This window comes from Mesorhizobium sp. M1365, assembly GCF_040317865.1.
Taxonomy (GTDB): domain Bacteria; phylum Pseudomonadota; class Alphaproteobacteria; order Rhizobiales; family Rhizobiaceae; genus Mesorhizobium.
The window spans coordinates 1-45,760 of the sequence record NZ_JAMYLG010000043.1 but is presented as its reverse complement, the minus strand read 5'-3'; the positions used below and the strand labels follow the sequence as shown (position 1 = coordinate 45,760).

46 protein-coding genes, 2 pseudogenes and 1 riboswitch are annotated in these 45,760 nt (G+C 62.5%); of the genes and pseudogenes, 18 read left to right on the top strand and 30 right to left on the bottom strand.

All coding sequences use genetic code 11. The annotated features are described in order from the left end of the window. Together NKH04_RS28290 and NKH04_RS28285 are read left to right on the top strand one after the other, a co-directional pair. Positions 1 to 375 (top strand): hypothetical protein (locus NKH04_RS28290; protein WP_353045317.1); only part of this gene is annotated, 375 nt, incomplete at its 5' end. 501 nt (positions 376 to 876) lie between these two features. After that, the gene (locus NKH04_RS28285; protein WP_352922510.1) at positions 877 to 1,188 is read left to right on the top strand and encodes a DUF736 domain-containing protein; all 312 of its coding nucleotides are present in this window, start codon (positions 877 to 879) and stop codon (positions 1,186 to 1,188) included. 83 nt (positions 1,189 to 1,271) lie between these two features. Here NKH04_RS28285 and NKH04_RS28280 read toward each other — a convergent pair whose 3' ends face one another. The 3 genes from NKH04_RS28280 to NKH04_RS28265 are packed head-to-tail and all read right to left on the bottom strand — an operon-like array spanning position 1,272 to position 3,363. Further along, entirely contained in the window at positions 1,272 to 1,871 is a 600-nt protein-coding gene (locus NKH04_RS28280) for a Ros/MucR family transcriptional regulator (protein ID WP_502913453.1), read from the bottom strand. Next, positions 1,872 to 2,831: a hypothetical protein gene (locus NKH04_RS33300; RefSeq protein ID WP_502913454.1), complete on the bottom strand. Its 960-nt coding sequence runs from the start codon at positions 2,829 to 2,831 to the stop codon at positions 1,872 to 1,874. 49 nt (positions 2,832 to 2,880) lie between these two features. Beyond that, positions 2,881 to 3,363, bottom strand: coding sequence for a hypothetical protein (locus NKH04_RS28265; RefSeq protein ID WP_353045316.1), 483 nt, complete (start codon positions 3,361 to 3,363; stop codon positions 2,881 to 2,883). 417 nt (positions 3,364 to 3,780) lie between these two features. On the opposite strand from NKH04_RS28265, the gene NKH04_RS28260 reads away from it, so the two are divergent. Then, positions 3,781 to 5,946: a DUF3363 domain-containing protein gene (locus NKH04_RS28260; protein WP_502913452.1), complete on the top strand. Its 2,166-nt coding sequence runs from the start codon at positions 3,781 to 3,783 to the stop codon at positions 5,944 to 5,946. A gap of 189 nt (positions 5,947 to 6,135) precedes the next feature. Here the strand turns inward: NKH04_RS28260 and NKH04_RS28250 are convergent, their stop codons facing one another. Further along, positions 6,136 to 6,399: a helix-turn-helix domain-containing protein gene (locus tag NKH04_RS28250; protein WP_352922508.1), complete on the bottom strand. Its 264-nt coding sequence runs from the start codon at positions 6,397 to 6,399 to the stop codon at positions 6,136 to 6,138. Between the two features lie 124 nt (positions 6,400 to 6,523). Here NKH04_RS28250 and NKH04_RS28245 point away from each other — a divergent pair, with 124 nt between their 5' ends. Then, on the top strand, positions 6,524 to 7,261 hold the full coding sequence (locus NKH04_RS28245) for a hypothetical protein (RefSeq protein ID WP_353045315.1): 738 nt from the start codon (positions 6,524 to 6,526) through the stop codon (positions 7,259 to 7,261). 55 nt (positions 7,262 to 7,316) lie between these two features. On the opposite strand, the gene NKH04_RS28240 is transcribed toward NKH04_RS28245, so the two are convergent. The 15 genes and pseudogenes from NKH04_RS28240 to NKH04_RS28170 all read right to left on the bottom strand — a co-directional run bounded on the left by NKH04_RS28240 (position 7,317) and on the right by NKH04_RS28170 (position 20,650). Further along, the gene (locus tag NKH04_RS28240; protein WP_353045314.1) at positions 7,317 to 8,045 is read right to left on the bottom strand and encodes a hypothetical protein; all 729 of its coding nucleotides are present in this window, start codon (positions 8,043 to 8,045) and stop codon (positions 7,317 to 7,319) included. 214 nt (positions 8,046 to 8,259) lie between these two features. After that, positions 8,260 to 8,456: pseudogene (locus tag NKH04_RS28235) on the bottom strand (hypothetical protein); the annotation flags it as partial. Between the two features lie 128 nt (positions 8,457 to 8,584). Next, positions 8,585 to 8,930 (bottom strand): annotated as a pseudogene (locus tag NKH04_RS28230) (ATP-binding cassette domain-containing protein); the annotation flags it as partial. Positions 8,931 to 8,937: 7 nt separating this feature from the next. Further along, entirely contained in the window at positions 8,938 to 9,957 is a 1,020-nt protein-coding gene (locus tag NKH04_RS28225) for an ROK family protein (protein WP_353045313.1), read from the bottom strand. Continuing rightward, the gene (locus tag NKH04_RS28220) at positions 9,957 to 10,679 is read right to left on the bottom strand and encodes a ribulose-phosphate 3-epimerase (RefSeq protein ID WP_353045312.1); all 723 of its coding nucleotides are present in this window, start codon (positions 10,677 to 10,679) and stop codon (positions 9,957 to 9,959) included. The genes NKH04_RS28225 and NKH04_RS28220 overlap by 1 nt, the downstream gene beginning before the upstream one ends. Then, complete coding sequence (locus NKH04_RS28215; protein ID WP_353045311.1) at positions 10,676 to 11,503, bottom strand: alpha/beta fold hydrolase; 828 nt, start codon at positions 11,501 to 11,503, stop codon at positions 10,676 to 10,678. Before NKH04_RS28215 ends, NKH04_RS28220 begins: the two co-directional genes overlap by 4 nt. Continuing rightward, the gene (locus NKH04_RS28210) at positions 11,503 to 12,321 is read right to left on the bottom strand and encodes a sugar phosphate isomerase/epimerase family protein (protein ID WP_353045310.1); all 819 of its coding nucleotides are present in this window, start codon (positions 12,319 to 12,321) and stop codon (positions 11,503 to 11,505) included. Before NKH04_RS28210 ends, NKH04_RS28215 begins: the two co-directional genes overlap by 1 nt. After that, positions 12,321 to 13,397: a Gfo/Idh/MocA family protein gene (locus NKH04_RS28205; RefSeq protein WP_353045309.1), complete on the bottom strand. Its 1,077-nt coding sequence runs from the start codon at positions 13,395 to 13,397 to the stop codon at positions 12,321 to 12,323. Before NKH04_RS28205 ends, NKH04_RS28210 begins: the two co-directional genes overlap by 1 nt. 4 nt (positions 13,398 to 13,401) lie before the next feature. After that, the gene (locus NKH04_RS28200) at positions 13,402 to 14,223 is read right to left on the bottom strand and encodes a sugar phosphate isomerase/epimerase family protein (RefSeq protein ID WP_353045308.1); all 822 of its coding nucleotides are present in this window, start codon (positions 14,221 to 14,223) and stop codon (positions 13,402 to 13,404) included. Between the two features lie 185 nt (positions 14,224 to 14,408). Next, positions 14,409 to 15,251: a carbohydrate ABC transporter permease gene (locus NKH04_RS28195; RefSeq protein WP_192254565.1), complete on the bottom strand. Its 843-nt coding sequence runs from the start codon at positions 15,249 to 15,251 to the stop codon at positions 14,409 to 14,411. Between the two features lie 5 nt (positions 15,252 to 15,256). Then, on the bottom strand, positions 15,257 to 16,153 hold the full coding sequence (locus NKH04_RS28190; RefSeq protein ID WP_352501412.1) for a carbohydrate ABC transporter permease: 897 nt from the start codon (positions 16,151 to 16,153) through the stop codon (positions 15,257 to 15,259). 138 nt (positions 16,154 to 16,291) lie between these two features. Continuing rightward, a complete protein-coding gene (locus NKH04_RS28185; RefSeq protein ID WP_352980489.1) occupies positions 16,292 to 17,539 on the bottom strand; it encodes an ABC transporter substrate-binding protein in 1,248 nt (415 codons plus the stop codon). A 120-nt stretch (positions 17,540 to 17,659) separates the two neighbouring features. Beyond that, on the bottom strand, positions 17,660 to 18,805 hold the full coding sequence (locus NKH04_RS28180; RefSeq protein ID WP_353045307.1) for an ABC transporter ATP-binding protein: 1,146 nt from the start codon (positions 18,803 to 18,805) through the stop codon (positions 17,660 to 17,662). Between the two features lie 90 nt (positions 18,806 to 18,895). Further along, positions 18,896 to 19,846 carry a PfkB family carbohydrate kinase gene (locus NKH04_RS28175; protein WP_352922487.1) on the bottom strand — a complete coding sequence of 317 codons (951 nt, stop codon included), beginning with the start codon at positions 19,844 to 19,846 and terminating at the stop codon, positions 18,896 to 18,898. Positions 19,847 to 19,849: 3 nt separating this feature from the next. After that, complete coding sequence (locus NKH04_RS28170; RefSeq protein WP_352819295.1) at positions 19,850 to 20,650, bottom strand: beta/alpha barrel domain-containing protein; 801 nt, start codon at positions 20,648 to 20,650, stop codon at positions 19,850 to 19,852. 162 nt (positions 20,651 to 20,812) lie between these two features. On the opposite strand from NKH04_RS28170, the gene NKH04_RS28165 reads away from it, so the two are divergent. The 3 genes from NKH04_RS28165 (at position 20,813) to NKH04_RS28155 (ending at position 23,981) form a co-directional block, all read left to right on the top strand. Further along, a complete protein-coding gene (locus NKH04_RS28165) occupies positions 20,813 to 21,574 on the top strand; it encodes a DeoR/GlpR family DNA-binding transcription regulator (protein ID WP_352501408.1) in 762 nt (253 codons plus the stop codon). Positions 21,575 to 21,827: 253 nt separating this feature from the next. Further along, complete coding sequence (locus tag NKH04_RS28160) at positions 21,828 to 22,976, top strand: Gfo/Idh/MocA family protein (RefSeq protein ID WP_352819272.1); 1,149 nt, start codon at positions 21,828 to 21,830, stop codon at positions 22,974 to 22,976. Between the two features lie 18 nt (positions 22,977 to 22,994). Further along, entirely contained in the window at positions 22,995 to 23,981 is a 987-nt protein-coding gene (locus tag NKH04_RS28155; protein WP_352819274.1) for an alpha/beta hydrolase, read from the top strand. On the opposite strand, the gene NKH04_RS28150 is transcribed toward NKH04_RS28155, so the two are convergent. After that, positions 23,969 to 24,991, bottom strand: a complete 1,023-nt coding sequence (locus tag NKH04_RS28150; RefSeq protein WP_353045318.1) for a LacI family DNA-binding transcriptional regulator — start codon at positions 24,989 to 24,991, stop codon at positions 23,969 to 23,971. The two genes, NKH04_RS28155 and NKH04_RS28150, sit on opposite strands and share 13 nt — an antisense overlap. A 264-nt stretch (positions 24,992 to 25,255) precedes the next feature. On the opposite strand from NKH04_RS28150, the gene NKH04_RS28145 reads away from it, so the two are divergent. Beyond that, positions 25,256 to 26,206: a sugar kinase gene (locus NKH04_RS28145; protein ID WP_352773587.1), complete on the top strand. Its 951-nt coding sequence runs from the start codon at positions 25,256 to 25,258 to the stop codon at positions 26,204 to 26,206. An 8-nt stretch (positions 26,207 to 26,214) separates the two neighbouring features. Further along, positions 26,215 to 27,504, top strand: a complete 1,290-nt coding sequence (locus tag NKH04_RS28140; RefSeq protein ID WP_352819276.1) for a D-tagatose-bisphosphate aldolase, class II, non-catalytic subunit — start codon at positions 26,215 to 26,217, stop codon at positions 27,502 to 27,504. Positions 27,505 to 27,992: 488 nt separating this feature from the next. Here NKH04_RS28140 and NKH04_RS28135 read toward each other — a convergent pair whose 3' ends face one another. From NKH04_RS28135 to NKH04_RS28105, 7 genes are all read right to left on the bottom strand, one after another. Continuing rightward, the gene (locus NKH04_RS28135) at positions 27,993 to 28,229 is read right to left on the bottom strand and encodes a thiamine pyrophosphate-dependent enzyme (protein ID WP_352980495.1); all 237 of its coding nucleotides are present in this window, start codon (positions 28,227 to 28,229) and stop codon (positions 27,993 to 27,995) included. 224 nt (positions 28,230 to 28,453) lie between these two features. Further along, entirely contained in the window at positions 28,454 to 29,047 is a 594-nt protein-coding gene (locus NKH04_RS28130; protein ID WP_352923323.1) for a HupE/UreJ family protein, read from the bottom strand. A 47-nt stretch (positions 29,048 to 29,094) separates the two neighbouring features. Beyond that, a complete protein-coding gene (locus NKH04_RS28125) occupies positions 29,095 to 29,634 on the bottom strand; it encodes a hypothetical protein (protein ID WP_352923326.1) in 540 nt (179 codons plus the stop codon). 2 nt (positions 29,635 to 29,636) lie between these two features. After that, positions 29,637 to 30,845: an agmatinase family protein gene (locus NKH04_RS28120; RefSeq protein WP_023679464.1), complete on the bottom strand. Its 1,209-nt coding sequence runs from the start codon at positions 30,843 to 30,845 to the stop codon at positions 29,637 to 29,639. A gap of 10 nt (positions 30,846 to 30,855) precedes the next feature. Beyond that, the gene (locus NKH04_RS28115; RefSeq protein ID WP_352923332.1) at positions 30,856 to 31,665 is read right to left on the bottom strand and encodes an ATP-binding cassette domain-containing protein; all 810 of its coding nucleotides are present in this window, start codon (positions 31,663 to 31,665) and stop codon (positions 30,856 to 30,858) included. After that, positions 31,662 to 32,540, bottom strand: coding sequence for an ABC transporter permease (locus NKH04_RS28110; protein WP_352923351.1), 879 nt, complete (start codon positions 32,538 to 32,540; stop codon positions 31,662 to 31,664). The genes NKH04_RS28115 and NKH04_RS28110 overlap by 4 nt, the downstream gene beginning before the upstream one ends. Positions 32,541 to 32,578: 38 nt before the next feature. Next, positions 32,579 to 33,643: a putative urea ABC transporter substrate-binding protein gene (locus NKH04_RS28105; protein WP_352746239.1), complete on the bottom strand. Its 1,065-nt coding sequence runs from the start codon at positions 33,641 to 33,643 to the stop codon at positions 32,579 to 32,581. Between the two features lie 101 nt (positions 33,644 to 33,744). Beyond that, positions 33,745 to 33,860, bottom strand: a riboswitch (guanidine-I (ykkC/yxkD leader). 381 nt (positions 33,861 to 34,241) lie between these two features. On the opposite strand from NKH04_RS28105, the gene NKH04_RS28100 reads away from it, so the two are divergent. The 7 genes from NKH04_RS28100 (at position 34,242) to NKH04_RS28070 (ending at position 39,746) form a co-directional block, all read left to right on the top strand. Then, entirely contained in the window at positions 34,242 to 34,883 is a 642-nt protein-coding gene (locus NKH04_RS28100; RefSeq protein ID WP_352923335.1) for an NADPH-dependent F420 reductase, read from the top strand. After that, positions 34,880 to 36,379: an aldehyde dehydrogenase family protein gene (locus tag NKH04_RS28095; RefSeq protein ID WP_353045306.1), complete on the top strand. Its 1,500-nt coding sequence runs from the start codon at positions 34,880 to 34,882 to the stop codon at positions 36,377 to 36,379. Before NKH04_RS28100 ends, NKH04_RS28095 begins: the two co-directional genes overlap by 4 nt. Beyond that, positions 36,376 to 37,146 (top strand): type 1 glutamine amidotransferase domain-containing protein, encoded by a 771-nt coding sequence (locus NKH04_RS28090; protein ID WP_352769320.1) that lies wholly within the window; start codon positions 36,376 to 36,378, stop codon positions 37,144 to 37,146. Before NKH04_RS28095 ends, NKH04_RS28090 begins: the two co-directional genes overlap by 4 nt. Positions 37,147 to 37,292: 146 nt before the next feature. Next, entirely contained in the window at positions 37,293 to 37,637 is a 345-nt protein-coding gene (locus NKH04_RS28085) for a hypothetical protein (protein ID WP_352542645.1), read from the top strand. Positions 37,638 to 37,712: 75 nt separating this feature from the next. Beyond that, positions 37,713 to 38,507 (top strand): helix-turn-helix domain-containing protein, encoded by a 795-nt coding sequence (locus tag NKH04_RS28080; RefSeq protein WP_352474471.1) that lies wholly within the window; start codon positions 37,713 to 37,715, stop codon positions 38,505 to 38,507. Between the two features lie 46 nt (positions 38,508 to 38,553). Next, on the top strand, positions 38,554 to 38,940 hold the full coding sequence (locus NKH04_RS28075; protein ID WP_352474472.1) for a YdeI/OmpD-associated family protein: 387 nt from the start codon (positions 38,554 to 38,556) through the stop codon (positions 38,938 to 38,940). Continuing rightward, positions 38,937 to 39,746 carry an MBL fold metallo-hydrolase gene (locus NKH04_RS28070; RefSeq protein WP_352769323.1) on the top strand — a complete coding sequence of 270 codons (810 nt, stop codon included), beginning with the start codon at positions 38,937 to 38,939 and terminating at the stop codon, positions 39,744 to 39,746. Before NKH04_RS28075 ends, NKH04_RS28070 begins: the two co-directional genes overlap by 4 nt. A gap of 160 nt (positions 39,747 to 39,906) precedes the next feature. Here the strand turns inward: NKH04_RS28070 and NKH04_RS28065 are convergent, their stop codons facing one another. Next, the gene (locus NKH04_RS28065) at positions 39,907 to 40,776 is read right to left on the bottom strand and encodes a LysR family transcriptional regulator (protein ID WP_352501394.1); all 870 of its coding nucleotides are present in this window, start codon (positions 40,774 to 40,776) and stop codon (positions 39,907 to 39,909) included. A 64-nt stretch (positions 40,777 to 40,840) separates the two neighbouring features. Here NKH04_RS28065 and NKH04_RS28060 point away from each other — a divergent pair, with 64 nt between their 5' ends. After that, positions 40,841 to 41,167 carry a YjiS-like domain-containing protein gene (locus tag NKH04_RS28060; protein WP_353045305.1) on the top strand — a complete coding sequence of 109 codons (327 nt, stop codon included), beginning with the start codon at positions 40,841 to 40,843 and terminating at the stop codon, positions 41,165 to 41,167. Between the two features lie 10 nt (positions 41,168 to 41,177). Continuing rightward, positions 41,178 to 42,161, top strand: a complete 984-nt coding sequence (locus tag NKH04_RS28055; protein ID WP_352474476.1) for an aldo/keto reductase — start codon at positions 41,178 to 41,180, stop codon at positions 42,159 to 42,161. 160 nt (positions 42,162 to 42,321) lie between these two features. Here NKH04_RS28055 and NKH04_RS28050 read toward each other — a convergent pair whose 3' ends face one another. Further along, positions 42,322 to 44,082, bottom strand: a complete 1,761-nt coding sequence (locus NKH04_RS28050) for a calcium-binding protein (protein WP_353045304.1) — start codon at positions 44,080 to 44,082, stop codon at positions 42,322 to 42,324. A gap of 753 nt (positions 44,083 to 44,835) precedes the next feature. Continuing rightward, positions 44,836 to 45,760 (bottom strand): calcium-binding protein (locus NKH04_RS28045; RefSeq protein ID WP_352475112.1); only part of this gene is annotated, 925 nt, incomplete at its 5' end.

The following is a 45,760-nucleotide window of genomic DNA, read 5'->3' as shown; positions in this document are numbered from 1 at the left end:
CTCGAGCCGAACGACGCTCAACGCGAGCGCGACGACCGGTTCTTGATCTCTACCTCACCCCATGCGCCCATCCCGCGCAGCGGGTTCGTTCGTCGGCCCCAAAATATCGAGACGTTCGTACATCGGCGCACTGCGTCAGCAAGTGGCGCGTTGTGCCGTTTGGAATGGATGCCTTGGGGCAAGATCGCTGATCAATATAGGGTCAAGCAGCATAGGATTGCAGTCTGGAACGCGGATTTCGGATCATTGACGAAGCATAAGGCAAATGAGCCGCCGATGGAGAAATGGCTTTGGCCATCGCTCGCACAAATACAATCTGTACCAGAGCGTGGCCGCCCACTCGCAATGGAGCGCGTCACCCACCTCCTGAACTGAACTGAACTGATCCGGTCCGCCCAGCTTCACGGCGCGGCCCAGCTCCGCTCGCCGGCCATCTTGGCGCGGGTACCTGGAGCGGCATCATCATTCTCATGGTTGAGGTGTGGGTTAGCTGTATTGACCGCCAAAGCGCTCATGACAGGGCTGGGAAGCGGGTGACTGATCGCGGTCGCCGTTGTGACTGTCTGTCCATCCTAGCTACGCCCATGGCGCCCTCGAATGGATTGGGTCTGACCGAAGACCGTTTTCGCTTGGCTCAACCTCGATCGTCTTCCCGCAACGACGGCGCTTCGTTTTCTTCCCCTGGCCGTACCACCCCACCCGGCACACCTGGCGGGGACCCCGGTTTGCGTCCATTCCTCGCGGCCCAAGAAAGTCTCGCGGCGCCGTCTTCCACTTCGTTTCAGCTGCTTTGGGTGCGGCCCGATCGCCCCCGGTCTCAAGACCACCATCGAGGCCGCAATAGGCGCGGCCCGAGAAACAGAAGGAACCATCACCATGGCGACGATCGGCACATTCTCCCGCACCGCGAACGGCTTCTCCGGCTCAGTCAAAACCCTGAACCTCAACGTCAAGTCGGTGACGTTCACGCCAGCCGAAGGCGACAATGAAAAAGGTCCGGACTTCCGCATCTTCGCCGGCGCCATCGAGTTCGGGGCGGCATGGAAGAAGACCTCGCGCGAGGGCCGCGACTACCACTCGGTCAAGCTCGACGATCCGAGCTTCCCCGCTCCGATCTATGCGAGCCTGGTCGAGACCGCCACCGAGGGCGAGTTGTCGCTCATCTGGTCCCGCCGCACCGCACAGTGATCCGACTAAACACGCAGCCCCGCGCAAGGCGGGGCTTCGCCATGGTTCAGGTTCACCACTGCACCTCTATCTGGTGCAGCACGCTATGCTTTGACGGGTGTCTTGCGCGCCTTCTTCACCGGCGACTTGACTGCCGTGGCAATTGCTGCCGCCGCTGCCGCGCGAGCAGCTCGTTTTGGCTTTTCCGCCGCAGCTGTCGCTGGCGCTGGCGCCTTGCGTCCCAGGCCTATTGATTTCGCCAGGGCCGAGCGGGTGGCCGCGTAATTTGGCGCCACCATCGGATAGTCGGAGGGCAGGTTCCATTTCAGACGGTATTCGTCCGGACTCAGATTGTAGTGCGTTCCGATATGCCGCTTCAAGGATTTGAACTTTTTCCCGTCTTCCAGGCATATGATGAAATCAGGTGACACTGACTTCTTGATCGACACCGCCGGCTCCAGTTTGGCTGCGGTCGGAGCGACAGGTGTACCGATCCCCTGCAAAGCGACATAGACATCCCCGATCAGCTTCGACAACTCGCCGACCGGCAGCGGATTGTTCGAAACGTAGGCGGAAACGATGTCGGCGGTGATTGATACGAGATTAGCCTGGTCGCGTGGGTCTGGAGAAACGGTCATCGAGTTTTCCTCTTGTCTGATGGCTCTAATGGCGCGCGTTGAAACGGATGGGCTGTTTATTGCCAATCAGGCAAATAATTCGTTGTCCCGCAACAAACCGTATTCGTCGCAAATATCAAGCCGGCAAGCTTTCGCTTCCATCGTTCTGCCCGGCTGCGGACAGAGTTGCTGATAAACCGGTGAAAGCTGCTGCACCGCAGATCGAGCGATGAACATGCGCGTACAATCTTTATCCTCTCGGCACTTGGCGGCGCGGTCCTCCTCGCGGCGGGGCGGTGAATTGGAGCTTCGGGCGCAATTCATCTGGAACGCGTCGGCGACGTTCAAGTTGCCTGAACCTCTTTCGGGCCAACGGGTCCGGCAGGCACATTTCGGGCGGCGTGGCGCTACATCTAAACCGCGCCTGGGTATAGTCGAGGATCTCGCTAATGCTCTCGCAGATGCTGGGCAGGGTGCCGCCGCAACAACGCGCGGCGGATGATCGGGCAGCGGCCCGCGCTTTGGTTGCGCTTTTCCGGGTTCGCTACGGCGCGGAGTGATGTTCGCGCCTTCGCTGATATCGCGTTCGATGTGGTCGGGGTCCATTGCGCTCGGAATCCGAGAAGGGATCCATCTTTCAGCTGCTCCTGGATCAGTATGGCGAGCCCGTCGAGCCTCTTGACGGTCGGTATGACCGAGCGCCAGATGCATCTTCACACCCGCCGCAACGACGATCATGATGCGTTCTCCCTTACCGCGAGATGCCGCTTGACTGCATCCGCATTGCTGCCGACGGACGCAAAGACGCGCCGCCCGTTGTCCAGTCGGACTGCCACCATGCCGTCCGGCGGCCGCACGAGATTGCACAGGGGAGCCGTCGCCGGCGTTCGTTTTTTCGCCCCATGGATGAGCGCAACAGTTGCCAATTGCGGCGTCTTGCGAGCGGTCAGGCCGAAACTCGACACGCCAGCGGAAGGCCGTGCTGGTGGCGACTCCATGGCGGCGGCAACCTCCGCCACTGACACCAGGCTTCTCCGTCTCCTGCACAATCGCCTGCTTCTGCGCGTCGCTGAAGCGGCGCCGGTCCGACCGCCCGTCAACCCGCAGTCTCAAGCGATTGGCGCCGCACGCAATCAGCGCTGCTTAATTGAGCCCGGGCACTCGGATGCAACAGAGATCGCCAGTCCACTTCGAATTCGAATTCCTCAAGACGAGCGCGCCATTTGCGCAGCGCATGGGGCGAAAGCCCGAGCGCCACGGCATATTCGGCAGGCCCCAATCCGCTCCAGTTCATCGCCTCCACATGCATGCCCCAGAACGCCTGCAGGGCAAATCGGATCGTGTCCGTACGCACGCTGTAGCAGTAGCGGCGCGGGCTCTTGCGTCGCTTCGGCGGCCCTTTCTTGCCCCGCTTTTGCGGCTTTCCCTGGCGCAATTTCCGCAGATATTCCGCACGTTTGCGCCGATCTTCCGCGCTCACCAGATGACGCACCCACAGCTCGAAAGTCGTCATCGAAAGCTTGCGCCGGCGGCAATATTCCTCCACCTCAAAACGGCCCCCGATACCAGGTCGCGACATGCGTCGACCAGTACGAGTTGTCGGCCTTGTCCCAGGAACGTCGAGGCACCGCCGAAGATCCTCCTCGATAAGAAAGAACCCCACACGTTGCGAGATTGCACTAGGTGTGCAGGATCCGGACGGTTACAGAGTGCGGAGAGAGACGGCAAGATAAAGCGAGCTGGCGCTCGCCCTCGCTTTGCTCGTAAGTCTCTGTCTGCACATTGTTTTTTACGGCAGATTCGGAGACCAGCCGGAATGACGTAAGGTGCGTGGCTCACGGCTGGTCCGCTATCGCATTGATCTGCAAAGCAACACTGTGGTGCCGCAACGATGTGCGATCCGCCATCGTTTGCCACAGCAAGTCTTTGCGGGCCATAACACGCGTCGCGCTCCGGCCATCTTGAAGCACCAAATGCAGCTCCCGATGCTGTCGTCATGGCAGATCGTGACGGCGATAGGTTCCAGGTTCGCATCGGCCGGATGCGCCGCGGCGGCGCGGCGATCAATTCTCGCGCACTGCCCTTTGTGCGCCAGGTCGAGATTGCCATCCGCAAGCAAGGCGGCAATCCCAATCGCTTGGGCGCAAGCAGCGGTCGCGGGAAGGAGAGTGGCCGCTTCAATGCCCGCGGCCGCGGCAGCAAGGTCGCGGCAGGGTTGCCAAAGGACGCCGGCGGCTGGCGCCAGGACGGCAATGGCGTGCGCTTTCGTTCCCGTCGCGTCGTGGTGAAGGCGCGCGTCGTCAAGCTGCCGGGGCGAGGCAAGGGGACGAGCGGGCGCGGCCGAAAGTTCATGACGACGAGCAAGGCCGTCGATGCGCATCTGCGTTATCTCCAGCGCGACGGCGTGACCAGGGGCGGCGAGAAGGGCAGGGTATACTCGGCCGTCGACGACGAGGCCGACGGCAAGGCCTTCGTCGAGCGCGGCCGCGGCGACCGGCACCAGTTCCGCTTCATCGTCGCGCCGGAGGATGCCGCCGAGATGGAAGACCTGCGCTCCTTCACCCGCGATCTCATGCGACAGATGGAGACCGACCTCAGCACGCGCCTCGACTGGATCGCCGTCGACCATCACAACACCGGTCATCCGCATACCCACGTCCTGGTGCGCGGCATCACCGATGACGGCAAGATCCTGAACATCGCCGGCGACTACATCGCCCATGGCATCCGTCACCGGGCAGGCGAGCTGGTCGAACGGGAACTCGGGCTGCAAAGCGAGATCGAGGTCGCCCGCAAGCTGGCCAGCGAAGTGGATGCCGAACGGCTGACCCGCCTCGACCGCATGCTGATCGCCGAACAGCAGGAGCACGATGTTGTTAACCTGCGTCCCAATGCCAGCGACAGCTACACCATTTCCAGCAATCGATATCTGCTGATCGACCGGGCGAAGAAGCTGGAGCATTTCGGCCTGGCGAGCGAGATCGAGCCCGGCCGATGGGTGGTTTCCGACAGGGCCGAAAGTACTTTGCGAGCGCTTGGCGAGCGCAACGACATCATCAAGACCATGCACCGGGCGCTCGAGGAGCACGGTCTCGCCCAGGAGCGAGGCCCGGCCCAATACGTGATGCACCGGCGGACCATCACCGAACCGGTCGTCGGCCGTGTGCTCGCCAAGGGTCTTTCGGGTGATGAGATGAGCGACAAGCTGTCGCTCGTCATCGATGGCGTCGACGGGCGCACCCACTATGTCGAGACCGCGGATGCGGCAAAGCTCGATGACATTCAGCGCGGCCATATCGTGGCGCTCGATCCGATCCCGCCGAAGGAGGAGCCGCGTGCGGCCGACCGCAACATCAGCGTCGTAGCCGGCGAGGATGGCATCTATCGTCCGAGCAGACACCTGGAGGCGATCCGCGAGACGTTTTTGGAAGAGGGCAAGGACCCGGACGCCTTTGTCCGCTTTCATGTCCGCCGTCTCGAAGCGCTGCGCCGGGCCGGCCATATCGAACGTATCGACGACGACCACTGGCGCGTTCCGGAAAACTTGCCCGAGCGCGGCATCGCCTACGATGGCCGCAGCCGCGGAAAGGACTTCTCCGTCCGCCTGCTCTCGACGTTCGATCTTGACGCGCAGGTCGGCAGCGACGGCGCCACCTGGCTCGACCGGGAGCTGACGGCCAAAAACCCGGTGCCGCTGGTCCGGTCAGGTTTCGGTCTCGACGTCGACAACGCTCTCGACAGGCGGGCTGCCCAGCTCGTCGGGATGGGCCATGCCGAACGCGATGCGGGGAGCGGGACCTTCACCTTCTCGCGCGACCTTGTTGCCACGCTGGAACTCCAGGAGGTCACGCGCGTCGGCAAGGAAATCGCCGCTGCGCGCGGCCTCACCTACGCGCCCGTTCAGCCCGGCAACTATGTCGGCGGCACCCTCCTTGACTCGGTCCGCCTTGCCAGCGGGCGTTTTGCCATGCTGGACAACGGGGCTCGGGCTTCAGCTCGTTCCCTGGCAGCCGATGCTCGACAAGCGCGTCGGCCAGCACATCAGCGGGCTCGTGCAAGACAGCGGGGGCATCGACTGGAGTTTCGGCAGAAAGCGCGGAGTCGGAATCGGGATGTGAGGAATGCTCGCGCCGCAAAATGCGCAGGTGGGCGAGAGCCGTAATTCAGATCTGCCGGAGAATGAACTGTGTCTCGACCGCGCGTGCGTCGATTGTTCCCAACTTGGGCACTCACTCGTATCAGGTCTCCCGCGACGACCCACAAACGCGCCGCTCTATAGGGCGGACACATCTGCGCCACTTTCCCTGTCCCTGTACGCCTTTGCAAAAGGGAGCCGGTCCATACAAAAGGATCACAGTTTGCCTTTTGCATCGTCAGATCGACGCGCCAGGCGAACGCCAGCACCACCGCCGTTTTCCGGGATGAATTCGACACCGGCAGCTTCTAATGCTGCAGTTAGCGCCTCTAGAGTGGTCTGCCTCGAAGCCGTTTGGGCATTCTCAATTCTGACGAGCGTGCGAACGTTTATCCCGGATGCGTTGGCCAGATCCTCTCTCGTCCAGTCAATTAAGGCTCTCGCTGCACGAAGCTGGTGGGCCGATATGTCCTTTTTCATGACATTCTTCTTGTTAAAAGTCACAAAAAGTGACATATCAGGAGGGCAACAGAGGCGGCCGCACGAGGTGCTGGTAACACCCTGAGCGGCCTGACCACCACCCAAGCTGATTGGAGCTCGGATCATGGCTGATTCCGACAATACCACGACTCTGCCGTTCGTCACCCGCAGGAGAGTGCTTGCGGGAACAGTGGCGGCAACCACCGCGTGGACCCTTGAAGGGAACGCGTTTGCTGGCGAGGCCGGGATGACGAATGTGCGCCCTGACCCAGCGCTGGCGCTTTGGCGGGAATGGGAGACAACCCACAAGCTGACCGAGCGGCTTTGCCGCAAGCAGCAGCGCCTGGAGACGAGGCTTGTCTCGAACGTCGGCTTTCCTTGCGCAACCGTGTGCCTGCCCGAGGGTGAGGATGCGACGGTCCACTCGATCGAGGCGCTCAATGAAGTGCTCGGCAAGCGCCCGGACACAGCGGATCTCCGGGAAAAGGCCGAAGCTGACCTCGCGGCGCATAAGGCACGCTGGGACACGGCTGCGGAGGAGGGCGGCTATGCTGCGGCCCTTCGAGCTGAGCGCGAGGCTGCCAATCGGGCGCAGGATCTGATGCAAGCGCTCTCAACGACGCCTGCCACGACTGTCGCCGGCGTGGCGGGCAAGCTCGATGCCGTGTTGCGCGAGGGTGACGCCTGGGTGGAATGCTCCGAGTTTCCCTGGCCGCAAATCCGTTCGGCGCTCAGCGATCTGGTACGGATCGCCCAGCAGACGACGGACGACAAACCGCCCGCACCTGGCGGGCTGGCACCCGTCTCCGCGAGAAACGGCTTAAGAGCCGGTTGGCCTCGTAACGGCGGCTTGCTTGACTGAGATACGCGGCTGATCTCTTCCGGTCGAGTGGCTGCGCGGAAATAAGCCACCCATTTCATGACTTACGTCGTGGCAGGCCATTTTGTTTTGGGACGCAATTTTGGGGGAGCGGCTGTCTTTTGCAGAAGTGGGGATCGGTGAAATCCAACTCTTCGACTGAGCCGGTGATCAAGCCCCAACTGCGCTGCCGATCGATCGGGACTTCATAAAAATCGTCGCCGCCATGCTTGAAAGCCTCATCCTCCAGCGCGACGGCTACGCCCATTTCCCGGAGATATTGCTTCTTCTCCAGGTGAGCATTGGCTAGAACCTTGGCAACCCTCTTCGCGGATTTTATTTGAGTGAAGGTCCTGTCGCCATTTGAGTACAGGACGGCTTGTCCCTTGTGGACCGCGATAAAGTTGCGGTCGCTGTTGAGCCTTTTGACGCCACCAGCAAGGAACAAGGGGCAGGCAGACAGGCAGTTGGCTTCTTCGAATCGACCTTGGCCGTCAATCTCTGGCATCGTGCGACAGACCAAGGCTTTGTCTTTGCAAACTACGGGTGAAGTCCCAATAGCGATTGTCAGCTTGTTCTTTCTGGCGATCCTGCCGAGTTCCTGGGCGGACTGACGGTCACCACCATTAGATGCCAAGACGATGGGCAGGTGAACTGCGCCGAGGCTCTTCAGCAGCTTGCGCAAAGCCGATGGGGACGAGGTTTCAATCGAACCTGCAGCGTAGATCCACGCAGGGCAGGTTGGTTCACATGCGGGGTCCGAGTTCCGGATCACCTGGAAGGTCATGACAGTATCCGGGGCCCATGCCAGTGCCGGCATCGTCGGCAGTGCTGCAAAAAAGGCCACAGTCAAGAGCACAGCACGGCAGAGAGATCGAAAGAAAAGCAAAGCCGCCCCCCGGAAGCATTGTTAGAGAGCAATGAGGTGAACGCTGCACGATGGTTTTGTCAACTCGGTCGATTCATCCGTCGCTCGCGCGCCGTCTTTCCGAGCCAAAGGAAGCTGTGATTGCGGCGGCATATATGCCGGCGCTGACATTCGTGTCGCCCGCCTCGACCCGTTGCAGGGTCGAGCGCGAGGTAAAGGCGCGCTCGCCACCAGCGCCATTGGGAGCCGCCGCCGGGCATCGTGGATATTCGCTCCCAGCCTGCGCAGGGCGCGTCTGACCGCGGCCGGAGGATTGTAGGGAGTGGGCATTTGACACCTTTGCACTACTGATTACGCCTCAGGACCCTTGCGATGGAAATTCTCGCAAACGGCTACCGATCCGCGCGTTGTCGATCCTCCGCAGAGCGCAGGCTGCGGCCAGGAGCCACCATTCCGGATACTTCGGCCGCCTCCCTCACCTTGCGCTCCCGCTCCTGCGGCGGCACCCCAGCGATCTTCAGTGCGAAGCCCCCTATTCTCGGCCACGCTCATATGCGGATAGTCCGCATAGGACTGGAACACCATGGCCAGCCCACGCGCGGACGAGTCGATATCGTTGGCGCGCACGCCGTCGATCATGAGGTCGCCTGCGCTGATTCTTTCCAGCCCGGCGATCATGCGCGGCAGCGTGGACTTCCCTCAACCGGACGGGTCGACGAAGACGATGAATTCGCGGTCCTCGACGTCGAGGTCGATACACTTGATGATCTCGGCGGCTCCGTAGGATTTGCGCGCGCCGCGCAGCTTGAGCTCAGCCTTGGCTTGCCCCCCTGGCGCCGGTTGTCGTCTCCTCGTTCTGCACCATTGCCAGCGCCGTGCCGGGCTCGCCCTCCCATAGGATCAGGCTCGCCGCGCCGACCAGGCCCGCCTGGTCGCCAAGTTCGGCCGGAACGATCGGCACGTCGCGATAGGCTTGCATGGCGCGGTGCTCGACGGTCGCCCTGATGGTCGGTGCCAGGAGGTCGAAGCCGTTGGAAAGGCCGCCGCCCATGACGATCAGGTCGGGCGAGTAGAGATGCAGGAGGTTGGTGAAGCCGATGCCCAGCCACCGCGCCTCGGCCTCGACCAGTGGGCGAGCCGCTACATCACCCGCCCGCGCGGCCTCGACGACGTGTCGCGCCGAGACGTCGCCATTGTTGGACAGCCGCCGGAGCAGCGAGCCGTCGCCCGGCGCGGTCAGCCGTGTCGCCCGGCGTCCGAGCGCCGTACCGGAGGCGACCGCCTCGAAGCAGCCGACGGCGCCGCAGAAGCAGCGGTCGCCTTCGCCGGTGATGGTCATGTGGCCGATCTCGGCCGCCAGCCCGCGCCTGCCGTGATAGATGTGGCCGTCGGCGATGACGCCGCCGCCAATGCCGGTCGACACGGTCACGAATACCAGCGATCCGGTGCCGCGGCCGGCGCCGAAGCGCCATTCGCCGAGGGCCGCCGCATTGGCGTCGTTCTCCAGCCGCACCGGCAGGCCGAACTGCCGGCTGAGGATGTCGATCAGCGGCACATTGTGCCAGCCGGCCAGTGTCGGCGGCCCGATGACGATGCCCGCCTTGGGGTCGAGCGGGCCGGGCGCACACATGCCGATACCGATGACTTTCGCTTGTGGGTGCTCCTTGAGCAACATGTCCGCCAGTGTGATGATTTGGCCGATCACCGCCTCCGATCCTGCGCCGGCAAGCGTCGGCGCCGAGACGCGGGCGACGACGTCGCCACCGCGCTCGACCAGCGCGCCGCGCAGCTCCGTGCCGCCGAGATCGAAGGCAAGCGCAAGCGTGCTCATCAGGCGGCTGCTTTCAGCCCGTGCAGCCAGGCGATGCGTTGCGCAAGGTCAGGGTCACCGAAGGCGAGCGAGCCCAGCACCACGGTGTCGGCGCCGGCGGCGCGCAGCAGCGGCACCGTCTCATGGCGGATGCCGCCATCGGCGGCGAGCGCGATGTCGGCCTCGCGGCCGGCTTTCCTGATCAGCGCGCGCGCCTCGATGAGACGCGGGCAGGCCTGCTCGGACAGGCTCTGGCCCTTGACGCCGATCAAGGTGCCGAGAAGCGTGACGAAGGCGACCTCGGGCAGGAAAGGCACGATTGCCGCGACCGGTGTCTCCAGCCTGAGCACGACGCCGGCCTCGGCGCCGAGCTCATGCGCCAGCTTGACGGCGCGCAAGCCCGCCTCGCCATTCTCGGCATGGATGGTGATGAGGTCGGCGCCGGCCTCGATGAACTGCCGCGTCTGCGCCTCGACGATTTCGGCCTCGACCATCAGATGCACATGGATCGGCTTCGCCGTCAGCTTGGCGATGCGCGCCACCATATCCGGGAAGAACAGCAAGCCGGGGGTGAAGCGGGCGTCGGCGACGTCGATGTGATGCAGATCGGCATGGGCCTCGATGCGCTTCAGGTCGCGCTCCATATTGGCGAGATCGGCCGACCACAGCGAGAATTCGCCGAGCAGCCGGTTGCGCGGCAGAGCGGCTATCGCGGCGGGGCCTGAGAGAGATTTGCTGGTCATGACGGAATGAGGCTCCGGACGTTCGAGTGGGCGTGAAGGAAGGCCGAGATCTCGGCGTGTAATTCGGTGAAATGCCTGGCGCTGTCGAGCGCCTTGGGGGTGATCTCGGCGAAGATCGCATTGGGGATGACTGCGGCGAGCGTATAGGCGGCCGACAGCGGGTGGACCGCGTCGCTGGCGTTGCCAATGGCCAGCGTCGGGATGCGCAGGGCGGCGGCGTCGCGCTCGGAAATCCCGGGCCTGTCGGCGGCGATGTTGGCGAGCACCTGCGCAAAGGCGTGGGCGTCCGGCCGGTCGAAATAGCCGAACAGCGAGGACAGGTTGTCGGGCGCCTCGCGGTAAAGCCGCGTCGCCGTCTCGGATTGCGCGAAGATACTCCGCGCGCTCTCGGCGCCACGGTCGAGGATGAGTTCGGCGACCTCGGTTATAGGCTGCATGTTCACCGGTGCTGCCGTGAACGTCCACGCCGGCCGCACCAGCACCAGCGCGGCGACGCGGTCGGGATGGCGGCAGGCGAGGCCGAGCGCGATCGCGGCACCCATCGAGACGCCGCCGGCAACGAAGCGGTCGAGGCCGGCCTGGTCGGCGGCCGCGAGCACATCGTCGGCGAACATCTCGAACGAAAATGGCCGGCGCTCGCCAAGGCCGGAGCCGCCATGGCCGCGGCATTCGAGCGTGATGCGACGAAAGCCTGTGGGGAAGGTCTGCGCAACCTGCGCCTCCCCGCCACCCAGCCCGTGCTGAAAGACGACCGCCAGCCCGTCGCCCGTATCGGAAACCCGAAGCGCGGCGCCATCGCGGAGCAGGATCGTCGGGCGCGCCATCACAGCAGCCCCTTGAGGAAACGGGCGACGCCGGGCGCTTCACCGGCCGAAAGCCCATGTGTCACCAACGGCCCGTCGAAACCTGTCGCCTTCAGCCGGGCGATGAAGTCGGGGAAGTCGACGACGCCTTGCCCGGCGGTGGCAACGCGGCCGTCGGCGAAACGGTCCTTGGCATGGGCCATGGCGACATGGCTTGCCGTGCGCTCGACTGCAGCCGCAACCATGGCGCGCGCCTGCGCGGTATCCGCCTGTTCGAACAGGTTTGCCGGATCGAGCACGATGCGCAGCCGCTTCGAACCCATCTCGGCGATGAGCCGCATCGCGTCAGGGGCGGAGGTGACGATGTTGGCCTGTTCGGGCTCGATCCCAAGATCGACACCGTGACGCTCGGCGAGTTCGAGCGCCTTTTCCATCTCGACCGCCATGTCGGTCCATGCCGAGGGATCGGCATTGTCAGGATGGTGCGCCCATTGGTCGTCACGATTGCGCGTTCCGGTGCAGAGCGTGACGAGCGGCCTGGAAAGCCTTGCGGCGGCTTCGATCACCACCGCCAGCCGACGCAAGCCATCGTCGCGTACCTGCTTGTCCGGATGCGCCATGTTGTAGGTGCCGGACAGCGCCACGAGACCGACGCCGGAGCTGTCGACTGCGGCATCGATTGCCCGGATCGCCGCTGCGGGAACATCATCCGGCATCGACGGCAGGCCGGCGCATGCGAGATTGAATTGGGTGACCGCAAAACCCGCGTCACGGACCGACGCCAGCACGCCGGCGGGCTCGCTGCCCGGGAAGGTCTTGGCGAACACCCCGATCTGCATCAGACCGCTCCCGTCACGCTGGCGATCTCGACGCGTTCGCCGCTCTCGACCGAGCGCGCGATCGCCACCATGGCGCGGATCGAGGCGAGCCCGTCGTCGACATTGGCGCCGCGCATCGGCTTGCCGTCGAGCACCGTCTCAGCGAGGCTTTCGAGCTGGCGGCGGAAGAAATGGCCGTCAGCGCCGAGCGGCTTTCGCGAGGTGGCGTCCTTCTCGTGAAAAATGTCGACTTCACTCGCCCGGAAGTACCAGGGATTGAAGGTCTTCGCGATCACCGAGCCGTTCTCGCCATAGAGCTGAAAACCCTCGTGCCAGTCCATGCGCACGGCGACGGTGAGGTCGAGATGGCCGAGCGCGCCATTGGCGAACTCGGTCTCGACGAACCAGCAATAGGCGCCGAATTTCTCGTTGAGGCGGGCGCGCACGGCGGTGATCTCGCCGCACAGGAAGCGCGCCGTATCGACGAGGTGCGAGCCATGCGCCAGCATGAAATATTGCCTGAGATCGGCCTTCGGATTGCCGGCCGGCTTCCTCGCCAGCTTGCTGGTGATGGGCAGAGGTTGGATCGCGTCGGTGTTGGTGTAGCGATGGGTGGAATCGCAATACCAGGCCTTCAGCCCCAGGATGTCGCCCATCTCGTCGCGGACGAAGTCACGCGCTGCTTCGAGAGCCGGGTCGAAGCGCTTCATGTGGCCGACCTGCAGCACCTTGCCGGAGCGCTTGACCGCGTCGGCAAGCTTCTGGCCTTCCTCGACCGAGACGCCGATCGGCTTTTCGCATAGCACGTGCTTGCCGGCTTCCAGCGCCTTGATCGACATCGGCACGTGATAGGCGTCCGAGGTGGCGACGATCACCGCTTCCAGCGCAGGGTCGGCGAGCATCGCGTCATAGTCGCCATACATCTTCTGCGGCTCGTAGGTCGCGCCCATACGCGCGAGCAGATCGGGTGCTGCGTCGCAGATCGCGTAGAGATCGGCATTGCTCGCCTTCACGCAGGACGCCAGATGCGCGAATTGCGCGATCGGCCCGCAGCCGAGCACACCGACACGAAGGCGACGGTCTTTCTTGCGGATCATTGTCTCAGGCTCCGTAGCCGCGCATGGTCTGGCGGTTGGTCTTGACCGCTCCGGCCGGATCGGCGGCGGCGGTTTCAGATTCCTCCTCCAGCACCAGCCAGCCGTTGAAGTTGGGCGCCGCGCTAGTAATCTCTATCACTTTCGCCGTGTCGCAGACGCCCTTGCCGAGCATCGCCCAGGTGCCGCTCGCATCGACATCCTTCAGGTGCACGTAGCAGATGCGATCGCGATAGGTGGTGAGCGTGTCGGCCACGTCCTTGTGGCCGCGCAAAATGTGGCCCGTGTCCGGCACCCAGCCGACCAGCGAGGCATCGAGCAGCCCGAAGATGCGGTCGTAATCGGCGCGGTCGTAGAGCAGCGTGTTGTGGTGCGAGCTCGGATGCACCGCGACCTGGACGCCGGCCTTGCGGCCGAGTTCACCAGCCTTGTTGTAGACCTCGGCCGCAATGGCGAACTTGTCGTCGCGCGGACCGTCCGACACGACGGTGGCCGAGCCCATGGAGACCAGCGCGCCCGGAAAGGCGGCGGCGAAATCGATCCAGCGCTTGGCGGTCTCGAGGTCGGCGCCGATCTTCTCCTTGAGTGTGAAGCCGCTGTCCGAACCGAAGGCGAAGGAGACCAGCGTCAGGCCGGATGTCTTCAGCGCCGCAGCGAACTCCGCCGGCTTGCCGGCATAGCGGCCGATCATCGTGTCGGTGATCTCGATGCCGGCATAGCCGCCATCGGCGATCGCTTTGAGCAGGTCGTCGGGGCCGCCGGCAAAACGGTCTCCGAGCATTTCCCAGGTGAAGGTCTGGCAGCCGACTTTGAGGTCTTTCACGTTCATCCTTTCATTCCTTGATTCCACCTGCGAAGGCCCTTCGATGATGTGGCGCTGGAAGAACAGCATCAGCACGATCAGCGGCGCTGTGACGACGCTTGAGGCCGCGGCGATATCGCCTGCCAGCAGAGAATGTCCAATCCATCGATTTCGATGCGCGGCCTACTCCATCAGTTCTCCGGGGGGACATCCTACTTGACCGAGCCCGCGGTCATGCCGGCGAGGAAGAACCTCTGGGCAACGAGGTAGATGAGCAAGAGCGGTAGCGAGCCGAGCACGCTCATTGCCATCATCTGGTTCCATTCGAAGGCGTGCTGCCCCATCAACAGCTGGATGCCGATCGGGACGGTGCGCATGGACGTTGACTTCGTCAGCGTCAGCGCAAACAGAAATTCGTTCCAGCACAACAGGAAGGTGTAGACCGACGTCGCCACGATACCAGGCAGTGAAATCGGGACGATCACCCGCCAGAGTGCGGTCCAGCTGCTGCCGCCGTCGACAGCCACCGCTTCATCGAGATCGCGGGGCAAGGTGTTCAGATATCCCGTCATCAGCAGGATCGCGTAGGGCAGCGTAAACACCAGGTAAGTCAGGATCAGTGCGACGTAGGTGTCGAAGATGCCATACGAGACGACAAGCCCGAAGAAGGGGATCAAAAGCGTGATCGGCGGGATCGTCTGCGTGCTGATGATGAGTGTGTTGAGGCTGCCCTTGCCGCGGAAATTGAAACGGCTGAACCCATAGGCCGCCAGCAAGGCGATCAGCACCGTCAGCACGGTCACCGCCCCGGCCACGAAGTAGCTGTTGAAGAAGAAGCGCAGCTTTACCGGGTCGCCAAGGATGGCCGCATACGCTTCCAGCGTGAAGGCCTTCGGCAGGACGGTTGGTGGCAGGGCAAAGATTTCGGTATTCGACTTGAACGAGCTGCTCAGCATCCAGTAGATCGGGAAGGCCGCGAAAAAGAGCCCTGCAGCAAGCGCGACATGCAGCGCGACGGTGATCAGCCTGTCTTTCGGCGTGTGCCTTTTCCTCATGGTGACTACCGAGCCTTTTGATAGCGGATGTAGAACAGCGTCAGGCCGAGGGAGATCAGCAGGATGACCACGGCGCTCGCCGACGCCTGCGACAGGTTGTAGCTCGAAAACGCCAGCTTGTACGTGTAGGTGCTGAGGACCTCGGTCGAGTAAATCGGACCGCCGCCCGTCGTTATCCAGATCAATGGAAAGACCTGCATGGTCCAGATGAAATCCAGCAGCGAGATGCTGATGATGATCGGCATCAGCTGCGGGATAGTGATGAAGATCAGTTTCTGGTAGGCCTTCGCCCCGTCGATATCGGCGGCCTCGTAGAAATCCTTGGGAATGCCCTGCAGGCCTGCGAGGAGGCTGACCATGAAAAGCGGATAGCCCGCCCAGATGTTGGCGAAGGTGACGGCGTGCAGCGCGGTCTCGGGCGAGGAAAACCATTCGACCTTGGAACCGATGATGCCGATTTGCATGAGAATGCTATTCACGACGCCGTTCGGCTCAAGCAGGAGGCGCCAGATCACGGCGATAATCACTGCGGTGAACAGCCAGGGCAGTATGTAGAGCACGCGTAGAATATTGCGCAGCGTCGGATTGATGCGCTCGCTGTTCAGCATGAGCGCGAAGGCCATGCCGATGGTCATGTGGAAAATGACACTCATGCATGTGAAGTAGAGCGTGTGCCACAGCGAAGCCCAGAACACGGGGTCGTCGAAGATCGCCTGGTAGTGTTTCAGTCCGGCAAAGGACGGGTCACGACGCAGCACCGCGCTGTTCTGGAACGAGTAGGCAATCACCGTCACCATCGGCAGCAGCATCAGAAGCCCGATTATGAGCAGCGAGGGCGACAGATATAGGTAGGGTGCGACCGCTCGTTTCAGCTTGTGATGGGAGCGCTTTTGCCGGGTCATGTGCCAACCTTGGGATACGCCTTCAGCGAGAAGGTAAGCTTCGGAAACAGGTCCATCTCAAATTGCCGATCCGTTGTTGCCGGGTGGCCTGCCCGAGTCAGGCCACCCGGTCGAACATAGCAAACGGGAACAGGCCTATCAGAATTTCGCCATCCAGCCCTTCTGAGCGGTGGCTGCAGCTTGTTCCGGAGACTGCTCGCCGGCGAGCATCTTCTGGGCTTGAACGTCGAACTGGGTCATCAGGTCTTCAGCCACCGGCAGGCCCGTGAACTCATTGGCGAGATAACCGGTCTTGAAGATTTCGAAAGCCTTGCCGAAAGCTTTGTCCGAGGTCACGAAATCGGGTTTGGCTTTGACGTTGCCCGGGAAGGCGTTTGCAAGCGACACGAGCTTGGCGTTCACCTTTTCACTCATCAGATATTGGACGAGTTTCCAGGCTTCCTCCTGATGTTTCGAGGCAGCAGAGATGCCGATGCCCCAAGAGGCATAGGGAAGGCCGCGCTTGCCGGTGTAGTTTTCTACGACCGGGACCGGGATGAGGTCGAAGTTCAGCTTGGGGTTGCGTTTGCGGATGAGGTTCACATGCGCGAGCGAGTCGATCATCATCCCGACGCGGTCGTTGACGAATTCCTCGACCTTTTCCTGCTCGGTCTTGGTGGCGATGCCGGGCGAGATGGTGCCGGCGTCGTTGAGTGATTTGACGAAGGTGAGCATATCCACCACCGGCTTGCCCTCGAGAGCGGGCTTGCCGTTCGCCATCATCGACTGACCCGAAGCCCAAACCCAAGACATCATGTCGTTCTGGACGCCGGATGGCGTTTGCAGCGACAGGGGCAACACCCAGCCATACTGGTTCTTTTCGGCGTGCGTCATCTTCTTGGCGGCTTCGAGAAACTCCGCGCGGGTCGACGGCAGCTTGGTCACGCCTGCCTGGGCGGCGAGGTCCAAATTCACGAAGACCGGATAAACGAAGGAGGCCACGGGAAACATCACCGCCTTGCCGTCCACCTTGATGATGTCCGCGACCTGGCTCTTGTCGAAACCACTCGCATCCATCATCGGATTCATGTCGGCGAGTGCGTTCTGCGCATTCAGATTGTTCACCCAGGCGCCGTCGAGACCGACGACGTCGCTGAGCGTTCCGGTTGCGGCACCCACCGAGATCTGGTCTCGCGTGGTCGCGTAGGGGCCGCTGACCAATGTCACCTTGATTCCGGGGTTTGCGGCCTCGAAGTCATCCATGATTGCCCTGAGCGAGCCAGCCGGCAATTCAGGCTCCCACCATTGGGTGAATTCCAGCGTCGTGTCCGCCATGGCGCTGGTTGCGCCAAGCAACCATGCGGCCGCGGCTATTTTCAGCATCGCGGATTGCATCCGAAACATCATGTTCTCCTCCTTCTACAAGATCGACCGCACAATGCGGACGATCGTCTGGTTTATTCAGAAGCCTTCTTGCGAGTATCTTTCGCAGGCGCCTCCCTCTCGCCTGCGGTCTGCTGCAGATCTTCAGATCGCTAGATGCGTCTCAGGATCGAAGAAGTGGAACTTGGCCTCATCCAGGGCCAACCGGATTTCCGAGTCGGAGTGGATGGCGCTGGCCGGTTCGAATCTCGCCACCGCGTTCGATGCCAGGCCAAAATCCTCCGCTGCGTCCGGATCGCCGGAGTCCACCCGGACCGCGTCGATGTTCAGGTGGACGATATGTTCAGAGCCGAGCTCTTCGATCGAAGTCACCTTTGCGGGTATCGTCTGATAATTGCGGCCGGATTCGAGGCCGCTGTCAAAAAGATCCTCGGGCCGTATGCCGAACACGATCTTGCGCCCCTCATAGGACCTCAGAGCGGGCCTGCCGACGAAAGCTGCATCCTGCAATCGGATGGCGAAGTCGCGAAAACCGAGCTCGCCGCCCTTTAGGGTCGCTTCGAAAAGGTTCATCGAGGGAGAACCGATGAAGCCGGCGACGAAGGCATTCACCGGCGACTCGTACAGTCTCTTGGGTGTGTCGACCTGCTGCAGCACGCCGCCCTTCAACACCGCGACCCTGTCGGCCATCGTCATCGCTTCGATTTGGTCGTGGGTCACGTATATGGTCGTTACGCCGAGCTGCTTTTGCAGGCTGGTGATTTCGGCGCGCATTTGAACACGCAGTTTAGCATCCAGGTTGGAAAGGGGTTCGTCCATGAGAAAGGCGGCCGGCTCGCGCACCATGGCGCGGCCCATGGCAACCCGTTGGCGCTGTCCGCCTGACAGGTTCGCGGGTTTGCTGTCCAGCAAAGACGTCAGTTGAAGGGTTTTGGCGATCTCGTCCACGCGCTTCTTGCGCTCGGCCTTCGGCTTGCCTGCCAGCCGCATCGAAAAGGCGATGTTTTCGAACACCGTCATATGCGGGTAGAGCGCGTAGCTCTGGAAGACCATCGCGATGTCGCGGTCCTTGGGCGGCATGTCGACGACGTCGACTCCGCCGATCCGAAGGCTGCCGCTGGTGATGTCCTCCAATCCCGCGATCATTCGCAACGCGGTGGATTTGCCGCAGCCGGACGGCCCGACGAGAATCAAGAACTCGCCGTCCTCGACCGATAGGTTCAATTGGTCGATTGCGCGAAAATTGTTCCCGTAAGTTTTGCAGATATTCTCTAGAATGACTTCTGCCATCTTCCTCCCTCCACAAGTATAAGCCAATGATTCTTATAATTTTCCTCGGCTTATGTTCACCTGCGAAATGTCTCCTCGGATAGTTTCAGCCTATGTTCCAGTATCGACGTACGCATTTTTCAGTTCGACTGCTGACGGCGCGTTCGTCGATGCCAGGAGTTCCGTGACCTGGTCGTCGGTCGGAAGCGCCTCGCGCCCGCCACGCCCCGTTATCGAGAGGGCCGCCGCCGCGGCCGCGAATGCCACCCGGCCTGCGGTGTCGGCTCCGCGCATCAAGGCATGCGCGTAGGCGCCATGAAAGCAGTCACCCGCGCCGGTCGAGTCGACGACCACCACCCGGTGCGGGGGCAGATGCCAGAGACCTGTCTCTTCACGCCCGCGATAGTACACGCCCCTGCCGCCATCGGTCAGAACCACGGCGGACCGCGACGGCGACCACAATGCATCGAGCATCTCGGCGGGCGATCGGCGCCCTGTGGCAGTCCGTGCAAAGCCGAGGGGAAGAATGAGATGGTCGCAGAGCGCGATCAGCCGCTCCGTGGCTGGGCCGCAGCTCCATTCGATATCGCCGAGGATCGCAAGGCCGAGATCGCGAGCGCGAGCCACGACATCCAGCGACCGGATCGCGTAGCTATCGACGATCAGGACAGTCGCGCGGCTGAGGACCTCGTCCGGGAAGTCCGACGCGGTGCCCAGCATCGCGTCGTCGTCATACGCGATGAACCGTTCCCCGTCCGAGCCGACGGTAATGCGCGAGCGCACCGGGCGCGCGTCCGGGTGGCGCGGCGCGAATTCGGTTTCAACACCGCTCGCAACGAGATCGCGCAGCACGGCATCGTCAGCGGCGCTGCCCAACCATCCGACGAACCCGGCGCTTCCGCCGAGCCGCGCGACGGCGGCTAGCGCCGTCGCGACATTTCCCCCGAAAGACCGGGCACTATGCAGAACCTTCCCCTTGCCCGCCGACAACGGCTGATCGACATAGACGATGTCGTCGATCGCAATAGCGCCGAAGCCGAGGATTGAAGGGACGGTGGGCATCGTTCAGGCACCCGCCTTCGCCAGGGCCTCTTGCGCCGAAAGGCCGTCATGGATGACGCCCCGAAAGGCAAGCGCAGCCTTCTCCGGATCGCCATGCCCCCAAAGATTGCGGCCTACCACGGCACCGCGTGCGCCGGCACGGATGGCGTCCGCCGTCTGCTTAAGCGCGCCGAGCAGTGTATCGGTTTTCGGACCACCCGCGATCACAACCGGCACCGGGCAGGTCCGGACGGTCTCTCGGAACGACTCGAAATCGCCCGTGTAGCCGATCTTGATCACGTCGACGCCGGACTCGTAGCCGATGCGCGCCGCATAGGCGATCTCGTCGGGGGTGAAGACGATTCTTGCTCCGTCGGTGAAATCGCGTGGGTAGATATGCGCCACCACAGGCATGCCGTAGCGCGCCGCCGCGTTTACCGAATCGGTGAGCCAGCGTATGTATTTGCCCTCGGTCGCGCCGCGCACCGGAATGGCCACGGCCAACGCATCGGCCCCGGCGCGCACCGCATCCTCGGGCGTTGCGATCAACTCGCTGATGCGATCGTCCGGAGTGAAGCAGCCCGCCTGAATCACCAGGGAAGCCTTGCCCGCATATTGCGGCCAGAGATGGCGCGCGGTGCCAGGCTGGATGCTGACGTAATCGGGTCTGCCCGCCATGACGCGTGCAAGCGCACCCGGCAGGTCGGCAAGGCCGCCTTTGCGCACGTCACCATAGCCGACGAAGTGGTCGACGGCGCCGCCAAAAAGGTTCCCCGATGGATGCGAGAAGAGGCGCGCAAGACGCACCTTGGTTCCTAGGCTCATGAGTGCAAAATTCCCCAATCGTTTGATTTCAAAATCCTGGACCCAGTGTTTCCGAAAGAAATAAGAAAAACAATCTTTCGAAAGCTTTCGAATTTGCGTATTTTTGCTAAGCTGAGCCGAGGCCAGAGCGGTTGCTTGGCGTAGGGAGGCAAGGGCAGGGCAATGTTGTCGGAGCAGAGACGCCAATCGATCCTGGGTGAGGTGCAACGCAGCGGACAGGTTCGCACGAAGGACCTGTCAGATGGGTTTGGCGTGTCGGAAGTCACGGTGCGCTCCGACCTCGAGATACTGGACCGAAAGGGACTACTGACCAAGACCCGTGGAGGGGCGGTGACCCGTACCACCGATTCGACTACGGCCGCGTTCGCCCGGCGGATGCAAGCGAACCTCGACGCAAAGAAGCGCATCGCCCGGGCGGCGGTAGACCTCTTCGAGGACAACCAATCGGTCATCTTCGACGGCGGCTCGACATTGATGCAGCTTGCCATGCAGTTACCGCCGCTCAGCAATGTCGTGGTCGCGGCCACGGCCATGAATATCGTGCAGCACCTTATGCATCGTCCCGGGCTCGACGTTCATATGATCGGCGGCCGGGTCTATCCCGACACGGTGAGCACACTGATCACCGATGCCGATACGGCTCTCGGCGGCTTGGTAGCGCATCAGGTCTTTGTTGGAGCGCATGCGATAGACTCGTCACTGGATGTGGTCGACGTGAACGAAGACATGGCGCGAACGAAGCGAAACCTCGTTCGCATGGCCCGGCGCGTTGTCCTCCTCGCCGATTCGAGCAAATGGGGCGTCAGCGGGACCTCCAAGGCATTTTCGCTGTCGGCCGTCGATGTGGTGATCACCGACGATGGCCTGCCCGGTCCAATACGCAGCCAGCTTGATAGGATCAGGGCCAAGGTGATCTATGCCTGAACCCGTCTCGGTTCCTACCGCGACGGAAAGATCCAGTGCGCGCATGACTCACGGGATTCGCATCGGCCGTTGGCCGTTTTTCATGTCAGTCATGTTCTCCTCCTCAAGGCTGGCGGCCTCCAATGCTGCGCCAGCGTTTTCACATGCTCTATAAAAATTTTACGCGCGTCAAGATTTAAAATGTTATATAGCGGCTTTCGACTATGAACCTTGCCGTAGCCAGGCCATGACCGCGTTAGAGGTACGATCTGAAATGCACAGAAAATCAAAGACAAAGCTCGGCGTCGGCGTCATCGGATGCGGCAACATCTCGATGACCTATTTGCGCAATGCGGCTCTGTTCGGCGGGGTAGAGCTCAGCGCCTGCGCCGACATTTCGGCCGATATGGCTGCGCTGCGCGCCAGGGAGCATGGCATCCGCGCACTCGGCGTCGACGCGCTGCTGGCCGACCCGGACATCGATCTTGTTCTCAATTTGACGATACCGGCGGCGCATTTCGACATTTCGCTTTCGGCGCTTTCGGCGGGAAAGCACGTCTTTACCGAAAAGCCTTTGGCGACATCGGCCGCCGACGGCCGCCGGCTGGTCGAGGAGGCGAGGGCGCGCCGGTTGCAGCTCGGCTCGGCTCCCGACACCTTCCTCGGCGCTGCCGGCCGGCGGGCGCGCCGGCTGATGGATGAGGGTGCGATCGGCCGCGCTGTGACCGGCACCGCCTTCATGATGGGGCGCGGCATGGAGCACTGGCATCCCAATCCGCAATTCTACTATCAGCCAGGCGGCGGCCCGGTCTTCGACATGGGCCCTTACTACCTGACGATGCTGGTCAACCTGCTCGGCCCGGTCGAGCGCGTCATGGCGATGGCGACGCGCGGTCAGGAGGAACGTCTGATATCAGCCGAAGGTCCTTACAAGAACACCAGCTTTAAGGTCGGCACGCCGACCACCATCCTGTCCCTGCTGGAGTTCCGCTCTGGCGCCACCGTCACCTTCGGCGCGTCCTGGGACGTGTTCAAGCACTCCAACCATCCGATCGAACTGCACGGCACCGAAGGCTCGCTGCGATTGCCCGATCCCGACACATTCGGCGGCACAGTTTCGCTCTCGGCGCGCGGCGACGACTGGGCCGATTTCGCCAGCGAGGCCGAACTCTACGGTGCGCGCAACTGGCCCTATGTCGCACCCGACCGCGCCAACTACCGCATGCTAGGCGTCGCCGATCTTGCGCGGGCGCTGGCCGATGGGCGCAAGCCCCGCGCCTCCGGCGATCTGGCGCTGCATGTTCTGGAGATCATGGAGGCGATCCTGGCTTCGGGCGAAAGCCGCGGCTCAATTGCCGTCAATGGGACCGTCGACCAGCCGCCGCTGCTCGGCGAGGACGAGGCGGCAGGTCTGCTTGCCTGATGGGGAGGGAGATCCATGATGACATCGCCTTCAGCGCCGTCCCTGTCCCCACTCGACCCGGAAGCCCGGCATGTGCTCGAGCTCGGCCGGCAGGCCGACGCCTTGCCATTCGAGACTGGTACACCGCAACAGGCACGCTGTGCCTACGAAGAAGGCCTTCCGGACCAGCAGGGTGAGCGCGAGCCGGTGGCTTCGGTCACTGAGCGCGCCATCCTTGGACCCGGCGGTTCGCTGACGCTCAGGATCTATCGCGGGCAGGACGCGCCTGATGCAACTGCCCCGGCGCTGCTTTACCTGCATGGCGGCGGCTGGGTGATCGGCAATCTCGATTCCCATGACGAGATCTGCCGCTGGTTCGCCAATATGGCGGCTTGCGTCGTCGTTTCGCCCGCCTACCGGCTGGCGCCGGAGCACAAATTCCCGGCCGCGGTCGAGGATTGCCGCGCCGTGCTCTCCTTCATACAAGAGGCACCTGGCGATCTCGGCATCGACGCTCTGCGCATTGCCGTTGCCGGCGACAGCGCCGGCGGCAATCTCGCCACGGTGCTTAGTCTTCTCGCGCGGGGCGATCCTATTCCGTTGACCGCGCAGCTGCTGTTCTATCCCAACACTGATGCCGCGCAGACGGCGGACAGCTATCGCCGTTTCGCCGAAGGTTTTGGCCTGACCGCCTCGACCATGGCCTGGTTTCGCGATCACTATGTCCGCTATGCCGCCGACATCGACGACTGGCGCGCCTCGCCACTCAGGGCGGAAAGCCTCGCGGGCGCGGCGCCAGCCTTCGTCGCCATCGCGGGTCACGACATCCTCGCTGATGAAGGCGAGGCCTACGCCGGGCGTCTGCAAGATGACGGTGTGCCGGTCGTGCTGCGGCGTTGGCCAGGCCAGATCCATGGTTTTGTTTCCATGGGCCGCCATGGCACGGCAGCGCGACAGGCCGTTGGCGCTGCGGTCGCCGCATGGCGCGGCTTCGATTCGGCTTTTGGGAAAGATCAGGCCGACTGACGCATCACCAGCGTCGCATCGAGACTGACTTTGGGTGCGACCGCCGTGTCGTCCTCCTCAAGCACCGCCAGCAGCATCTCGACGCTGCGCCCGGCCATCGAGGCGAAGTCCTGCGCCATGGTGGTGAGACCGGGGCAGGTGTAGCGGCTGAGTGGATGATCGTCATGGGCGGCTACCCGCAGGTCGCAATCGCCCTTGCGGCCGATCTTGAGTCCGCGCGCATAGGCGGCGGCCATCACGCCAAAGGCCAAGCGGTCGTTGTTGCACAGGATGGTCTTTCCCGCCAGGCCGCCATTGTCGAGCATCGTTTCCGTCTGCTCGTAGCCGATCCGTTCGAAATCCCAAGTGTAGTCCTCGGTGTTGCCGATGACGACCGGCTCATGCCCGAGCCGCTTCATCGAGGCGACATAGCTCTCCAGCCGTTCCGGCGAGTTGTGGTTGACATGCGGGATGTCGAAATAGACCGGGGCGCCGCCGGACCGGCAAAGATAATCGACGATGGTCGAGACGCTCTGTGCGTTGTTGTTGCCGACGAACGGCGTCCCGCCTTCGAGATAGGTGTCGAAATAGACGACCGGGATCGCCTTCGTCAGCTTTTCCAGCGTGCGGTGGTCCGAGCGCACGCCGAGCGGTGCGATCAGCGCGCCGGAGACTTTCAGCGACAGGATCGTTCGCGTTGCCTCCACTTCGAGTTCGCGCGAGCCGTGCGAGGAGATCACGATCGGCCAGTAGCCCTCGTCGCGCAGCCTGAGTTCTATGCGGCTGACCATCTCCGAATAGAAGGGATCGGCCACCGTCGGCACCATGATGCCGATGCTGCGGGTACGCTTGCGGTTGAGGTTGCGCGCGAACAAATTGGGCTGGTAGTCGGACGAGCGCTGCGCTTCCTCGATGCGCTTTCGCGTCGCCGGCTTGACGCTGGTCGGATCGTCGAAATATTTCGACAAGGTCGGCCTGGAGACGCCACAGGAGCGGGCGAAATCCTCCATCGTCTTGTGCTTCATCGCCAGCGATTCCCCGCCTTCCGGAAACCTCGTTCCTTGTGCTGTCCGGCACCTACTTACGGTGCGCCGGCGTGCAACCGCAAGGCAAAATTTTACAGAAAACTGTAGCTGTTTTAACGCGTATAACAAAATTATTCCACGCGTAAATTTATTAATTGGCGCAAAAAGTGCAAGCCGTATTGACTCTGGATGTCGGTTGCCGCCAGGCACAATTGTGCGCGACTGAAGTCCGCAGTCGGACTGGAGCGAGACGCCGGGAGGAATTCCGCGATGAAGAAGCTGGTCTCAGCCGGCGAGATCCTCGTCGAGATCATGGCCGAGCGTATCGGCCAGAGCTTTCTCGAACCGGGCCCGCTGCTGGGGCCTTATCCGTCCGGCGCGCCCGCCATCTTCATCGGCCAGGCCGCAGCGCTCGGCCAACCCGCCGGCCTGATCGGCGCGGTCGGCGAGGACGATTTCGGCCAGTTGAACATCGAGCGGCTGCGGACCCTGGGAGCTGACGTGTCGGCGATCGCGGTTCACAAGGGCCACGCGACGGGCACCGCCTTCGTCACCTACCGGGCGGATGGCAGCCGGCACTTTGTCTTCAACATCCGCAACAGCGCCGCCGGCCTGGTCGGGATCGATGCCGCTGCGACAAGCATGCTGGCCGGCGCCGACCATGTCCATATCATGGGCTCGTCACTGTTCTCCGACCGCGCCACCGATGTCGCGTTGTCGGCGATCCAAACGGTGAAGGCCAAGGGCGGGACGGTGTCCTTCGACCCCAACATTCGCCGCGAGATCATGCAGGCCTCCGGCATGCGCGAAGCGCTCGACCAAGTGCTCAAGCAAACCGATGTCTTCCTGCCGAGCGGCAACGAACTGTTCCTGTTTTCGTCGGCCGGCGACGAAAAGGGCGCGGTCGACGACCTCCTGCAGCGCGGCGTTTCCTGCGTCGTCCTCAAGAAGGGCGCCGACGGCGCCGCCTTCCACGACCGTCACGGCACGGTGGCCTTGCCGGGCTTTGCCATCAACGAGGTCGATCCGACCGGCGCCGGTGACTGTTTCGGCGCTGCCTTCGTCTCATTCTGGCTTCGTGGTGCGGCACCCGCCCAGGCGCTCATGATCGCCAATGCGTGTGGCGCGCTAGCCGTTACTCGCAAGGGGCCAATGGAAGGTATCTTTCCGCTGGCCGAGGTTGAGGCTTTCGCAACCACCGCCGGGAGGGGCCGGCCGTGAGGGCCGCGATGCAGAGATTTGCCAGCATCGCGGTGAAGCGCGCCGCGGGTGAGAAAGGCGGCATCGCCTCGATCTGTTCGGCGCATCCGCTGGTGATCGAGGCCGCGCTCCGCCACGGCGCGTCGCGCGGTTCCGATGTGCTGATCGAGGCGACCTGCAACCAGGTCAATCACGAAGGCGGCTACACCGGCATGACGCCCGCCGGCTTCCGCAGCTTCGTCGAGGGCCATGCGCAAAGGGCCGGCTTTCCGCTCGATCGCCTGATCCTCGGCGGCGACCATCTCGGTCCCAATCCGTGGAAGCATCTTCCTTCCGCCGAGGCGATGACGAAGGCGAAGGCGATGATCGACGCCTATGCCGGCGCCGGCTTCACCAAGCTGCATCTCGACACCAGCATGGCTTGCGCCGACGATCCAGCCGCGCTTGCCGACGAGACCATCGCTGCACGCGCCGCGGCGCTTGCGGCCGTCGCCGAGGTGGCGGTCGAACGCATTGGCGGCGAGAAACCGGTCTACATCATCGGCACCGAAGTTCCGGTGCCGGGCGGCGCGCTCGAAGCGCTCGACCATATGCATGTCACCGAACCCGATGACGCCCTGCGCACCGTCGAGATCCACCGACAGGCATTTTCGCGCGCCGGCCTCGATGCTGCCTTTGCGCGTGCGGTCGGCGTCGTCGTCCAGCCGGGCGTCGAATTCGGTAATGCCGAGATCATCGCCTACGCGCCGCGGAAGGCGACGCAGCTGGTCGCCGTGCTCGGGCGCATGCCGCAATTCGTCTTCGAGGCGCATTCGACCGACTACCAGCCAAACGAGGCGCTTGGGGCTCTGGTGCGCGACGGCTTCGCCATCCTCAAGGTTGGACCCTGGCTCACCTTCGCGCTGCGCGAGGCGTTGTACGGGCTGAGCCACATCGCCGACGTGCTTGCGCCAGACCCGTCCCGTGAAAGCCTACCGGCGGCGATGGAGCGCGTCATGCTGGCCTCGCCGGACAATTGGCAGAAATACTATCCGGGTACGCCGGACGAGCAGCGCGTGCAGCGGCACTTCTCCTTCAGCGACCGCATCCGTTACTACTGGCCGACGCCCGACGCACAGCACGCGACACAGACGCTGCTGGATTTTCTGGGCGACAGGGACATTCCCCGCCCTTTGATCAGCCAGTATCTGGGGCAACTCGATGCCGAGGTTGCGGCAGGTCGGATCGAGCCCGTCGCGCATGACCTGCTGATTGGCAGCATCACCCGTGTCCTCGATTCCTATGGGCGTGCGACGTTACAGCAGCGCGGATCGTCCTAGATTCGCCGTTGCAGGGTCGAGCCGCGCCCGGAGGACGCGCGTGATCTAAGATGTGCGCTCAGCCGACACACGCGGAGCCTATGCCGGACCTTCGAAGTTGGGCTGCTGTTGGACTAATATAAGCAGGGCACAGCCAATTCGACGGTGAGAGCATCGCGGAACCATACGGAACGATACGGGAATACTTCTGATTTTGGCCCACGAAAAACCCAATCAAATCGACGTTCCTAGCACATCCTCCGGGCCCACCATTATCGTTATCTTTCAATGATTTAGAGGCATTGTTGCACTTGGTTAGCCAAGTCAAGGCTGGCGAACCGCCGTCCATAGCGTTTGATTTTATTGACTTATGGTGGGCCTGTGGAGGCCGCAGATGTGTTGCCAACCGCCGGTGGAGTGTCAGGATCGTTTATCAAGTGCTTGAACGACGCCGGCACGGTGTTCGGAATAGAAAGCCGCGCATAGTCCCCTACGCAATCGACCTCGAATTACTGTCTGGATGCTACATCGGCCATCGCCGCACCCCACCCTGCGGCGATCTCGTAGCCCATGCGTGAGAAGCCGAATTCGCGATCGAATGTGTTCGGCGCTTTGACACGCCAGTTCTTCATGACCTCGCCCGGGAGGCCGCCAGCAGCGGCGACGACCAAGTCACGCTCGCCGGCACGGAGTTCACGACGGCGATCATTTGGCGTAGCTGGGAACAGGCCGGCTACGTCAGGCAAGACGGTCCGGCTGCAGCTAGGAAGTTAGTCGCGACCCACGGCGGACCGCTCCGTACGCGCGCGCGGCTTACGGCAAGCTGCTAGCCTCAATCTCCGGATGGGATCAGGGTCGCTCAGACCGGGTCTTCAGGATCTGGTACAGCACGTTTCGAATGCGCTGCCAAACGGTTAGCCAGCTGATCACGCCTTCGCCTCCTGTTCATCGCAGATGAATGGGCTGCGGTTCAGATGATCTGTGCCGCCAGCGCCACGCCGACCAACGACGTGCCGACGCCTGCCGTGCGGATGGCTCGCGGCCAGCGCCGAAGTGTCAGGGCGGCTAACGCGCCGGTCGCGTGAAGAGCCGAAGTAGCGACCACGAAGCCGATTGCATAAGCGATGCCGCTGGCCGTCTCGGGAATTTCGAGGCCATGGGCATTGCCGTGGAAGAGGGCGAAGAGAGCAGTCAGCGAGGCGGCCACAGCGAGCGGAAGCGGCTTGGCAAGCGCCATTATCGCGCCGAAGACCACCAGCGACAGCGTTATGCCGGTTTCCAGTGAGGGCAGGCCGATGCCGGCGATACCGAGCAGGGCGCCAGCGAGCATCGCCGAGACAAAGCACGACGGCACGATGATGATCCCCTTGCCGCCGGCGCGAGCGGCAATGATGCCTACAGCCATCATGGCAAGCAGGTGGTCCATACCGGTCAGCGGGTGCTGAAGGCCGTCTACAAACCCGTGGGCATGAAAACCGCCGCTATGGGCGAAGGCCAATGAGGGGATGAGGGTTGTGGCGGCTGCCAGGGCGAGTCTACCGAAGGATGAAAGCGTTCTGTTCATGGTTCTGGACCTGTTTGATAGGGGTGCGATCGGTTCAAGGCCGGTGCTCATTGTCCGGCCCCTGGCATGGTGAATTGTGCGGCGCCGGACCTGTCGGCCAGAAGTCGCGCCTCGCCGAAGTCAAGGGGCGTTTGTGCCTGGCCGTTATGGTAGACGAAGGCCAGGCGGCGCCGGCGCGACGTCAGTTTCGCGGGCAGCGGGTGATAGGTGACGCCGGCGCCACCAATCAGCGGCATGACGGCGCCGACATCGACCATGTCCTGCGTCTCGACGCGCAGAAGATGCAGCCGCACGCCGTCGGCGGTCTCGCCGACGAACGGAATCCCGGCGAGGCGCAGGAAACTGGACGGGTCGGGCGCCCGCGAAAACCCTTCGAGAAACGCGATCTCGACGAGATCGAGATCGGTCGCCCGCGCGTCGGCGGGTTCGGGCGCATGGTCGTGCGGTAGATGCGGTGTCTGCCATTGCAACGGCTTGCCGGGCGGCCCGTTGTGGCCGACGGGGTGGGGATGGTGATGATGACCGTTCGGCCCGTGATGGTGACCGTCGCCATGATCATGGCTGTGGTGGTGATGATCATCGTGCATGGTCAAAAGCTCGTCGGCTTGTCGATGATGGATTTGTGTTTGCCGAGATTGCCGTGCGCGACCATCGAGCCTAGCGCCTCGACGACAACCCGCACGCCAAACAGCGCCGTGATGTCTGACGTGTCGTAGGGCGGCGACACCTCGACCACTTCCAGTCCGCAGATGCCGGGCGCCGACACTAGCCCGAGCAGCTTCAGTGCCTCGCGCGGCAGGAAGCCACCGGGCTCCGGCCAGCCCGTACCCGGCACGAAACCGCAATCGATGCTGTCGACATCGAAGGAGATGTATACGGCGTCGGTGTCCTTCCATGCGAGCTCGAGCGCGATCTCGGCCGCCTTCTCCAGCCCCATCTGTTCGATATCGGAGATCGTCAGCACGTTGGTTCCGCGCTTTCTCGCCTCGGCCACGCCGTAGCGGGGCACCTGCCAGCCGCCGATACCGAGCTGCACCAGATTGGTGGCCGAGACGTTCGGCAGGTTGGTCGCCCAATACCAGGGCGTCGTGTGCATACGTTCGTCGAGATCCTTTTCCTGGATGTCGATGTGGCGGTCGAAATGGATGATGCCGATTCGCTTGGAGGTCACGTCGGCGATACCGCGCACGCACGGAAACCCGATCGAATGGTCGCCGCCGAGCATGATCGGCAGCGCGCCGGACGAGGCGACATGGCTGACGCCCTTGGTGATCTGGTCGAAGCTCTTTTCGAGATTGGCGGGGATGGTGAAGACGTCGCCGGCGTCGCAAAGCGTCATCTGCTCGCGCAGGTCGACACCGAGCTCGTAATTGTAAGGCGTGTAAAGCGCCGAGATGCGGCGCATGCCTTGCGGCCCGAAGCGGGTTCCGGGCCGGTAAGTGGTGCCGCTGTCGAAAGGAATGCCCATGACGGCAGCGTCATATCTGCCGACATCGCGGACGTTCTCGACATAGGGCGCCTTGAGGAAGGTGTTGATGCCGGCGAAGTGCGGCAACTCGCCTCGCGCGAATGTCGGGATCGACTTGTCGATGATCGAATCCGATCCGGGCAGGCCCATGTCGAGTGCCCATTTCTGTTCCTTGCGCCAGCCGTCCTCGGGCAGCTTTCCTTCCGCCTCGATAGACTTCCAGCCCTGCATGTCGCGGATCTCGAAGTTCGGATGGTGGAAGCGTTGGCGTGGCTGGTGGTCGGTGAGCCCGGCGCGACGATGCCGGCGTTCTGGACTATCTCTGTGCATGAAACCTCCTTCACGACGCCGTCGTCGCGATTGCGCTATCCAGTCGGGTCGTCCCGACCATCGCGGCCACTTCGGCCACGTCTCGTGCTGAAGCCCGGTGCTTGCGGTCGAGCTTCAGATCGTAGGTGATCGTCGCGCCATAGGCGGACGGGAACTGGGGGTCGTGGCGCACCTTGTCGAAGACCAGCACGCGGGTGCCGAGCTTGAATGCCTCGCCGATATCGTGGGTGACCATGACCACGGTCATGCCGTGCTCGGTCCAGAGCTCGGTGAGCAGCTCATGCATCTCGATGCGAATACCGGGATCGAGTGCGCCGAAGGGCTCGTCGAGAAGCAGGATCTGCGGCCGGCCGAGCAAGGTCTGCGCGATCGCCAGCCGCTGCTGCATGCCGCCAGAAAGCATGGCCGGATAGAGGTCGCGCGCATGGCCAAGCCCGACCCGTTCCAGCATGGTTTCGGCTTCTTGCCTGACGCTTTTGCGCCTGGCGCCGAAGACGCGGCCGAACGGTCCGCCCGAACGGAAGTCCTCGACCAGCAGCAAGTTCTGCAGCGCGGTGAGATGCGGAAACACGGAATAGCGCTGGAAGACGATGCCGCGCTGCGGCGTCGGCTCCGGCACGATCGGCTGGTCGCCGACGACGACCACGCCGCCACTTTGCTGTTCCAGGCCAAGCAGGATGCGCAGGAACGTCGATTTTCCACAACCGCTGGCGCCAACCAGCGACAGGAATTCACCCGCTTCGGCGAAGACATTGACCCGTTCCAGTACGCGGGCGTCGCCGTAGCTCTTCTCCAGCCCATGGACGAGGATCCGGCTCATCTGGTCCGCACCGGATGCGCCCAGGGCGAGATGATGTGAGAGAGCCGCACGAGTAGCCAGTCGGTCATCACCGCAAGCAGCGTGATCCAGGCGACGTAAGGCAGGATGACGTCCATCGACAGGTAGCGACGAACGAGGAAGATGCGGTAGCCGAGCCCCTCGGTGGAGGCGATGGCTTCTGCCGCGATCAGGAACAGCCAGGCCGGCCCAAGCGCCAGCCGTACGCAAGTGATGAGGCGCGGCATGACCTGTGGCAGCACCAGCCTGAGCACCATGGTCCAGCTGTTGCCGCCGAGCGTCTGTGCCTTGGCGACGAGCTCCGGCGGCAATTCCATCACCCGGTTGGCGATGTCGCGCACCATGACCGGTGCGACGCCGAGAGCGATCAAGGTGATCTTGGCCGTTTCGCCGAGGCCGAGCGCAATGAACAGGATCGGCAGCAGCGCCAGTGGCGGGATGACGCAGACAACTGTGACCAAGGGCAGCAGAAAGGCCCTGACGCGCGGGATGAAACCTATGGCGACGCCGAGGCTGAGCGCCACCAGCGTGGCCATGCCGACTCCGGCGAACAGCCTGATCAGGCTGGCATAGGTGTCGGCCCACAGGATCAGGTCGCCGGAGCGCTTGTCCGGCACTGTCGCTAGGTCTGAAAATGCCGACCACATCTGTGCAGGGGAGGGCAGCAGCTTGTCGCTGGGATTGACCGCCAGCCTTTGCGACGAAGCGAAGAGATAGGCGATTGCCACGGCGGCAAACGGCAGCGTCCCAAGCAGCAACGCTCCGCCGCGCGAGACCGTCGCGTTGATGAGGCGAAGCCGCGCTTTCGGCCTGCTACGTTGCAGGCGCGCGACTTCGGGGCCTGCCGCGGCCTGCATGATGCCGGTTCCTCTGGCTAGCATGTCGCGCTCCCGCGTCAGAGCGTTCCGCCCGCCGCCTCTGCCATAAAGGCCGGATCGAAGCGCAGCTTGACGTTGTTGACATCGCCCAGCGTCGAGCCATCGGGAAAGCTCATGCCGATCACGTCGACGCTCGGCGCGTTGGTACCAAGAATGCCGTGGCTGAACAGGAAGTTGCGCACCAGATCCATGGTCTTCGGCAGTTCGGCGCCGTTGGTGAATGCGACCGCCTTGGCCGGCTCGAAGAACATCGCCGTTGATGCAAGCTGAGCGTCGAAACCGGCAAGATCCGTCCCCGACGCCTTGGCCATCTCTTCCTTGGCCGCCTTGCCTTCGGGCGTGCCCGACGTCATCAGCGCCATGGCTTCATACCATGCACCGACAAGCGCCTTGCCCAAGGCCGGATTGTCCTTCAGCGTCGCGGTGTTGACGACCATCATGTCGATGATCTCGCCGGGAATCTCAGTCGAATCGAATACCTTGTGGGCGCCCGGCATGGCAGCGATTTCCGAGACCAGCGGATTCCAGGTGACGACGGAGGTGACGTCGCTGGTGCCGTAGGCAGCGACCATGTCGGCATCGGAGGTGTTCACCACCGTAATGTCCTTTTCGGCCAACCCTACCGTCTCCAGCGCGCGCGCAAGTAGGTAATGTGAGACGGAAAGCTCGACGAGATTGACCTTCTGGCCGGCAATATTCTTGAGCGCGGTCTTGTTCTTGAGGATGACCGCGTCGTTGCCGTTGGAGAAATCGCCGACGATCAAGGCCGTCGTGTCAACACCGCCGCCGGCCGGGATCGAAAGCGCATCCATGTTGGTCATCGAACAGCCGTCAAAGCCGCCGGCCGTGTACTGGTTGATGCTCTCGACATAGTCGTTGATGCGGGTGATCTCGACATTGATGCCGTATTTGTCGGCCCACTTCTTCATGATGCCGCTGTCGGAAAGATAGCCCCACGGCATCCAGCCGACATAGATCGACCAGCAAATCTTGAAGTCTTTCTTGGGCGCTGCTTGCGCGGCTGAGATGAAGGGGAGGCTGAGTGATGCGGCTAGGATGATTGTGGCCAGTTTGCGAAGCATTACATACCCCTGTTTGCGATCCGGATTGCGTCCGAACGTCTGTTGGGGGGTTCACGGAGCGCGCATCCGGGAGAGGTTCGCGCCAGCAAACCCGTGCAGGGTTCTCCCGGGATTTTGGCCCGCCGTGTTCCGCCAGATGCCTCAATGCATCTCAAGCGGTCGCGTCTCTTGGACCAGCACCGTGATCGACACGGCCGGAACCCTAGACGCTCTGCACGTGAATAACGAAGCAAGGGGCGTGCCAGTCCGGAAAGCCGTCTTGAGGCGGCCTTTCCCCGGATTTGCAGGCAATCGCGTTATGCTGATGCCACAAAAGTCATCGCAACGCCGACGGATTAGGCAAGGAAAATCTAGCGTCAACCAATATGAGCAGGCTTGTGCCCTGGGGACCTCCGCTGATCGCACCCTGCTCTATGGTCGCCCACACATACATGCCCAATAGGGACACGTTCGGGAAGGGCGTGAGCGCGCGGCGGATCCGGATGCCAATTGGCGCCGACCCATGTGACGAGTGCGCCCGATCGTGCAAGGGCAATTCGTGAAATAAGCGCGACTGCAATGATGCTAGGCAAGCCCGATCGCGTGTCGGGAGGCAGTTGTGAAAGTTGCGATCATCGGACCAGGCTCGCTCGGGAAGGCCTTGGCGAAATGTCTTGGCCTCGCCGGGCACGAAATTCGCCTCAGCTTCAGTCGTGACGAAGGCAAGTTGCGCGCAATCGCGGCAACCCTCCGTGTTGGCTTCGGTGCCCCTGACGAAGTAGCGAGATGGGCCGACGTAATTGCCCTGGCGACGCCATGGCCGGCTCTCGAGCTGGCGATGGACGCGCTTGGCGATTTGTCGGGCAAGATCGTCTGGGACAATACCAATGCAATCGCGCCTGACCGTTCCACGATGCTGCTAGGCACTACTACGTCTGTAGGCGAGGAGGTTCAGAGGCGCGCGCGGGGCGCCCTTGTCGTCAAGTGCATTCCGACCTTTGCCGAATTGCTTGACAGGGATGATCCGCGTCTCAACGGCGATCCGGTGACGAGCTATGTCGCCGGCAATGACGCAGATGCCAAGGCGGCGGTTTGCCGGCTTCTCGCCGATCTGCCGACAATGCCGGTCGATGTCGGCGATCTCACGGCCTCGCGCCTGATCGAGCCGATGATGCTGCTATTGGTCCAGCTCGCCTATCGGCGCGGGATGGGGCCGACAATTTCCTTCAATCTCATTCGACAGGACGGAACCGGTTCATGACTGATTATCTACCCGCGCGGCGCAAGGCGATTCCAGTAGGACGTCTGCTGATCGATGGCCAATGGCGCGATGCCGTCAGCGGCGAGACTTCGACGACTTTTGATCCGACCACGGACGCGGCGATCACCGATATTGCGAAGGCGGACGTCACCGACACGAGCGATGCCGTCGCGGCCGCGCAGCGGGCTTTCGAGCAAGGACCCTGGGCGCGGATGCATCATGAGGAGCGCGCTAAAATCCTGTTTCGCATCGCCGATCTAATGGACGAGCGGGCCGAGGATTTCGCAGTGCGCGAGGCGATGGATATGGGTATGCCCTATCGCGATTTCCGCGATATCATCATGCCGCACTGCTCAGGACTGTTCCGCTTTCATGGCGGGCTCGCCATGAGCGCGATGGACGGCGCCTATCGTACCAGCTACGAACCAAATATCAGGATCCTGACGCGGCGCGAGCCGCTCGGCGTGGTCGCTGCGATCACCCCGTTCAATTTTCCCCTCGCGCTGTCCTGTTCGAAAATCGCGCCGGCACTCGCGGCGGGTAACACGGTCGTTCACAAGCCTGCGACCGACACGCCCCTGACGGCCCTCGCCTTGGCGCAAGTCATCCTCGACGCGGGCGTGCCGCCGGGCGTCTACAATCTCGTCACCGGCCCGGGCGGCACCATAGGCGACGCGCTGGTCAACGATGTCCGCGTCGACAAGATCGCCTTTACCGGGTCGACCGCCGTCGGCCAGGGCATCATGCGCAACGGTGCCGGGACGATGAAACACCTGACCATGGAGCTCGGCGGCAAGAGTCCCAATATCGTTTTCGCCGATGCCGATATCGATGCCGCGATACAGGCAGCCTTCTGGGGCATCTTCTGGAACAAGGGCGAAGTCTGCGTCGCCGGATCGCGCCTGCTGGTCGAACGCGCCTGTTATGACGAGGTCGTCGAGAAGCTGAGCGCCATGGCGAAGTCGGCGACGCTCGGCGATCCGCTGGACCCTGCGACGATGATCGGGCCGATCGCATCGCGGGGCGAGTATGACAAGGTCTTGAGCTATGTCGAAGAGGGCAAGCGCACCGCGCGACTGGCCGCGGGCGGCGGCACCCGCCAGGTCAACGGCAAGGGCCTCTTCATCGAGCCGACCATCTTCGCCGATGCGACCAACGACCTAAGGATATCGCGCGAAGAGATTTTCGGCCCTGTCCTGCCGGTGATTCCATTCGACAGCGAGGAGGACGCGATCCGGATCGCCAACGATACGAACTACGGGCTCGCCTCGGGCATCCAGACCAGCGATCTCGGCCGCGCCTTGCGGCTCGCCGACCGGATCAAGGCAGGCTCGGTCTGGCTGAACTGCTGGCACAAGTACCATCCTAATGCGCCGTTCGGAGGTTTCAAGATGAGCGGCTATGGCCGCGAGCAGGGCCACGAGGCGTGGGAAAGCTACACCCAATACAAGACGATTTGGGCGAATCTTGGCGAACCGGTCGAGATGGCCCGATGAGCGTGCGCGATTCCAACCCACTCGACCCGCGGCATCCCAAACGCATCGCGATGGTCCTTTCCAACCCGGCTGTATCGATCACCACCGGCTGGCCTGTCGGGTTTTGGTGGAGCGAGTTGACCCATCCCTGGCTCGCCTTCACCGACCGCGGATACGAAGTCGCGATCTTCTCGCCTGAGGGCGGCAAATGCGAGGCGGATGCGTTGAGCGACCCGCGCGATCCGTCCGGCTATTCGGATACGGATCTGATCTCGCTCGGTTTCCTGTCGACGCCGAAACTGGCGGCGCTGGTGGAGACGACCCGGCCCATCGCAGAGCTGTCGGTCGACGCGTTCGACGCGATCGTCGTCGCTGGCGGCCAAGCGCCGATGTTCACCTTCCAAGGTGCGACTGAGTTGCAGCGGCTGTTCGTCGCCTTTTTCGCGGCCGGCAAGGTCGCGGCTGCCTTGTGTCATGGCGTCGCGCTGCTGCGTTACGCGCGCCTCTCAACCGGCGAGCTGCTGGCCAAAGGGCGCACTGTTACGGGGTTCGCCAATGTCGAGGAGGACTTCGCCGACAATGCCGTCTGGGAGATGGGCGCGCTGCCGCACGGTACGCATCTGATGCCATGGCGGATCGAGGATGAGATGCGTGCGCTCGGCGCGAACTATATTCAGGCCGGGCTGTGGCGCGATTTTGCCGTGCGCGACGGCAATTTGATCACCGGCCAGCAGAACTTCTCCGGAGCGGCGACCGCCCGTCTTGTCATCGAGGCGCTCGGTGGCTGAGGACCAAAGACCGCTCCTGTCGGTGAAGTTCGGGAGACAAACTCGCCGTCAGGGCGGGCGATGCCAAACGACATCGGCCCAATAGGATCCGGGGTCCGTCCAAGAACTCCACCTCAAACAACCACTATCAGCAGCGAGGATGAACCATGGCCGTAGTGACGACACTTGATATTGCCGGCCTGACGGCCGAAGATTATAGCCGCATCCTCGATCGGATCGGCGTGGAGAAACGGCCCGCTGGCGGCATCTACCAGCACATCGCGCATGCCACAGACGATGGTTATCGCATCATCGAGATATGGGACGACAAGGCAGGCCTGGAGCTCTTCTTGCAGGACACATTGTTTCCCGCCGCACAGGAACTGCAAGTTCAGCGTGAAATGACCATTATGACCCAGACACTGCACAACATCTTTGTGCCCCGGATTGGTGAACTGACTGCCCTGGCAAATGATGCGCCTGGTGGACCCGACAAACGGGCAAAAGTGTAGGCATCAAGGATCGAGGATGCGGCGATCGATCATCGAAGTCCTGGAGGAACTTGCGTCCGGACGCCCGGTACAACGATGGTGATCGCGGCAAGTGCAAAGAGGTTGTTCTTTCCTGCCGGCGACTATCGCCATGCGCCGGCCGGAGTCGTTCAGCTGCGTGTGATTCGCAGCGGTTCATCCTATGCAGAGATCGATCTTGGCCGCGGGCTGCGGCGCGTCTTCACCCGCCCCGGCGACCTGCTGCTCAGTCTTCCCGAGCGTGCCACGCGGTTCAAGATCGAGGAGCCGCGAGAGCTGACGATGATCACCGTTGACTCCGCGCTGGCGTCAAGGCTCCTGGTATCCGCAGGCGGGACCCCCGAGGACCTGGTAATCCTGACCGATCGACCGATACGCGATTCGCTGGTGGCCGAGTTGTGTCGACGCCTCGAAGGCGACCCGCCCGCCAACCCGATCGTCCGCGAATGGACGCTGGGCCTGGTTTTCGCGAACCTGCTTCGTCTCGGGCATGCACGCCAGCGGCAGCAGAAGTCTCCAGTCCTAACCTCGCAGCGGTTCGACCGGGTCCTCGCTGCGATTGATGGCGATCTGGAAAAGGGGGTGTCGATCGACCATCTTGCCGGAATCGCGGGAATACCACGACGCGCCTTCACCGCCGCCTTTCGCGAGGCGACGCAATTGCCGGTACATCAATTCATTTTACGCCGCCGCGTTGATCGCGCGGTCGAGCTTTTGGAAAATAGCGATCTGCCGCTGGCCGAGATTGCTCAGCACGCGGGTTTCACTCACCAGGCCCATATGAATCGCGTCGTGACCCGATTGAAAGGGCTGTCGCCAGGCCGGCTGCGGTCTCGCAGGCGCGACGGCTGACTTGTGATCTATTCCAGCATCAGGATTCGAATGGCGGAGATGTGAGTTGCTGAAACGTCCGTTGGCTAAGATGCCCGACAGTTTGCGTGCAGAGCTCGAGGCCGCAAATCTGATGACTGCTTTCGAGCAACGGCCTCCCTATCAGCGCAATGATTACTTGCATTGGATCGAGCGCGCCCGTCACCCGGAAACACGCCGAAAGCGCATAAATCAGATGATTGACGAGCTTACGAAGGGAGGAATCTACATGGGCATGAAAAAAAGAGCTGAGATCGCCGCGAAGCTAGCAGATCCGTCAACGATCATCTTCCAATCCGTGCTTTCCGCATCGATCTTCATCGATTTCCCCACGTCTTTGCGCAGATTATGCAGGGAGCCAATAGTGACAATCGAACCTATCCTTCATTTTCGTTCGCGGCAGGTGGCCATATGATCGTGACATCGCAAACCAATAACGTGCTCGGCAGCACGTCGGGAAGGTGGCGCGTCTGGTCGCTCTCGGACGGTTACGTCGAGATGCCGGCGGACCTTTTGCGGGACCCGCAGGATAATCCGGTGCCGCAAGCTGCGTTGGCAGGGGCGCTTCGCCTGTCTGTCAATTGCTTCGCGCTGGTAGGTCCAGGCGTTGACGGCGTTCTAATCGACAGCGGAGGAGGGGGCTGGGCCCCGACAGTGGGGCGTCTTGAGCAGGCCATGGCGGAAGCCAAGATCGACCCGGCTTCGATCACGGTCTTGGCGCTCACCCACGCCCATCAGGATCATGTGCACGGACTTTTGACCCCCGACGGCCGAGTGCTCTTTCCAAACTTGAAGGCGATCGTAATTCCCGAGGCGGCTGTGCAGAGCTTTTTCGCTTACGCGCACCTTGCGCAGTTCCGGCCCCTGCTGAAGCCTGTCCAGAATGGCGACCAGGTGGGTGAGCGATTGAGGGCGGTCGCCTTGCCCGGTCATGCTGCCGGTCATACCGGCTACACGTTCGACACGGACGAGGATCGTTTCCTATTCTTCGGGGACATCGTTCATGTGCCGGCCTTGCAGTTCGGCAATCCCGCGTTCAGTTGGGGCTATGACGACGATCAGCTGACCGCGCGCGCAACCCGCCTAAAGGTTTTCAGTGACGCGGCCGAGGCGGGGACGTGGATCGCCGGCGCGCACCTTGGCTGGCCGGGTATCGGTCGCGTGGTGCGTAAGGGCGAAGCATACGGCTATGAGCCGGCAGGAGGACGAGTGACCGGATAGGCCGCCCCGTGCTGGTCGGTTTATACCGCTCTCTTCGCCCAAGGCAAGGATCTCGACGAGCAGCGCGCCGCACTCCGGCGTCCTCAACGGCGGCGGTACCATCGTCCGGCCCACCAAAATATCTGATTCTTGATCCACTGGCGGCCGATCTGCCTGAGGCTTACCGGATCGGCGTCTCGCCGCGAAACAGCGGCTGGTGCGCCCGCATCAAGGCGGCAATCCGGTCGGCGACTTTCCGTACCGGCGGGGAGTGACGTTCCTCGTGATGGGTGACGATCCATTGGTCGGTTTCGAGTTCGGGGATAGGCTGAGCAACGCGAACCAGCCGCGGATCGCCGTCACCGACGAAGCACGGAAAGACCGAAAGGCCGGCGCCGGCGGCCACCAGTTCGCGCACCGAGTGGGTGTTGTTGCCGCGTACGGCGATGCGGTCGCCGTGATGGGCTTGCAGCCAGCGCGCCGAGGCAATGTTTGCGCCTTCGCCGGTGACGCCGACGAACAATCCGGCGGCGATGCCGTTGATCAGGTGACGTCCGGAATAAATGGCGTGGGCGACCTTGCCGCTCTGACGGCCGGCCAGCCACTGCTCGGTCGGGCGCTCGCTGCGGATGCCGATGTCGGCGGCACGGCGACCGATGTCGACCCGGTCGGTGGTGGTGACGAGCTCCACCCTTATGCCATCATCGACCGTCCAGATCTCGCCGATATGGGCGGAAACGAAGGCCGAGGTCCATGGCCCGGCCGAGACGCGGACAATGCGGTCGGGCAGGTTTCCCTCGCGCCAGCGGGTCAGCGACTGCATTGCCGCCTCGACGTCTTCGGCGCGCCGCAGCAGTTCCTCGCCGACCGGGGTCAGCCGGTAGCCGGTCTGCTGGCGCACGAACAGAGGTTCGCCGATCTGCTTTTCGAGCGCGGTAACGCGTCGTCCAAGGGTGGCTGCGCTGAGGCGCGTGGTTCCCGTCGCTGCGCTCAAGCCACCCAGCCGCGCAACGTCGAGAAACAACCTCAGATCGTCCCAGCCGATATCCATTTTGCAGAAATGAAAAACTCCTTGCGACCGTGGCTGTAGCGCAAAGCGGGCATCGTGCGCAAGTATGCAGGCATTGGAGGCGTTGGACAATCCTGCCTGGCGGGACAGGGACAAGCGCCTCGCCTGGCCAAGAAGCGAACTGAACCCTTTCGATCGCGCATGCGATTGGCGCAGAGGTTTTGCGCTTCCGACCAACCCAGGCGCGCAGGCATTCTGCGTACCAAAGGAGACGATCATGTTGGATGAATTTCGATACCGTTTCGCCCGCTGGATTGCCTATCGCCAGACGCTTGCGAGCTTGAGGCAGGCCCGGGACAGCACACTGGCGGATGCCGGCATTTCTCGCGAAGAGATCCGCGAACGTGCCCGCCACGCCAGCTTGCGTCATTGAGGAGCCGGGCATGCAGATGATGATGCTTTGGGATGGCCGCTCGGTACCGCGCATCGGCATCGGCACCTGGGCGGCGGGTGGCCCCGCGCGCTGGCGTGACACGGCGACAGTCTATGGCGAGGTCGACGATATCAGGTCGCAAGCCGCGCTGGCGATGGCTTATGAGATCGGCGCGCGGGTGTTCGACACGGCTGCCGCCTACGGCGCCGGCAATGCCGAACTGATCCTCGGGCGGGCGTTGAGGGGCAAGGACGAAGCCGTCATCGTCACCAAGGTCGGCTATTTCGGCGATCCCGAAACGCGTAAGATCGCACCCGAGGATGCCTCTGCCGCGGCAATCCGGACCTCGATCGACAATTCGCGGCAGCGCCTGCAGCGGGATTGTATCGACGTCGTGCTGCTACATATCAACGAGTATCCGATCGAGCGCGCCGGCGAGGTGTTCGATACGCTCGGCCTGTTGCGCCAGGAGGGCAAGATCGGCGGCTTCGGCTGGAGCACCGATCACCGCGAACGGCTTGCCGTCTACGCGCCGCGCGAGGGGTTCGTCGCCGTAGAGAACGACTTCAATGTGTTTACCCCGGCGAACGAGCTGATGGCCGTTGCGGCGCGCGAGAACCTCGTCTCGTTCAGCCGGCTGCCGCTGGCAATGGGGCTGCTCACCGGCAAATACACGCCGGCCATGCGGCTGCCCACCAACGATGTGCGCGGCGGGAATGCCGAATGGATGGTGTTTTTCAGGGATGGCGCCGCCAACCCGGACTATCTGTCAAGGCTCTCGGCAATCCGCGACCTGCTCACCTCGGGCGGACGCACGCTTGCGCAAGGCGCGCTCGGCTGGATACTCGCCAAGTCGGCAATCGCCTTGCCGGTTCCCGGCTTCACGCGGCCCGAGCAGGTCGAGGACAATCTCGGTGCGCTGGAAAAAGGGCCGCTGCCGGAAACGGTGATGGCCGAGATCGACGCAGTGCTGAATATTGCCGAGACTGCGTAGGGTGTGGTGAATCCGGAATTCGCATTGGCGATAATGCGACCAACTTCGATCTCTCTGATGTCTGCCGATATCGCATTTTTCTTAGTCAAGCTTCCGTGGCGCAATTGAACACGGACGGAGCGGCGGACACGCTCGAGTTGAAGGTCCGCCGCTCCGGTTTTCAGATCAAGGAGTGATGCTGCAACGGGAGATGGGTAGCGAGCTGCGCTTGAGCTGCGCCGCCGACCGCGTCGCTGTCGAGAGAGAGCGACCCGGTTGAGCTGTCAAAGATGATGTGGTGGGAACCATCATCCGTGGCCGTAACAGCAGGGGACGTATGCAATGAAAGCCCTCCCGACTTGAGGTCGGCAAGCGCGGAGTGGTCGAGCTGGACTTTGTCCTGAAGCTTGCTGAAGTCGAAGGCATCGTTGCCGTGACCGGATGTCAGGTCGGCGACGGCGCTCTTGTGGACACCGGCGCCGGCATTTTCGTTGCCCTGGAGCAGTTGGGCGAACCCGTGGCCGGTCAGGCTGGTTGCCGTTTTCTCGGATGGGCTGCTGGTCGCGGCAAGCTCCGAGCCGGACGAAAGCGCGGGGCTCAACGCGGCCAGCACCCGGTCAACGCTGCTGCCTCCCTTGTCGCCGGCAGTATCATGGCTGGTGTCGTTGCTGCCGAACAGATCGGTCAGAGCGTGAAAACCGCCGCGGTCGGAGGGGGAAGCGGCGGTCACAGTCGAACTGCCATCGCTTGCGATGGGGTGCGAAGGCGCCGTCGCGGTCGAGCTGCCATCGCTGGTGCTATCGCCGGTGGAAGGGGCGGTCGCAGTCGAGCTGCCATGGCTCGTGGTGGCGCCGGCGGCGGTCGCAGTCGAACTGCCATCGCTGGTGCTATCGCCGGTGGCGGCATGGGAAGGGGCGGTCGCAGTCGAGCTGCCATCGCTCGTGGTGGCGCTGGCGGCGGCGGTCGCAGTCGAACTGCCATCGCTTGCGATGAGGTGCGAAGGCGCCGTCGCGGTCGAGCTGCCATCGCTGGTGCTATCGCCGGTGGCGGCATGGGAAGGCGCGGTCGCAGTCGAGCTGCTATCGCCGGTTGCGGCATGGGAAGGCGCAGTCACAGTCGAGCTGCTATCGCTGGTGGCGGCGTCGGACGCGGGCGCAGCAGCACTGCTGTCGCTGCTGGTGGTGTCTGAGGCCGCAGCGGTAGTGGTGTTGTGTTCCCGGAAAACGGCTTGCAGTTCCGAGGAGCTTTCAAGCGCGGTATCGCCGTTCTGCGTTCCCCACTTGTAGGTATAGTCGAAGGCGGGTGACGGAACCAGCTTGGCCCAATGATCCATCATGGTTTGCATCTGTTCGGTGGTGGGCATGACCTGTCTGCCGCCATCGGAAGTCTCCCAATTGCCGCCGCCAAAGGCCTGGAAGACCGGAACGATGTTGCTGATCGGGATGCCCGACTTCACCGCTGCAGCCACGGCTCGGTCGATCATGTCGTAGTCGACCGTGTCCGTTCCCGTGCGCACCGGATAGGGGTCTATTCCAAAATAGTCGATATGCGTGTTGGCCGGATTGTAGGTGTTGGTAAAATCCGGATTGGTAGGGGATCCCATATTCATCATGGTGACGAAGGTCTTGGCGCCTGGAAAATGCTCATGGATCCAGTCGGATTCCGCCTTCAGGTTCTCGGCGGTTGCATAGGTGCCCCACCTGCCCGTGGGATCGGGCTCGTCAACCAGATAGAATCCGAACACATTCGGATTGCCGAGGAAGGGGGTCATTTTCTCGATGAAGGATGAAGTTACGCCCTCGTGCTCGTTGAGGTACACCAGACCCTTCATGCCGTCCGGCAACGCGTCGACTTGCGAAGCGTACTGAACGTCAGCCAGATTGAAGCCGGCAGTTGCGATTTCGGTGGCGGATCCACCCGACGTATAATGCAGAGTTGCCATCCAATATTCCTTTTTCTGATTTCGATAGCGCCCGGCGTCTACCTACAGACGGCGTATATTAGCGCCAAATCACATACAGACACCCGTCGATAGAATCATTGACCGTTTGTAGGAATGCTGCACGGATTGTGACTTATTTTGACAGCAGCGACTTAGGACAAGATGCTTATTGTCTTCTGATGTCAGAATGATGCCAGAATTGCGACTTTATTTTGAAGGCGCTGTAGTTTTTGAAGTTCCTCGATATTTTTATAATGGCTATACATTTATAGATTTTAATGCGTTAGACGTCAACTTTCGTACGGAAATTCAAAATGACGTTAACCTCTGACTCCGGGCCCCTCCACAGTTTCACTGCCCAACCAATTAGCTGTGGACAATTCGTAGGCATCTGCGCGCTCGTCACCTGGTATCGGTCGGCAGATCTCCGTGATCGAGATCAAATCAATTTAGGAAACCGCCCAAAAGGTGAGAGTAGGGCGGTTCCCAGCTGGAGAGCCTGAGGGCCTTGGCCGCCTGAGCACCGTCATGTGTCCGCCGCTCCGCTAAACACGGGGGCTGCGCGGCGGACACGCCGACGTCAACGCAATGCCACGCCATTTTGCTGAACTTGACGCACACAACTCGAACCCGCTGGGTGACGAAGGTTGAGCATCAGCCAGAAATGGGCATCCCGCTTTGGAAAAATCCGGTGCTTGAACAAAGATAAAGCGGCGGACCGTCTCGAATTGAAGGTCCGCCGTTCCGGGTCGTTCAGATCACAAGGAACGAACCTGCCGTAAGCGACAGACCTGGAGAGAGAGTGGCGAACTGTATTTGAGCTGCGCCGCCGATGCCGTCGCTGTCGAAAGAGAGCGCTCCGGTTGAGCTGTTGTAGATTATATGGTCGGAGCTGTCATGCGCAGCCGTGCCAGCAAAGAAAGCATCGGATGAAAGGCCACCCAGCTTAAGCCCGGCAAAAACGGCGTCGTCGAGCTGGATCTTGTCCTGGAGCTTGTTGAAGTCGGTGACCTTGTCGATATTGCCGGGTCCAAGGGCGCTGTTGAACACGAATGCATCGTTGCCTCCGTTACCGGTCAAGATGTCAGCACCGCCGCCACCACTGATGACATTGGCGCCGGCATTGCCTTGGATGGTTTGGGCAAAGGCGTTGCCGGTCAGGTTGATTGCAGACGTACCGGACGGGCTGGTGGTGGCGAGAAGCTCGATCTGTGAACTGGCCGAAAGCGCATGGCTCACAGCAGCGAACACCCTGTCGGTACCGCCGCCGACCGCCTCATAAACTCTGTCGCCGGCATTGTCCACATAGTAGGTGTCATTGCCGCCATAGCCGACCATCGTATCGGCGCCACCGCCGCCATTAATGACATTGGCGCCGGCGTTACCCCCGATGCTCTGGGCGAACTCATTGCCGGTGAGGTTGATTGCCGATGTGCCCGACGGGTTGGTAGCAAGAAGTTCGATTTCCGATCCGGCCGAAAGCGTATGGCTTACAGTAGCGAACACCCTGTCTGTACCACCGCCCACCGCCTCGAACACCCTGTCGCCGGCATTGTCTACATAGTAGGTGTCATTGCCGCCATAGCCGACCAACGTATCGGCGCCACCGCCGCCATTAATGACATTGGCGCCGGCGTTACCCCCGATGCTCTGGGCGAACTCATTGCCGGTGAGGTTG

What these genes read in the sequence shown, in the direction of transcription:
- NKH04_RS28285 (WP_352922510.1), top strand. Translation starts at nt 877, where the DNA reads ATGGCGACGATCGGCACATTCTCCCGCACCGCGAACGGCTTCTCCGGC.
- NKH04_RS28265 (WP_353045316.1), bottom strand. Translation starts at nt 3,363, where the DNA reads ATGTCGCGACCTGGTATCGGGGGCCGTTTTGAGGTGGAGGAATATTGC.
- NKH04_RS28260 (WP_502913452.1), top strand. Translation starts at nt 3,781, where the DNA reads ATGGCAGATCGTGACGGCGATAGGTTCCAGGTTCGCATCGGCCGGATG.
- NKH04_RS28250 (WP_352922508.1), bottom strand. Translation starts at nt 6,399, where the DNA reads ATGAAAAAGGACATATCGGCCCACCAGCTTCGTGCAGCGAGAGCCTTA.
- NKH04_RS28245 (WP_353045315.1), top strand. Translation starts at nt 6,524, where the DNA reads ATGGCTGATTCCGACAATACCACGACTCTGCCGTTCGTCACCCGCAGG.
- NKH04_RS28240 (WP_353045314.1), bottom strand. Translation starts at nt 8,045, where the DNA reads ATGACCTTCCAGGTGATCCGGAACTCGGACCCCGCATGTGAACCAACC.
- NKH04_RS28225 (WP_353045313.1), bottom strand. Translation starts at nt 9,957, where the DNA reads ATGAGCACGCTTGCGCTTGCCTTCGATCTCGGCGGCACGGAGCTGCGC.
- NKH04_RS28220 (WP_353045312.1), bottom strand. Translation starts at nt 10,679, where the DNA reads ATGACCAGCAAATCTCTCTCAGGCCCCGCCGCGATAGCCGCTCTGCCG.
- NKH04_RS28215 (WP_353045311.1), bottom strand. Translation starts at nt 11,503, where the DNA reads ATGGCGCGCCCGACGATCCTGCTCCGCGATGGCGCCGCGCTTCGGGTT.
- NKH04_RS28210 (WP_353045310.1), bottom strand. Translation starts at nt 12,321, where the DNA reads ATGCAGATCGGGGTGTTCGCCAAGACCTTCCCGGGCAGCGAGCCCGCC.
- NKH04_RS28205 (WP_353045309.1), bottom strand. Translation starts at nt 13,397, where the DNA reads ATGATCCGCAAGAAAGACCGTCGCCTTCGTGTCGGTGTGCTCGGCTGC.
- NKH04_RS28200 (WP_353045308.1), bottom strand. Translation starts at nt 14,223, where the DNA reads ATGAACGTGAAAGACCTCAAAGTCGGCTGCCAGACCTTCACCTGGGAA.
- NKH04_RS28195 (WP_192254565.1), bottom strand. Translation starts at nt 15,251, where the DNA reads ATGAGGAAAAGGCACACGCCGAAAGACAGGCTGATCACCGTCGCGCTG.
- NKH04_RS28190 (WP_352501412.1), bottom strand. Translation starts at nt 16,153, where the DNA reads ATGACCCGGCAAAAGCGCTCCCATCACAAGCTGAAACGAGCGGTCGCA.
- NKH04_RS28185 (WP_352980489.1), bottom strand. Translation starts at nt 17,539, where the DNA reads ATGATGTTTCGGATGCAATCCGCGATGCTGAAAATAGCCGCGGCCGCA.
- NKH04_RS28180 (WP_353045307.1), bottom strand. Translation starts at nt 18,805, where the DNA reads ATGGCAGAAGTCATTCTAGAGAATATCTGCAAAACTTACGGGAACAAT.
- NKH04_RS28175 (WP_352922487.1), bottom strand. Translation starts at nt 19,846, where the DNA reads ATGCCCACCGTCCCTTCAATCCTCGGCTTCGGCGCTATTGCGATCGAC.
- NKH04_RS28170 (WP_352819295.1), bottom strand. Translation starts at nt 20,650, where the DNA reads ATGAGCCTAGGAACCAAGGTGCGTCTTGCGCGCCTCTTCTCGCATCCA.
- NKH04_RS28165 (WP_352501408.1), top strand. Translation starts at nt 20,813, where the DNA reads ATGTTGTCGGAGCAGAGACGCCAATCGATCCTGGGTGAGGTGCAACGC.
- NKH04_RS28160 (WP_352819272.1), top strand. Translation starts at nt 21,828, where the DNA reads ATGCACAGAAAATCAAAGACAAAGCTCGGCGTCGGCGTCATCGGATGC.
- NKH04_RS28155 (WP_352819274.1), top strand. Translation starts at nt 22,995, where the DNA reads ATGACATCGCCTTCAGCGCCGTCCCTGTCCCCACTCGACCCGGAAGCC.
- NKH04_RS28145 (WP_352773587.1), top strand. Translation starts at nt 25,256, where the DNA reads ATGAAGAAGCTGGTCTCAGCCGGCGAGATCCTCGTCGAGATCATGGCC.
- NKH04_RS28140 (WP_352819276.1), top strand. Translation starts at nt 26,215, where the DNA reads ATGCAGAGATTTGCCAGCATCGCGGTGAAGCGCGCCGCGGGTGAGAAA.
- NKH04_RS28130 (WP_352923323.1), bottom strand. Translation starts at nt 29,047, where the DNA reads ATGAACAGAACGCTTTCATCCTTCGGTAGACTCGCCCTGGCAGCCGCC.
- NKH04_RS28125 (WP_352923326.1), bottom strand. Translation starts at nt 29,634, where the DNA reads ATGCACGATGATCATCACCACCACAGCCATGATCATGGCGACGGTCAC.
- NKH04_RS28120 (WP_023679464.1), bottom strand. Translation starts at nt 30,845, where the DNA reads ATGCACAGAGATAGTCCAGAACGCCGGCATCGTCGCGCCGGGCTCACC.
- NKH04_RS28115 (WP_352923332.1), bottom strand. Translation starts at nt 31,665, where the DNA reads ATGAGCCGGATCCTCGTCCATGGGCTGGAGAAGAGCTACGGCGACGCC.
- NKH04_RS28110 (WP_352923351.1), bottom strand. Translation starts at nt 32,540, where the DNA reads ATGCAGGCCGCGGCAGGCCCCGAAGTCGCGCGCCTGCAACGTAGCAGG.
- NKH04_RS28105 (WP_352746239.1), bottom strand. Translation starts at nt 33,643, where the DNA reads ATGCTTCGCAAACTGGCCACAATCATCCTAGCCGCATCACTCAGCCTC.
- NKH04_RS28095 (WP_353045306.1), top strand. Translation starts at nt 34,880, where the DNA reads ATGACTGATTATCTACCCGCGCGGCGCAAGGCGATTCCAGTAGGACGT.
- NKH04_RS28090 (WP_352769320.1), top strand. Translation starts at nt 36,376, where the DNA reads ATGAGCGTGCGCGATTCCAACCCACTCGACCCGCGGCATCCCAAACGC.
- NKH04_RS28085 (WP_352542645.1), top strand. Translation starts at nt 37,293, where the DNA reads ATGGCCGTAGTGACGACACTTGATATTGCCGGCCTGACGGCCGAAGAT.
- NKH04_RS28080 (WP_352474471.1), top strand. Translation starts at nt 37,713, where the DNA reads ATGGTGATCGCGGCAAGTGCAAAGAGGTTGTTCTTTCCTGCCGGCGAC.
- NKH04_RS28070 (WP_352769323.1), top strand. Translation starts at nt 38,937, where the DNA reads ATGATCGTGACATCGCAAACCAATAACGTGCTCGGCAGCACGTCGGGA.
- NKH04_RS28065 (WP_352501394.1), bottom strand. Translation starts at nt 40,776, where the DNA reads ATGGATATCGGCTGGGACGATCTGAGGTTGTTTCTCGACGTTGCGCGG.
- NKH04_RS28060 (WP_353045305.1), top strand. Translation starts at nt 40,841, where the DNA reads ATGCAGGCATTGGAGGCGTTGGACAATCCTGCCTGGCGGGACAGGGAC.
- NKH04_RS28055 (WP_352474476.1), top strand. Translation starts at nt 41,178, where the DNA reads ATGCAGATGATGATGCTTTGGGATGGCCGCTCGGTACCGCGCATCGGC.
- NKH04_RS28050 (WP_353045304.1), bottom strand. Translation starts at nt 44,082, where the DNA reads ATGGCAACTCTGCATTATACGTCGGGTGGATCCGCCACCGAAATCGCA.